Consider the following 55184-nt stretch of genomic DNA (forward strand, 5'->3'; position numbering starts at 1 on the left):
AGAACGCTCATCCGCTGTTGCGCAACCTTGCTGGCCGCGTCACGTGGCAACTTCATGGTCTTCGATGATACATCCATGGCGGCTTCCTCCTTCCCGAAAATAGCACGGAAAGAAGGTTAAGAGGACAGCCTTTCCCCGTTGGGTTCCTGCCATGCGCTCGATCTCGGCGGTGCCGAACGTATTGAAGCGATTCATGACTGAGCAGGTGAACGGTTTAGGGCCGGGGCTACCCTTGTAAAAAATGCCAGAAGCCGGAATCCCGTAGGAGTTCCGGCCCGAAGGCGTTGGAACCAGGTCAGAGGGACTACCGACTGACATGAATGGTCTGACGATTAACGGAATTTCTCACCTTCAGCTTCGCAATGCTGGCGCACCTGATCGATCCAACGATCGAACCAAACCCAATTCCCATAGTCACCGACGCACCCGAAACCCTTGCCCGGGTTTTTCGCGCCAAGCTGCTTCCATAGCTGCGTATGGTCATGCAGGCGGAGTTTTCGGGAAACCTGCCGCCTGCATCTTCTCCACCACTTTGTTGGGTGGATACCGATCCTTGTTCACCTCCTTGAGGATGATCTTGCTGATCTCTCCCGCTTCATCGCTGCCGCTGGCGACGATATGAACTGCGGTGTCGGCTGCGCCGGGCCTCTTCGCCACCATCGGCACGAAGCCGTAGGAGATGCGGTAGGCCGGATCCTTCATCTCCTCTTCGGTCAGACCATGCTCGAACGCATCAATCGCCGCCTCTATATGCTTCGGAAGGCCAGATGCCTTCTTCAGGGCAGCCCGCTGTTCCACGCCGAAAGAAACGAACTGCAACGCAAGTGGCAGGCGCTTCTCCAACCCATACTGGACCCCGAACTCCTTCTTCAGCAGATCGTTGAAATTCAGTGCGCAGGACTGCAACTTGGCGCCGAGCGCATCGTCAATCCGGTTGGTCGAGCGGTGTTCGATCTCATGGCGGATCTCGATCAGAAACCCGAGGTTCCTGGCGGCCCCGCCTTTCACCGGGCATTTCGGCTGCTTGAGGCAGTGACCGAGTTCCCAGAATTTTTCAGCACCTTCCTTGGTGGCTTGTCCTGGATACCGGTAATCGATCCCTTCCCGTCGGAACCAGGCGTGTAGCAGATATGTCCAGGCGATGATCGCTGTAACGATGAACAGTTCGGCTCGGAAGGTCAGCCCGGCGGAGTTGAAGGTCTGGACCCCGGCGATCATCGCTTCTCGCGCCTTGATGAGCAGTTCATCGCCGCGAATGCTCAAGCCGGTCGCATGATCGATGTCCGGCCATGTCGACAGAAAGGCGTCCAGGTCGTCTTCAGTCGCCGACTTTATAGCTTTATGCTTGGCTTCCGTGCGTATTTCCCCAATGAGCCGGTGATTGACGGTTCGTGTCGGCCGCGTGAAATAGGCCAGAATGTCCTGATCATTTGTGAATACCCCACCACGGGTGATCATCGCCTTAACCAGCGCGACCTCCCAGTTCTCGAGGGTGTTTCCCCGACGCCGCTTGATTTTCTTGGGGCCATTGCCCTGGTCCGTCATCCTGAACCTTCCTGAGCATGAACGGCAGCCGACCTACCGAACATGCAGACCACTATTTCGAGGGACGGTTTCACTGGCAAGCCCGAGCGCGATCTGGCGCTCACCTTAGAAGGGTTAGATGATCATGGCGGCTTCTCCGCCTGAGGCTACAGGATGGACATGGTCCTTACCGTCGAATCGGGTCCGAGATGTGGCGCCGATGATGTAATCATGGCCAGGCGCGCCCCTGAAATAATCCAGACATCGGGGTGTTTCGGAGGTCTTTGCACCGCTTACACAGGACCTTCATCGTCAGACAAAACGGGATCGCGCTCGCCGGAAAACAGTCCAATGGACTGTTTTCCGATCCTCCTCACCGCTGAACACCGGCGGCCGACCATTGCGACCGGCCTTGGGCGCGAGCCGCACCATGTCCCTGTCCAGCCAGAGCAGCAGGGAACCGCGTCGCTTCAGCGCCTCATTGTAACTCTTCCAGTTCGTCGTGCGGTAGCGGGCAGGGGCAGGTCCCGTCACCTCAGATCATTAAACCAATGGTTCCCCATGTGAAGCCCGCTGCACGGGGATTCCTGCAGCAACGCCCAATGAACGACGTCATAAGACCAGACGTGTTCAGGCCGCAACCGGACGCAGGATCCGTCATGCAACCACAGTCGGCCCTTCTTCGGTTGCTTGATCGGCAATTTCAGCCCCTCCCGCCGCCACAGGCTGTCGTTCACCTGCCATCCGGCATCCCGCAACAGGGCGGCGTTCCGGCGATAGCCATGGCGGCCATATTGTCGGGCCAACCCGATCATGTCGGCGACCAAGCGGTCCTCGTCCGCTCGACCTCTCGGCAGCTTGCGCTGTGTCGACCTGGCAAACCCGACGCTCGGAAACGCCCAACTCACCACGGACATGATCCATACAGGCCCGGCGGCGAGCGGGGCTCAGAAGTTTCCCGAGCCGCCTCATCCAGAATGAGCTTGTCCAGCGTCAGATCGCCTGAGCCGCTCGTTCTCCTGCTGAAGACGCTTCAGTTCCTTCAACTGATCCACGCCCATCCCCCCATATTGCTCGCGCCAGCGGTAATAAATCCGTTCGACAACACCGATCCGCCTGATCGCATCAAGACGGGACAGGCCTTGCCCCATCAGAACCTCAACCTGCCGTAACCTCGACACAATCTCTTCCGGCTTCGGTCGCTTGTTTGCCAGTCTCGATCCTCCATTCGGCCCGCGCCGTCAGCGAGGCGCGCAGGCTGGCGCCCGATGCCGCGGTGCAACTGGTCCATGCCATCGACATTCCGCTGACCTTCCGGCAGGCGTTGCTGCGCGCCGGAACCTCGCAGGGCGAGATGGAGCGATACCGCGCGGACCGCACCGACCGGGCGCAGCAAGAGCTTGCGGTCTTCCGGCGCGACACCCCCGGGGCCGGGGCGCTTCCGGTCCGCTTCCTCGACGGCGAACCGGGGGCCGCGCTGGTGCGGTTCTCGAAACGCGGGCGCATCGACCTGCTGGCCCTTGGGGCGCACGGGCGCGGCGCTGTCGCGCAAACCCTTCTGGGCAGCGTCGCGCGCCGCGTGCTGGCCGGGGCCGCCTGCGACGTTCTGGTCATCACCCGCCGGCAATGACCGGACGATCCGTCCGTCAGAGCGGGCTGCGCAGGATCGCGGCCAGCGATTGCCCGCCGGGAACGTCGTCCTTGCGCACGCCAAGCACCCTCCCGCCCGACCGCAGCGCGCGGCCGGCGATCTCGTCCACGACGCCGTAGTTGTGGGCGTCGCCCTCCGCGTCGAAGGTCACGGCGCCGGTTTCCTCGTCCACCGTGCCGTTCACCACATTGTCGATATCCACCAGAAGCTGGTCGATATTGCCGAACGTCGCCGCCCGCGCGGCGACCGCGATATCGGTCGTGGCGCGGCCCTGACCTTCGCGGGTGCTGAACAGGGTGCGGAAATCCTCGATCTGCTTTGCGTAATGCGCATCGAGGATCGGTCGCGCGGCGGCGGCCAGATCGGCATCCGTCGTCCGGTCGTGGCTGCCCGATATGGCCTGCGGCAGCACGCCGATCGCGCTGACGGAGCGGAAGATGGCCTCGACCGGCTGCGTTGCGGCAAGGATCACCGGAATGTCGCTGCCGGCAAGGATCGGCCGCAGCGCCGCATCGACCTTGCGCACATATTGCGCCAGCCGGGTCTTCTGCCCCTCGCTGCCCTGCAGGCGGCCGCTGGGCGAACGGTCGTTGATGGTGGACTTGCCCACGGCGCTGGCCGCGTCCTTCGGCAGGTCTGGCACCCGCACCGTCGCCGCCGGCAGATCGGCCGATACCTCCACCAGCCGCACCGCATTTTCCGAAATCGCCAGCACATAGGCCGCATGCGGGAAGGTGATGGCGCGGATCAGCGGCTTGAGGTGGAAGCGGTCCGACACCTCCACGATCTCGCCCAGATTGTTGGCCAGCCGGTAGGTGCGCAGCGAATCCGGCGTGGCAAAGACGGCAAGGCTGTGCGCCTGAAACCGCCAGAATTCATCGTCATCGGCCAGGTCGTCCAGATTTTCCTGCAACGCCGCCAGCCGCCGCTTGTCCGTTCCCGCGTCCTCAAGCTGGCGGATCGCCTCTTTCGCAAGGTTGGAAAAAGTGATCCGCGCCGTCTGGATGTCCTGGGTGATCGGCGTGGTCGGCAGGTAGATCGACACGCAGACCTCCGCACGCAGCTCATTCAGGGACGCAAGATCACGCGATGTCGGGGTGTCGAGATACAGCATTGGTTCCTCCTTCGGCGGCAAGCGATGATCGCTGGCCGGATCCTATACGAAAATACGCCGGAAAGCCAAAACCGGGTCACCGGGCAGAAACCGGGCGCGAAATGCAAGGCTCCCGAGCGCAGCCCAAGACCACCCCGGCGAACCCTTCTTCCCATCATTCTTCCATAAATATCCCGGGGGAGCCCGGAACGGGCGGGGGCAGCGCCCCCTGCGCCCTCTCCACCCAGGCCCCGTTCTGAAATGCGCGCCGGACCGCTCAGGCCGGAAACAGGCCGGAACGTTCTGCCCGCGCGGGCGTTGTCCCTCCATGTAGCATAACAGGAGGAGTAACGATCATGGACCATACCCTGCATACCCCCTTGAACGAGGTGGAACTGACCGACGACGTTCTGGACGGCGCCACGATCTACGGGCCGAATGACGAAAAGATCGGCCATGTGTCCGAGGTTCACGGCGCCGGCGCCTCGGCGCAGGTCGTCGTCGACGTGGGCGGCTTCCTTGGCATCGGGGCAAAGCCTGTCGCGATTCCGGCGCGCGATCTGTCCTTCATGCGCGACGATGAAGCGAGGGTGCATGCCGTCACCCGCTGGACCAAGGACGACCTGAAGGCGATGCCCGAACATCGGCACTGATATCGGCACTGATCGTGCCGGAACGGAACAGCGCGCCGCCCCGGCTTCGGGGCGGCCTTACAGGGATGGGGAGGACCGGTGATGAAAACCCTCGCAGAGGCATTCGAACATACCTTGCAGGATATCTACTGGGCAGAGACGGCGCTGGCCAAGGCGCTGCCGAAAATCTCCAGATCGGTCAACAATGCCGAGCTGAAGCTCTTGGTGGATGACCATCTGAAGGAAACCAAAGGCCATATCAAAACGCTGGAGGCGGTGTTCAAATCCGTCGGGCAGGAGGCCAGCGGCGAGAAATGCGACGCGATGGCCGGTCTGCTGAAGGAAGCGGACGGGCTGATCGAAGAGGCGGAGGGTCATGCGCTCGACGTGGCGCTGATCGGCGCGGCGCAGGCGGTCGAGCATTACGAGATCGCCCGCTACGGCACCTTGCGCGAATGGGCGAAGGTCCTGCACCACGACGAGGCGCATGGCCTGCTGACCTCGATCCTCGATGAGGAAAAGGCTGCGGATGCCAAGCTGACGGCTCTGGCCGTGATGGCGATCAACGAGGCCGGAGAAAACGAAGGCAAGCGGAAGAAATAGCCGCCCCGGCGTTCCTGCTGCGCCCGTGTCGCCCGCCCATCGCGACACGGCGCATTTTGCCACCTCGCTATTCGGCGGGGTCGATCAGCGAAAGCTGGTCGAGGAAGGCCACGGCAAAGCTGCCGGTGCCCTTCGCCGCCGAGGCCCGCTCCGCCGCCCGCGCGTAGATCGCATGGGCCGCGACCACGGCGGTCAGCCTGTCCTCCGCCCCCGCAAGCAGGCCCGAGATCAGCGCCCCGAGCGCGCATCCCGCCCCCGTCACCTGTGTCAGCCGCGCATCGCCGCCGCCCACCGAAACCGTCGTCATGCCGTCGGTGATGTAATCGACCGGCCCCGAAACCGCCGCGATCGTGCCCAGCTCGGCCGCGACCTGTTGCAGGAACGGCAGCGCGGTGTCCGAGGTCAGCGTCGTCTCGACCCCCTGACCGCCGCCGACGCCGCCCGCAAGCGCCACCAGTTCCGAGGCATTGCCCCGGATCGCGGCCGGCCTGAATTCCAGCAAACCCTTGACCACGGCATCATATTCCGCCGCACCCGCGCCCACGGCCACCGGGTCGAGCACCCACGGCACCCCGCCTTCATGGGCGGAGCGGGCGGCAAGGCGGATCTGATCGGGGCCGCAGCTCATCAGGCTTGCGGCGTTGATCCAGACGGCATGGGCATGACGGCCAAAGACGCCGGGCCAGTCCATCGCCGTCCCGATCGCCGGGCCTGCGCCCACCGCAAGCAGCACGTTGGCGGACAGGTTCGCCGCCACATAATTGGTCAACCCGTAGCAAAAGGGCTTCAGCGCCTTCAGCCGGGCCAGTTCGGCGCGGATTTCGGCATCATCCCAGGACATCTGTTTCATGAACTCGTCTCCGTTGGATCTGCGCCAGTCTGGATGATCGCCCCGGCCGATGGCGCCTGCGTCGGGGCGAGGGTGTTACATGCGCGGACCGGCGGGCCAGCGGATGGCAAAGCCGCGCGCCTGTTCCAGGCGGCGGGCGAGGCCGAGGACGCCGGCATCGTCGAACCGCTTGCCAGCGATCTGGACGGAAACCGGCACGCCGCCGTCCCCCGGATCAAGGACCGGAACCGTCGCCGCGGGCCAGCCGGTCTGGTTGAACCAGCAGGCGAAGGCCTGATGGCTGGCCATGCCCGAGGCGGGATCGGGGCAGGGCAGTTCAGCCGCGAAGCGGCGCACCGGCAGGGCGGGCGACAGCACATAGTCGAACCGCGCCAGCTGCGCCGCGATCCGCGCGGCGGCGACCAGCAGGCGATGGCGCACCTCGGCCGCGAAGATCGCGCTCTGCCCCAGAAGCGCTTCATACATCGCCCCGACGACGGGATGGATGCGGCCGCGCGCCTCGGGCGGCAGGCCGAAGTAATCCGGCGCGCCGATATGCAGCATGTTCCAGTGGATCGCCTCGTAATCCTCCGCTTCGGCGTGCAGGTCCGCGATCTCGGTGATCGCGGCGCCCATATCGGCCAGAAGCGCGGCGGCCCGGTCCACGGCGGCGCGGGTCGCGGCATCCGGGGCATCGCCCCAGCCCGCGCAACGCCAGAGCGCGACGCGCCGCCCGGCCGGATCGAACCCGGCCGCGGGGCGATAGGCCCCCTCGGCCGAAAAATGATCGCCTTCCGCAAAGCGGCCAAGGGCGGCCAGCGTCAGCTCGACCTCATCGACCGAAGCGGCCATCGGCCCGGCCGAGCGATAGCTGCCCGGCGGGTCATAGGCGATCCGTCCCTGCGTGGGCTTGATCGAGGCCAGACCCGACAGGGCCGCGGGCAAACGCACCGACCCGACCATATCGGTGCCAAGCGCCACACCCGCCACCCCCAGCACCACCGAAGGCCCCGCCCCCGAGGATGATCCGCCGGGGCTGTCCTCGGGGTTCCAGGCGTTGCGGATGATGCCGTGATGTGAACTGAGGCCCGACATCAGCATGGCGAAATCCGGCATCGCGGTCTTGCAGACCGGGATCATCCCGGCGGCCCGGGCGCGCTGAACCGGCAGGGCATCGACCCCGGATCGCAGGCCTGCATGGCAGGCCGTCCCGTGCCAGCGCGGCAGGCCCTTGATGTGAAAGCTGTCCTTGAAGCTGATCGGCACCCCGTCGAGCGGACCCAGCGTGCGGTCTTCGCGCCAGCGGGCGGTGCTGTCGCGGGCGGCGCGCAGCGTCATCTCGCGGTCGAGGCTTGAAAGGCCGTTCAGCTGCGCCAGCGGTCCCTCGGCCCGGTCCAGCGCCGCTTGCGCGACATCGAACGGCGAAAAGCGGCCCGTGCGATAGCCTTCGGTCAGCGCGGCAAGCCCAAGCTGGCGGGGAATGTCAGGCATCGTCCGCCCCCGTTTCCACCGGCAATGCGGGATCGGCCCGCCAGCCGGACATGGAATCGTCATAGATCCGCACATCGCTGACCCCGATCAGGTCGAGCGCCAGCGCGAGGCCCGCGGCATTGATCCCGCCGCCGCAATACAGCACCGGCGCGAACGGCGGCCTGAGCCCCAGACGGTCGAGCGCCGCCCGCAGCCGGTCAGGCTCCAGCCGGCCATCGGCGCCCAGAAGCGACGGGTAGGGCAGGTTCACGCTGGTCGGGATATGGCCCCGGCGCGGATCGCTGCTGCCGTCACCGCGATACTGCTCGGGCCGCAGCCCGCAGATCAGCGGCCGGGCCGGATCGGCCCCGGCCCGCACGCGGGTCAGCACCTCACCCGCCCCGACGAACAGGTCGCCCGGCGCGCGGGGGGTGAAATCGCCGGGCGGGACGTGGGGCGCTGGGCCGGTTTCCACCGCATGGCCCGCCGCCCGCCACGCCTGAAGCCCGCCGTTCAGCACATGCACCCGCGCCAGCCCGTGACCGCGCAGCAGATACCACAGCCGCGCGGCATAGGCCCCGCCCATGGAATCATAGGCGACGACGGTGCTGTCATCCCCGATCCCCACGGCCCGCGCCGCCGCCTGCAGTTGCGCGACCGACGGCGCGGTAAAGGGAAAACGCGCCTCGGGGTCCGAGAAGGCGCGCATCAGATCGGCGAACCGCGCGCCGGGAATATGGCCCGCGGCAAAGACCTCGGGTCCGGGGGCGAAATCCGTCACCCCCGCGCCCCGGTCCACCCGGGTGACCGAGGCATCCAGCACGATCACCCGGTCAAGCCGCCCGGCCAGCCAGTCGACCTCGACCAGAGGGGAAGACGCGCTCATGCCCCGTGCCTTTGCACGCGGTTCATCCATTCGTCGCGCAGGGGGCGCGCGAGGCCCAGATTTTCGCGCGTGGTGCGGCCTTCGTATTCCGTCCGATAGAGGCCGCGGCGTTGCAGCTCGGGCACGACGAGGGCCGCGAATTCCTCGAAGGCGGCGGGCAGATGCGTCGCCTGCACCATGAAGCCGTCCGCCGCGCCCTCGGCCATCCAGCGTTCCATTTCATCGGCGATGGTCCCGGCCGATCCGATCATGTTGCCTTCGGTGCGCGCACCATACCAGCGGCCGATCTCGCGCACCGTCTTGTTGGTGCGGCGGGCGAATTCCACGACCTCTTCGTAATGCCCCTGCACCCCGACCTCTTGCAATGAGGGCAGCGGGCCATCCAGATCGTATTTCGTCAGATCGACGTTGACGTGATAGGCCAGCCGCGACAGGCCCGCCAGCGGATGCACCAGTTCGGCAAATGCCTCATGCTTGGCCATCGCCTCGGCGTCGGTTTCCGCGACCACGACCGTCGCGGCGCACAGGATCCTGATCTGGTCGGGATCCCGCCCGAAACCCGCGGCGCGGCGGCGGATGTCCTGCCGGAACGCCACGGCGGACGACAGCGATTCATTCGACGAAAAGATCACATCGGCCCAACGCGCGGCGAAATCCCGGCCGCGGGGCGAGGCGCCGGCCTGAATCAGCACCGGATAGCCCTGCGGCGGGCGCGGCACCGACAGCGGCCCCTGCGTCGAGACGTATTTGCCCCGGTAATCGACCGACCGGACCTTGTCGGGGTCGCCGAAACGGCCGCTTTCCTTGTCCTGAAACAGCGCGTCGTCATCCCAGCTGTCCCACAGCCGGGTGGTGGCTTCCAGCACCTCCTCGGCGCGGGCATAGCGTTCATCGCGCGGCGGCAGTCTGGCTTCGCCGAAATTCTGCGCCTCGGCATCCTGAAACGAGGTGACGATATTCCAGCCGCTCCGCCCCTCGGTCAGATGGTCGAAGGTGCCCAGTGTCCGCGCCAGATTGTAGGGTTCGTGATAGCCGGTCGACAGCGTGGCCGCGAGGCCCAGATGTTCGGTCACCCCCGCCATCACCCCCAGAACCGTCATCGGATCCAGCCGCGGCGTCCCGGAGCCCCATTCGATCGCCGGGCGGAACGACCCGCCAAGCGAACGCGGCATCGACAGCGCGTCGGGAATGAAGGCCAGATCGAAGCGCGCCGCCTCCAGCACGCGGGCGACGCGCCGGTAATAGGCCGCGCCGAGAAAGCCCGGATCGGCATCCCTGTGGCGCCAGCCGGTGGTCCCCATCGGCCCGGCATTCATGAAGGCGGCAAGATGTATCTGCGTGGTCATGGCTTTCCCCGGCGCTGCGGTGATGCCTTCGGCCGCTGAGACACGGCGGTGCGAGAGGGGCATCAATCACTGGACTTCGCCCGACTATGCGCACAGGTTCCGCCTGCCGCTACAGAAAAGCTTTCGGATCGTGATAACTTTTGGAATAAGGCGATGTGAAAATTTCTTCCAATTCCGGACCGGCAAAGAGAACGTCCTTGCGGATCCCCGGCGCCTGCCGGGGCTATTGCTCGACAGGGGCCGGGATCGCCTCGCGCACGATCTTCAGGAACGCCCGCACCACGGGATTGCGGTCGTCGCGCCGCCAGTAAAGACCCGTCTGCCAGTCCAGCGCCGGCCCCTTCGGCCCGGATGCGATGTCCTGCACGACGATCCGGCTGTGGTCGATGATCCGCGTGACCGAGGATGCATGCATCAGCGCCACGCCAAAGCCCGCCTCGACCATGCGCAGTTGCACGAGGCTTTCGTTCACCCGATGCGTGCTGTGCGGCGAAATCCCCTTCCAGTCCAGAAACCGCTGCACGACGCCCTCGAACCCCGGGGCGATGGCCTGTTTCAGGCGGATGAACGGCTGTTCCCGCAGCGCCGGGCTGTCGGCGGAGGTGATCACCCCGGCCAGTTCGGCGGGATAGACCAGCGCCAGATGATCGCGCGCCACCAGCCGCGAGGCCAGATCGCCCGCCCCGGACCAGCGCGCGAAGGCGATGTCCAGCCGCTTTTCGCGCAGCATCGACAGCTGGGTCTGCGAGGAAATGTCGTCGAAGCTCAGCTCCACCTCCGGATAGGTGTGGCGAAAGGCCAGAAGCGCATGCGTCATCACCTCCAGCGCCGAGAAGGTGAACCCGATCGCCAGCTTGCCGGCATCCCCCGAGGCCATCCGCAGGCCCGGATCCCAGATCCGGTCCGCCTCGTGGATCAGGGGCTGCACCTCGCGCAGATAGGCGCGGCCGAATTCGGTCAGCTCGGTCCCCTGACGGGAACGGAAGAACAGCTGGTGGCCGAGGATATCTTCCAGACGCACGATCTGCTTGGTCAGGGTGGGCTGCGTGACGCCAAGGCTTTCGGCCGCCGCGCGGTAATTGCCGATTTCGCCCAAGGTGACGAAGGCGCGCATGAGGTCGATGCGGGACATGGATGTTCGCTCCGGCAGGTCCGGCCCATCTATCGGCAAAGCGGGCGTGTTCGTCCACCGGAAATGCCGGGCCGGTCGGGCGGCCGCCCGGGGTTCGCCGCGCCTTGCAACCGCGCCCGGTCGGGGTCACCCTCGCGTCCGAAGCCACGCCCCATTACGAGGATCATGGCCGGGGCGAGCCATCCGAGGGCGGGATCGGGTCGTTGGAGGGCTGGGGCTCCAGCCGGAACAGGTCGATGAAATCCTGCGCGGCGGACAGGTCGCCTTCCGCCCGGACAAGCCCGCTGGCGATCAGCGATTGCAGGGGGATCGTTCCGTAGATCGCCACGGCCAGCGTATTGCCGTCGCCGATCAGGACGAAGGGCGCATCGGGGCGCGCCACCGCTGTCGTCGACAGGCGGCCCCCGGCCAGCCGCATCTCGAACGCTTCCCTGCCGAAGTCGAAGCCCGCCAGCGCGGTGCGCCCCCGCGCCCGGTCAGGCATCAGGTTCACCCCCATCGAGATCATCAGCGCCGAAGGGCTGATGAAGCGGGACGGGTCGTGCCCCGGCACCGTCAGCGCCCAACGGCACAGGGCCTCGAGCACCGGCAACAGGCCGCGCCCGGCATCGGTCAGGGCATAGACGCCCAGTCGGGCGTCATGCGCGATCACGCCCGCCTCCTGCAACTGCGCCAGCCGGCCGTTCAGGACACTGGCGGAAATGCCCGGCATGCCGGCGCGCAGCATCTGGAACCGCTTCGGCGCGAACATCAGTTCCCGCACGACCAGCAGCGCCCAACGATCGCCGATCAGATTGAGCGCATGCGCCGCGAGGCAGCCCTCGTCATAGCGGATGCGCGTGATTTCGCCCTGAGTATTCATGTTTTCTTACTATCAGTTGCTTTTTGCTACTACAAGCGTCAGGATGGCACCGGAGGATACGTTCGTCTGAACAGGGGGGAGACATGACCTATTACACTGGCTTCATCGGCGCCGTCCCGACCGCAAACAAGCAGAAATACATCGACCATGTGCGCGCCGCATGGCCGCTGTTCCGCAACCACGGCGCGATCCGCATGGTCGAAAGCTGGGGTGTCGATGTTCCGCGCGGCAAGGTCAACGACCTGTATGGCGCGGTGCTGGCGCGGGACGATGAAACGGTCGTCTATTCGTGGATCGAATGGCCGGACAAGGCCACCGCCGACACCGCCCGGCAGGGCATGGAAAGCGATCCGCTGTGGAAGGACATTCCGGAAATGCCCTTCGACGGCAGCCGGATGATCTATGGCGGGTTCGAGCCGGTCCTTGCGGAAGGGACCGACCGGGGCGCGGGCTATTTTCAGGGCTTCGCGCTGGCCGTGCCGGGCAAGAACAAGGAACCCTATGTCCGGATGGCGGGCGAGGCGTGGGAAAGCGCGTTCCGGCCCCACGGCTGCCTTGGCATCGTCGAGGCCTGGGGCATCGACGTGCCGCATGGCAAGCAGACGGATTTCTACCGCGCCAGCAAGGCCGAGCCGGACGAGGTGCCGATATTCAGCTGGGCGGCATGGCCCGACAAAGCCACCGCCGACGCCGCCGCAAAGGCGATGGAGGCCGGGATGGAGGGGCAGGATTTCCCCGAAACGCCCTTTGACGGCATGCGCATGATGTGGGGCGGGTTCGAGCCGATCTTCGTCTCGGACGGGGCGCGGTGACCGTCGCGCCGGACAGATCCGCCTGAACCGCAACCGAATGGGAGGAGAAGAGGATGAGCTATCAGGGCAATCCGTGCTGGTATGAACTCGGCACCGTCGATCTGGAGGCCGCCGCGGAATTCTACGGCAGGATCTTCGGCTGGCAGATCGCGGACAGCGGGATGGAGGGCTTCGACTACCGTCTCGCCAGCGCGGGGGAGGACATGGTGGCCGGGATGATGTCGAATGCCGAACTGCCGGGGAATCCGCCGTCGAACTGGCTGATCTATTTCGCCGTCGACGATTGCGACAAGACGGCCGCCGCGATCCACGCGGCGGGCGGCCGGATCTACAAGGAACCGGCGGACATCCCCGGAACCGGCCGCTATGCCGTTGTCACCGATCCGCAGGGCGCGGCCTTCGGCCTGCTGCAACCCGACATGAGCCAGATGAGCGAGGCCGATCGCGCCCGCGCCGAAACGGGCGAGGGCGCCTTCAACCAGAAGTGGCCGGGGCACGCGCATTGGAACGAACTCATGTCTTCGGACCCGCAGGCCGGGTTCGCGTTCTATGCGGAACTCTTCGGCTGGACCGAGGGCGAGGCGATGGACATGGGCGATCTGGGCACCTACCAGCTGTTCCGCCACAAAGGGGTCGATATCGGCGCGATGATGGGGCTGGGCGATGCGCCGGTGCCGGTGTGGCTGCCCTATTTCGGCGTCGCGGGGCCGGTTTCCGGCGCCATCGAGACCATCGGCGCGGCGGGCGGCAAGGTGCATCAAGGCCCGCTGGAGGTCCCCGGCCCCGCATGGATCGCCGTGGCGCAGGACCCGCAGGGCGCTTGGTTCGCCATCGTCGGTCCGGAAAAGTGACCGGCCGTTTCCGGCCAGAAGGAACACGCCATGTCCAGAAACAGGATCTGCCTGTGGTATGACAGGGAGGCCGAGGCCGCCGCCCGCTTCTATGCCGAAACCTTTCCCGACAGCGCCGTCACCGCGGTGTTTCGCGCGCCGGCGGACTATCCCTCGGGCAAGGCGGGGGATGTGCTGACGGTCGATTTCTCGGTTCTGGGGATCCCCTGCATCGGCCTGAACGGCGGGCCGGTCTTCACGCATAGCGAGGCGTTCTCGTTCCAGATCATGACCGAGGATCAGGCGGAAACCGATCGCTACTGGAACGCCATCACCGCCAATGGCGGCGCGGAAAGCGAATGCGGCTGGTGCCGGGACCGGTGGGGGATTTCGTGGCAGATCACGCCGCGCGTCCTGATCGAGGCCCTTGCCCTTGGCGGGGACGCGGCGAAGCGGGCCTTCGAGGCGATGATGACGATGAAGAAGATCGACATCGCCGCGATCGAGGCCGCGCGCCGGGGCTGAGCCGAGGTCAGGATTTCTCGTCGGTCGTCTCGATGGTGATATGGCCGTTCGGCTCCAGCCGGGCGTATTTCACCCGGCTGACCTTGTCGCAGCCGGCGGCGCGCATCGCGTCGAGAAAGTCGTCCTCGCTGACCAGCTGGCGGCGCAGCATCCGGTAGTCGATCTTGCCGTGTTCGGCCAGCAGCGTCGGCTTGCCCTCAAAGACCCAGCGGAACTTGCGCCAGCGGGACGAGCCCCAGGCCACCAGCCAGTTCTGCACGAACAGCGTGACGGCCATGATGACGGCGCCGGTCAGCGAATTGTCACCGCCGTTGATGCCGTTCTGCACGGCGTTGCCGATCAGGATCAGCAGGATCATGTCGAACGGGGTGAACTGGCCCATCGCCCGCTTGCCCGAGGCCCGCATGAGCACCGTCACCAGCGCATACATGACGATGCCCCGGATGACGAAATGCCACCAGGGGTCAGACAGACTCCAGAGATCCGACATCCGTCCGCTACCCCCGCATGGTTCCCGCCGCAGGGTAATGCCGCGGGCGGCGGCGGTCCATGGGAAAGGCGCCGGAGTCAGAACTCCTGCGGGCGGTAGTCGGAGGCATCCACCGGCATCACCCCGCGCAGCAGGTCGACCGACTTGCGCAGCCCCTCGAAGGAATTGAGCAGCACGTCCTCATGCTCGACCGACAGCCAGCCGTCATAGCCCGCCATCCGCAGCCGGTAGCAGAAGTTGCGCCACCATTCCTCGCCGTGGCCGAAGCCGAGCGTGATGAACGACCAGCTCCGCGCCGGAATGTCCATCAGCCCGCCGTTTTCCAGAAGGCCGGTGGTGGCCTGCACCGGGGCGTTGAGGAAGGTGTCCTTGGCATGGACGTGGTGGATCGCCTCGCCAAGCGCGCCGGCGGCGATCAGCGGATCCGCCCCCATCCAGAACAGGTGGCTCGGGTCGAGGTTGGCGCCGATCAGCGGGCCGATCAGGCCACGCAGTTTCAGCAGCGTCGGCACGTTGTAGACGCATTGGCTGCCGTGCAGTTCAAGCGCGATCCGTTCCACCCCGCTTTCGCGCGCCAGATCGGCGATTCCGGTCCAGAAGGGCAGCAGCTTTTCTTCCCACTGATAGCGCAGGATGTCCTGCGTTTCGGGGGGCCAGCTTGCGACGACCCAGTTGGGCATCAGGTCGCCCTCACGCCCGGCGGGCAGGCCCGACATGGCGCAGACGGTGCGGATGCCCAGTTCGCCCGCGATGCGGATCGTGTCCTTCAGGCATTCGCCCTGTTCCGGCTGCGCGGGATGCAGCGGGTTGCCGTTGGCGTTGAGGCTGATGATGTCCAGCCCGCGGTCGGCGAAGGCCGCGGCAAAGCGTTTGCGCGCCGCCGCATCGGATTTCATCGCAGCAAGGTCGAAATGCGGCGCCGAGGACCAGCCCCCGGTGTTCACCTCGACCCCCGAGACGCCAAGTTCCGTGGCGCGGTCGAGCACCTCTTCGAACGGCAGATTGCCGAGACTGTCGGAGACGAAGCCGAGTTTCATTCTGCGAATTCCTTGCGCTGGGCGTAGAAGGCGGGTTTTTCGATCATGTCGACGGTGACGCGGGTGCCTTGCCGCAGGGCGCGGGCACCGGCCTCGGCCACCACGGCGGCGGCATAGCCGTCCCAGCAATCCGATCCGTGGGCGGGGAAACGGCCGGTTCGGACGAAATCGAGGAAGGCGCGGTCCTGACGGCGATAGGCCTCGCCGTAGCGGGGGCGCCAGTCGGGGTCGTGGGTGACGCTCTGGCGCAGGTCGGCGTCGAGGCGGCTGTAGCTGGGCGCAATCAGCGATATGGCGCCCCTCTCCCCCACCAGTTCGCCGCGCACGTCATAGCCATAGGCGGCGTTGTTGTTGACCTCGATGTTCACCAGCTGGCCGTCGGCGGTTTCCAGCACCATCAGCACCGGCGCGACGAGCGCATCCGACCGGCGCGCCTGCCATGCCGAGATCGCGGTGAAGTCGGTGTCCAGCACGAAGCGGATCACGTCGAATTCATGCGGGGCGGAATTGGTGATCGCCATCGCGCCGGTGAAATCCGCGACGGGGATTTCCACGTTGCGGTGGATGTTGTGCATCATCAGCGCCCGGCCGAGCGTGCCCGCCCGGAGCGCGGCCCGCATCTCGCCATAGGAACGGTCGTAGCGGCGCATGAAGCCCAGCTGGACGAAGGACCGCCCAGCCTCGCTTTCGGCCTGCATCACCTGAACGCATTCGATGGGCGATTGCGACAGCGGCTTTTCGCACAGCACCGGCTTGCCCGCCGCGATGCAGGCAAGGACCAGCGGCGCATGGGTGAAATCTGGGCTTGCGACGATCACCGCGTCGATGTCGTCGCGCGCGATGGCCGCCGCGGGATCGGTGGTCGCATGCGGCGCGCCATGGGTCTCGGCCACCGCGCGGGCGCGGGGCGCGGAGGGATCGCAGACTAGGCGCAGCTCGGCGCCGGGCAGGTCCTCGGCGACGATCCGGGCGTGATCCGCGCCCATCACGCCCGCGCCGATGATGGCGACTCTGACTGACATGTCCCGCCCCTAGCGCCTGATCGCCCATTGGCGCAGCACCCTGTCGCCAAGCGCGGCCCCGACCACGATCACGCCCAGAAGCAGCATGAACCATTGCGGGCGCACCCCCATCACCACCAGATAGGACTGGATCGAGGACAGCACGAACACCCCGGTCAGCGCGCCCACCAGCGACACCTGCCCCCCGGCCAGAAGACAGCCGCCCAGCACGCAGGAGGCGATCGCCTGCAACTCCATCAGCCGCCCCATCGAGCCGTCGGCAAAGCCGAGCTTGCCCGCCTCCAGCGCGCCGCCGAAGCTCGCCAGCATGCCGCAGATGATGAAGGCCGCAAGCTTCACCCGGTCGACCCGGACCCCGCGGGAATGGGCGCTGGCCGCCGATCCGCCCACCGCCAGCAGCCGGTTGCCGAAACGGGTGGCGCCCAGCACGAGCATCAGGATCACCAGCGCCAGCACCAGCCAGATGATCGCGGTGTTGATCCCCATGATGTCGCCGCCGCCGAACAGCCAGTAGGTGAACTTGCCCCGCGACGCATAGGGGATCGAGAAGGAAAACCCGTCCGTCAGCGCGATCGCCAGCCCGCGAAAGATCATCAGCGTGCCAAGCGTGACGATCAGCGAGGGCGTCCCGGTGCGGGTGATCACCAGACCATTGAACGCCCCGATCAGCGCCCCCACCGCCAGCGCCGCCAGAACGGCGAGCGTCGGGTCCACCCGCAGCGCCAGCCACAGATAGACCAGCGCGCCCATGCCGAAGGTCGAGCCGACGGAAATGTCGATCTCGCCCGTGCCGATCACCAGCGCCACCCCCAGCGTCATCAGGCCAAGCGTCGCCGTCACCTGAAGGATCGTGCCGATGTTGTAGGCATTCGCCCAACGGCCATCCGAACTGGCCGAGAAATAGGCGATCAGCAGCGCCGCGATCAGCAGGATGCCGATTTCCGTATGTCGCCCCACAAGGCGCTTGAATCCTGTCAGCGCCATCAGACCGGCTCCTTTTTCGTGACCTTGCGGCCGCCCTGACGGATGACTTCCTCAAGGGCCTCGGCGCTCATCGTATGGGTCGAGGCATCCTCGATCTTTTCGCCGTTTTCCATGATGACGATCCGGTCGGCGAGCTTATGGACCTGAAAGATGTCATGGGTGATGTAGATCACCAGCAGCCCCTGTTCCTTCAGCGAGACGGCGAGTTCGTTGACATGTTCGCGTTCGCGCACCGACAGGTGGTTGGTCGGTTCGTCCATGATGACGACGCGGTTCTTGAACTCCACCGCGCGGCCGATCTTGACCGACTGGCGTTCGCCGCCCGACAGGCGTTCCACCTCGTCATCGGCGGAAACGTTGTCGCGCAGGCCGAATTCGCGGATCACCTTGGTCGATTTCTCGCGCATCAGCGCGAAATCGAGGATCGGGATGCCGAGGATGCGCTTCACCGGCTCGCGCCCCAGATAGAAGTTGCGGGCGATGGACAGGTTGTCGCACAGGCCCACCGATTGCTGGATCGTCTCGATCCCCTCGTCGATGGCGAGCTTGGGGTGGAACTTCTCGACCTTCCTGCCGTCGAACCAGACTTCGCCGGAGCTGGGCGTGTGGATGCCGCAAAGCACCCGGATCAGCGTGGTCTTGCCCGCGCCGTTGTCGCCGACGAGGCCGATCAGCTCGCCCGCGCGGAAATCGACCGAGACGTCCTTGAGCGCGTGGAAGGCGCCGAAGTAGAGATGCAGGTTCTTGACCTGGATGAGCGGTGTGGTGGTGCTGGCCATGGTCTTGTCCTTTCGCGTCAGACGCTGTGCCCGGCACGGCGGGCGAGATACTGGTTGAAGATCACCGCCACGATCAGGACGATGCCGACGAAGGTGGTGAACCACGACGAGGGCGCGCCGAGCGCGATCAGCTCGTAGCGGAAACTGACGATGATGAAGGCGCCAAGCACCGCGCCCACAAGCGATCCGCGCCCGCCGGTGAGCAGGCAGCCCCCGATGACCGCCGAGGCGATCGCCTCGAGCTCCATCAGGTCGCCGAGCGTCACATGGGTCTGCGGCCGGTCGGCAAGCGTCAGGATGCCGGCGAAACCCGCCAGCAGCGAACACAGCATGAAGGCGAGGATCTTGACGTGATCCGTCCGCACGCCGCGCGATTCCGCCGAATCCAGACTGCCGCCCGTCGCCAGAAGGCGGTTGCCGTAGCGCGTTCCCCACAGCAGGACGTTCAGCACGAGGCAAAGCCCGACCATCCAGAAGATGGCGGCCTCGATCCCGAAGATCTGCCCGCCCAGAAGGCCGGTCAGCCAGTTGTTGCGCGCGGCCTCGGAAAAGTTCTGCACGGTGCCGCCGGTCCAGACATAGATCACGCCCCGCGCGGCAAAGAGCCCGGCCAGCGTGACGATCATCGAGGGCAGCTTGCCGCGCACCACGACCAGCCCCTGAAACGCGCCGATGGCGGCGGCGATCGCCAGCGCGGCGAGGGTCGAGCCCGGCACGCCCAGTTTTGGCTCCAGCGTGATGAAGGCGACGCCGGTCAGCCCGTAGACCGAACCGACGGACAGGTCGATTTCCTTCGTCATGATGACCAGCGCCTGCCCCATCGCCACAAGGCCGAGGATGGCGCTGAACTGCACCACATTCGCCAGCGTCGAACGGTTCCACCAGCCGGAGAAGTCGATCACGGTGAATGCGATCAGCATGACGGTGACGCCGATGACAGCGCCGAAGCTCTGGCTTCGAACGAATTGCTTCATGGGTTTATCCTGCGCAGCATGGATCATGCGGCCGGGGCCGCCGGAAGCCGGGGCGCGCACGCGCATATGGGCCGCGCGCGCGCCCCGGCACGAAACGCCTACCAGGTGTTCTGCTGGTTATAGGCTTCCTCACCGAAGACGCCGCGGACCAGCTCGGCCCAGTGATCGGCGTTGTCCTTGTCGATGATGATCGGACCCGTCAGGATATCCTGCTGCGGCGCGTAGCCGAACTTGATGTTCCAGTAGAGCCATTCCATCGGCGCGTAGCCCTGCAGCCAGAAGCCCTGACTGTTGGTGGCGAGCACATGGCCCTGACGCACGCCCTCGATCGACACGGGGCCTTCGTCGACGGTCAGGACGGTGACGCCCTTGTCGTCCACATCCGGGTCGAGCCCCATGTCGTTCGCCACGCCCCACGCCCAGGGGGCCGACCAGCCCGCCACGGTGAAGATGTAGTTCGTGTCGGGATGCGAGCTGAGATAGGATTGCAGCGTGTTGCGCGCGGTCGCGGGCTCGGCCCCGATGAACAGTTCGTCGAACTGGGCACCGACCTTGGCCATCGCGTCGCGCATCCCGGCGCAGCGTTGCTTCAGCCCTTCATGCGCGGCGTCATGGCTGGCGCAGACCACGCGGGTCGGCTTGGGCACATGGCCGGCCTCGGCCTCGGCGACCGCATATTCCCCGAGCTTCTCGCCCGTCAGATATTCGTCGCCGCCGACATAGGTGACATAGGGGATGCGCTCGCCATCCGGCCGGCCGTCCGGGATGTTGAAGGCGACGACCGGGATCCCCGATTCGATGGCGCGCCGCAGCGGGCCTTCAAAGGCGTCGGAGCTGACGATCGGCACCGCGATGCCATCCGGCCGGGTGGAAATGGCCTGTTCCAGCAGGCGCACATGTTCCTGCACCGAATAGTTGTTGGTGGAAATGTAATCCGTTGTGACGTCTGGATATTTCTCCTGGAATTCCTTGAGCGCCAGGGTCAGCCAGTTCATGTTCGGGTCGTTCGACCCGATATGCGACACCATCACGAAACGGAGCTTTTTGCCGTCCTGCGCCTGCGCCGTCACCGGAAGAACCGTGGCCGCAAGCGCCGTCGCAGCAAGAATCTTGCTTATGAGCTTCATCGTTTTCCTCCTCCTCCAAGGATTCTCTTAGTATCGGGGCAGGAGGCCCGCAGGAGAAGAAGGACGATCATCATTCCTTGAGTGACTTCGCATCATTTTTTGCATTTCATTTGAATCTGCAATATGCGTTCACTTTCGTGCGGGTTTATAGGAAAACCGCCCTGTCGCGATCTGGAAATCATCACTTTCATGCCAAAGAAATTTCACATGACGCACAGGCCGGGCTGGAAGGGGCCCTCGCTGAAAGAGATCGCCCGTCTGGCCGGCGTGGGCACGGCGACGGCCGACCGGGTGCTGAACAACCGCGGCGGCGTGCGGGAAAAGACCCGGACACAGGTTCTGGCGGCGCTGGAAAAGCTGTCGCAGGATACGGTGCGGTCGGATGCGATCCTCGACATCCGGCTGTTCTGTGAATCGGGGGAAACGTTCAACGCCATGCTGGAACAGGCGCAGACCGAGGTGAACCGCAGCCTGCCGGGCGTCCGGATCCACGGCACCTTCGTCACCACCAGTCTGGTCGATCCGATGGTTCTGGCGCGGCAGATGGAACAGGACGGCGCCGTGGCGGATGGGGTGATCGTCGTGGCGCGCGAACATCCAGCCATCAACCGGGCGATCCGCAAGCTGTGTGGCGCGGGCATTCCCGTGGCCTGCCTGACCTCGGACCTACCCAGTTCACGCCGGGGCACCTATGTCGGCAACGATCAATATGCCGCCGGCAGCGTCGCCGCCGTGCTGATCGGAAATGGTCTGCCGCGCGAAAGGAACAACATCCTCATCGTCGTCAGCGCGCCGTTCCGCAGCCAGCAGGAACGCGAGATGGGATGCCGCCGGGTGCTGCGCGCCGATTTCCCCCATCTGAAGATCGAGGAGCGCGTCATCTCCAACGACGATCCCGAGGCCACCCGCGATCAGCTGCTGAAGTATTTCGAGACGAATGGCGTGCCGGCGGCGATCTACAATGTGGCCGGGGCCAATCGCGGCGTGGCGAAGGCGCTGGAAGACGTGGGCAAGCAGCATGAGACGATCTTCATCGGGCATGAACTGTCGCATCATTCGCGCGCGCTGCTGGAATCCGGGCATATGGATTACGTGATCTCCCACGATTTCGCGGCGGAGCTTGCCTCGGCGACGCAGTGGGTCCGGTCGGCGCGGGACGGGGTCAGCGCCCCGCCGGCGCATTCGCAGATCCTTGTGCATACGCGCTACAATTGCGGGTGAGATCCCGGTGGCACGGGTGCAGGTCTTCGGAGCCGGCTCGTCCCGGGTCGTGTGCTTTGGGCGGATAGGGGCAGCCTATTCGACGTCCTTCCACCGGAAGGCCGTCTGATCCGTCTCATCCCCCGGATATTCATGGAAAAACGACGGGCAACAGGCTGCTTGCCGATTTCGAGACGCATTTCCGGAAAGGGCGAAGCCGGAGCGTGTCAGTAACACGATGAACGGGCGCGTGGAGGCCGGAAGGCGTGGAGAATGGGGTCGAAATCAAAAAAGCCCCCGGAACATTCCGGGGGCTTTTTGAAGAATATCCGGTCACAGCCATACTGTGTCTCGCAGCCACACGTCACCTTAACGAATACCTTATGCAACCTATACCATGACTGCTGCGAGGGGCGTTATTTCGAAACCGGGCGGCCGACGTAAAGCCGGTCATCGACGCGAACGATGATACGGCCATTGTCCAGTTGCGCTTCAAAGGTGCCTTGAACCGAAACGCAGGTCCCAACAGTGATGGTGCGAAGCATAAGATATCCTCCAAAATCTTATGCGACCATATAAGCAGAACGTTTACAAAACGCAAATAAAAAAGACACATTTCGGCAACAATTGTTCTGTTCTGCGCCGCAGCGTAAACGATTATTGCGCTGCGGCGCTGATCCAGGCCCGCAGCGGCGGAAGCAGCGGCACATCCGCAGGTGGCATCGGATAGGTGGTCAGCGCCTCGGGATCGGCCCATTCGAGCCGTTGTCCCTCGCGCGGGGCGGGCGTGCCTTCCCATGCGCGGCAGGCGAAAAGCGGCATCAGAAGATGGAAGCTTTCATAGCCGAAAGAGGCGAAGGTCAGCGGCACGAGGTCGCCTTGCCGCGTGGTGATGCCCAGTTCCTCGTGCAGTTCGCGGATCAGCGCGGCTTCGGGCGTTTCGCCCGGCTCGACCTTGCCGCCCGGAAATTCCCACAATCCCGCCAGGGACTTGCCCTCCGGCCGTTGTGCCAGAAGCACGCGGCCGGAGGTGTCGATCAGGGCAACGGCGGAGACCAGAACCATCCGCAGCGGATGCGCGGTCACGAACGGTAATCCGCGTTGATGTCGATGTAGCCATGCGTCAGGTCGCAGGTCCACACCGTCTTTGCGGCGCTGCCAAGGCCCAGATCGACGTCGATTACCAGCTCGCTGTTCTTCATGTAGGCGGAGGCCGCTTCCTCGCTGTAATCAGGCACGCGCCAGCCGTTTTCCGCAAGGACCAGATCGCCGAAGCTGATCCGCAGCCGGTCCCGTTCCGCCTTGGCGCCGGACTTGCCGACGGCCATCACCACGCGGCCCCAGTTCGCGTCCTCGCCCGCGGCGGCGGTCTTGACCAGCGGCGAATTGGCGATGGCGAAGGCCACCTTCTGCGCGTCGGCGGCCGATTCGGCACCCGTCACCCGCACTTCGATGAACTTCGTCGCGCCTTCGCCGTCCCGCACCACCTGTTTCGCAAGGTCGAGCATCACGCCCTTCAGCGCGGCTTCAAACGCGCGGGCGGATTTCGACCGCAGATCCGAGATCTCGGGCGCCGCAGACCGGCCCGTCGCCGCGACGATCAGCGCATCCGAGGTCGAGGTGTCGCTGTCCACCGTGATCGCGTTGAACGTGTCGCCGACCTGCCGCGAGAGGATCTTTTGCAGGTTCGCGGCCGAGATCTTCGCATCGGTGAAGATATAGACCAGCATCGTCGCCATGTTCGGCGCGATCATGCCCGATCCCTTGGCGATGCCGGCGATGCGGATCGTGCCGCCCTCCACCGCCACATCGGCGCAGGCGCCTTTGGGGAAGGTGTCGGTCGTCATGATCGCGCGGGCGGCGGCCTCCATCCCCTTCGGGTCGAGGCCGGATTTCAGCGCGTCGATCGCCTCGACGATCTTTTCATGCGGCAGCGGCTCGCCGATCACGCCGGTCGAGGAGGAAAACACCCGCGACGCCGGGACGCCCAGCTTTTCCGCCACCGCGCCCGTCACCGCATCGACCGAAGCCTGACCGAGCGCGCCGGTGAAGGCATTGGCATTGCCGGAATTCACGATGATCGCCGCGCCCGCATCGGCGGGAACGGCAACGCCCAGCTTGGCCTGACAGTCCAGAACGCAGGCCGCCCGGGTGGAGGACGTGGTGAAGACCCCGGCGATGGCCGCGCCGGGCGCGATCCGCGCCAGCATCACGTCCGTCCGCCCGGCATAGCGCACACCGGCGGCGGCGGCGGCGAACTCGACTCCGTCGATCACCGGCAGCTCGGGGAACGCCTCGGGCGCAAGCGGCGAGACCGGATGTTTGGCCTTCGCCTTCGCCGCGGCCTCCGAGGCCCTTTGCACGACCTCGTCGCGGATCTCTTCCATCAGATCGCCGGCCGTCTCGGTGGCGAGAGCCTTCAGCTCCCGCACCTTTTCCCGCAGCTTTTCGACCTTTTGTTTCAGGTCTTTCTTCTTCGCCATAACGCTATCCCCCGAACGCGCGCCTTATTTGCCGAGAATCGTCGTGTCTTTCAGCACGGCGGGATCAAGGCCATCGGTTTCCTTGACGACCTTGGCCGATTTCAGCGTGTCCGTCACGCGGTCCTGCACGGCGGTCTGGCGCAGTTCGGCGGAGATCTGATCGCGCACCTCATCCAGCGTCGGGGTCTGGGCGGGGCGGCTGTCGAACAGCTTCACCACATGCCAGCCATATTGCGTCTGGATCGGGCCGACGACTTCGTCGGGCTTCATCGTGGCGATGACTTCCGAAAACTCGGGGACCATTTTGTCGAGCGTGAACCAGCCCAGATCGCCGCCGTTCTGCGCGGCGCCGTCCTGCGACTTTTCCTTCGCCTCTTCGGCGAAATCCTTGCCGCCGTCGATGTCGGCCTTGACGGCCTTGGCCTCATCCTCGGTGGGGACGATGATGTGGGCGGCATGATATTCGACGCCCGGCGCGGCGTTGACGTATTTCTCGTCATAGGCCTTCTGGATCGCCGCGTCGCTGGCCGCATCCGTCGCGGTCTTGTCCAGCACGATCCCCGCCAGATAGGCGCGGCGCTCGACCTCAAGCGCGATGTCATCCTTCTTCGTCTTCATGCCCTCGCCGATCTTGCTTAGCGCGGTCTGCTGCACGAGCTGGTCGAGGATGCCGTTGAACAGCACGTCGTCCGGCAGTTGCAGATATTCCGGCGGCAGGCCTTCGCGCACGGTGATCATCTGGCCGAGCGTGACATCCTGCCCGTCCACCGTGGCCACGACCGTATCGGCCTTGAGATCCTTCGTGTCCTGCGCGAAGGCTGCCCCGGCGAGACAGGCCGCAATCGCGACCGAGCCCAGAAGTTTCGTGAGTTTCGGCATGAACGCCTCCGTGATGGGCTGCGGGCCTCCCGCAGCGTTGACACTGTGTCGGGCGGCCCTTACATCGCCAAGGGTCCGGTGAAGGCCCGTCCGCCCATGTTTCGCTAGCCGTTCTAGGCGGGCGCGCAAAAGGCGGCAAGGCCGCAATTCACACGATTTGGTCATACCAGCCCGCGGGGAAAACATGCTCGGCCTCGGAACTATCGCGAAAAAGGTCTTCGGGACGCCGAATGACCGCAAGGTGAAATCGATCCGTCCGCTGGTCGCAAAGATCAACGCCCTGGAGCCCGAATTCCAGAAACTCGACGAGGCCGGGATCAAGGCGAAGACCCGGGAATTGCAGGAGCGCGTGCAGCAAAAGGGCGAAAGCCTCGACAGCGTGTTGCCCGAAGCCTTCGCCAACTGCCGCGAGGCGGCGCGCCGCGCGCTTGGCCTGCGCGCCTTCGACGTGCAGCTGATGGGCGGCATCTTCCTGCATCAGGGCAATATCGCCGAAATGAAGACGGGCGAGGGCAAGACGCTGATGGCGACCTTCCCGGCCTATCTGAACGCGCTGGCGGGCAAGGGCGTCCATGTCGTCACGGTGAACGACTACCTCGCCCGGCGCGACGGCGAATGGATGAGCAAGGTCTACGGCACCCTCGGCCTGACGACCGGCGTTGTCGTGCCGTTCCAGCCCGATGATGAAAAGCGCGTCGCCTATCAGGCCGACATCACCTATGCGACGAATAACGAACTGGGCTTCGACTATCTGCGCGACAACATGAAGGGCTCCGTCGCTGAGATGATGCAGCGCGGGCATTTCTTCGCCATCGTCGACGAGGTGGACTCGATCCTGATCGACGAGGCGCGGACGCCGCTGATCATCTCCGGCCCCTCGCAGGACCGGTCCGAGCTTTACAATGCCGTCGACCAGTATATCCCCGAGCTGAAGCCCGAGCATTACACGATCGACGAAAAGACCCGCAATGCCACCTTCACCGAAGAGGGCAACGAATACATGGAGAACCGCCTGCATGAGGTGGGCCTCCTGCCGGCGGATCAGACGCTGTATGACCCGGAATCGACCACGCTCGTCCACCACATCAATCAGGCGCTGCGGGCGCACAAGCTGTTCCACAAGGATCAGAACTATGTCGTGCAGAACGACGAGGTGGTGCTGATCGACGAATTCACCGGCCGGATGATGAAGGGGCGCCGCCTGTCGGATGGCTTGCATCAGGCGATCGAGGCGAAGGAACACGTCAAGATCCAGCCCGAGAACGTCACGCTGGCCTCGGTGACCTTCCAGAACTATTTCCGGCTGTATGAAAAGCTGTCGGGCATGACCGGCACCGGCATGACCGAGGCCGAGGAATTCGCCGAGATCTACAAGCTCGGCGTGGTCGAGGTGCCGACGAACCGCCCCGTCGCCCGTCTGGACGAACACGACCGCGTCTATCGGACCGCGATGGAAAAATACAAGGCGGTGGTCGAGGCGATCAAGGAAGCCCATGAAAAGGGGCAGCCGACGCTGGTGGGCACCACCTCGATCGAGAAATCGGAACTGCTGTCGCAGATGCTGACGCAGCAAGGCATCCCGCACAACGTGCTGAACGCGCGTCAGCACGAACAGGAAGCCAAGATCGTCGCCGATGCCGGGCGCCTTGGCGCCGTGACCATCGCCACGAACATGGCCGGCCGCGGGACGGACATCCAGCTGGGCGGCAATGTCGAGATGCAGGTGCATGAGGAACTCGCCGCCCATCCCGACGCCAACCCCGACGAGGTGCGCGCCAGCATCGAGGCGAAGCACGACGACGAAAAGAAGAAGGTGCTGGAGGCAGGCGGCCTGTTCGTCCTAGGCACCGAACGGCACGAATCGCGCCGCATCGACAACCAGCTCCGCGGCCGCTCCGGCCGTCAGGGCGACCCGGGCCGGGCGCTGTTCTTCCTGTCGCTGGAAGACGACCTGATGCGGATCTTCGGCTCCAACAAGCTGGACGCGGTGCTGTCGAAGCTGGGCATGAAGGAAGGCGAGGCGATCATCCACCCCTGGGTGAACAAATCGCTCGAACGCGCGCAATCCAAGGTCGAGGCGCGCAACTTCGACATCCGCAAGCAGTTGCTGAAATTCGACGACGTGATGAACGACCAGCGCAAGGCGATCTTCAGCCAGCGCCGCGAGATCATGGAGGCCGAGGATATTTCCGAAATCACCCGCGACATGCGTTTGCAGGTGATCGCCGACATCGTCGACCGCTACATGCCGCCCAAGACCTATGCCGATCAGTGGGATGCCGAGGGGATGCACGCCTCGGTCCTGGAAAACCTGAACATGGACCTGCCCATCGCCGAATGGGCCGAGGAAGACGGCGTCGACCAGCAGGACATCACCCGCCGGCTGGAAGAAAAGACCGACGCCTATATGGCCGAGAAATCCACGGCCTTCGGTCTGGAAACCATGCACCAGATTGAAAAGCAGCTGTTGTTGCAGGCGATCGATACCCGCTGGCGCGAGCATCTGGTGACGCTGGAACATCTGCGCTCGGTCGTGGGCTTCCGCGGCTATGCGCAGCGCGACCCGCTGTCGGAATACAAGACCGAGGGGTTCCAGCTGTTCCAGACGATGCTTGACGGGCTGCGCTTCGACGTGACCAAGCGGCTGGCGCAGATCCGCCCGCTGACCGAGGAAGAGCGCGAGACGATGATCCGGCAGCAGATGGCGCAGATGGGCATCCAGATGGACCCGAACCCGACGCAGCCCACCGCGCCGCAAACGCCCGAGGCCCTGCCGGTCGGAAATCCCGATGCCCGGCCGGGGTTCGACGAGAACGACCCGACGACCTGGGGCAATCCGGGGCGGAACGACCCGTGCCCCTGCGGCTCGGGCGAGAAGTTCAAGCATTGCCACGGCAGGCTTGCCTGAAGCGCAGTCCAGAGCCGGATGCGTGCGCGCGGGCGGAGGGGTGGCAAGGGGGCGCCGCCCCCTCGGGCCTTCGGCCCTCACCCCCGGGATATTTGTGGAAAAACGACGGCAGGAAGGCCGGTTCGGGGAGACCTGCACTGAAGGGCGGGGAGGTTCGTGACCTGTGCCGGTTCCCGCCTCGCGCAGGGCGCCGCGCGCCGCATTCGGTGGGGTATTCGGGGGGGCGTGTCGGCTTGTTACATCTCTTCGCCGAATCGATCCGCGACGAGGGTTTCCAGCGCCTCGGCCAGCGCCTGTTCCTCGGCCCCCTCGGTCGTGACCTCGATCGAGGTGCCGCGCGAGGCGGCCAGCATCAGCAGCCCCATGATGGAATCGCCGGACACTTTCATGCCGTCCTTCTCGACCTCGGCCTCGGCGTCGAACTGTTCGACCACCTCCACGAAACGGGCCGAGGCACGGGCGTGCAGGCCCTTTTCATTGACGATCTTCAGGACTTTGGTGACGCTCACTTCGCGCTTGTTCCGTAAATCGAGTAGCTGTTGATGTATTTCCGCCCGGCATCCAGCGCCGCGGCGACGGCGGCATGGACGCTGAGGCTGCGCGATTTCGCCAGCTTGATCAACAGCGGCAGGTTGGCGCCATAGATGATTTCACGCTCGCAGGCCTCGCAGGCCAGAAGGCTGAGATTGGAGGGCGAGCCGCCGAACATGTCCGTCACCACGACGACGCCATCGCCCGCATCGACGGCATCGACGGCGGCGCGGATCTCGGCCTGTTTGGCGGTGCGGTCGTGGTCATCCTCGATGGTGATGGCGCGGATGCCCTGCTGCGGACCCACGACATGTTCCACCGCGGCGAGATATTCCCGCGCCAACCCCCCATGTGCCACGATCACGATTCCGATCACGCGCCGCTTCCTGTCCTGACCTCTGGCAGGGTCTGCGCCTGCCGTTCCAATTCCCTGTGACGTTTAGACACTTGCCAGCCTGCCTCCGCAAGGGTCTTGGCTATGGTTTCGGTCACCGCGACGGAACGGTGCTGGCCGCCCGTGCAGCCGAAGCCGATGGACAGGTGGCTTTTGCCTTCGGCGACATGGGCGGGCAGAAGAAACAATAGCAGATCCTTGACCTTTGCGATGAATTCCCGGTAGCGCGGGTCGCTGGCGACGTAATCCGCCACCTCGGGCGACAAGCCGGTCAGCGGACGCAGCGCCGGGATCCAGTAAGGATTCGACAGGAACCGGCAGTCGAACATCATGTCGAGCCCGCGCGGCGCGCCCCGCTTGTAGCTGAAACTGTGGATCGACACTACGAGCCGCGCGACATGGCCCATGTCGAACCAGCGCCCGACCTCGGCCCGCAGGTCGTGCGGCGTCATGGCCGAGGTGTCGATCAGAACATCCGCCCGCGCGCGGATCGGGGCGAGCAGGTCGACCTCCTGCCGGATGCCTTCGAGCGGCGCATCCGCCGGCGCCAGCGGGTGCCGCCGGCGGGTTTCCGAATAGCGGCGGACCAGCACATCGGGCTGGGTGTCCAGATACAGCAGTTCCAGTTTCAACGCCGGATTGCGCGTCAGCCGGTCGATCAGCTCGATCATCCGGGCGACGGAAAAATCGCGGTTGCGCACGTCTAGCCCAAGCGCCACCGGCCGGTCGAGCGGCCCGTCTATCAGCCGCGGCACCAGACTGAGCGGCAGGTTGTGGATCGTTTCGTAGCCGAAATCCTCGAGCGCGGCGATCGCCGTGGTGCGGCCGGAGCCGGACGGCCCCATGACAAGAACCACCCGCGTCTGCACGCCGGGGTTGCCCGCATTTCCCTGCACCGTCTCGGACGTCACGCGACTCTCCCACCCTTGAGCCATTGCAGCACCGCCACATCAAGATGGCCGCGATGCAGGCGCAGCACAAGGGGCAGGTTGACGCCAAGGAAATCGCGGCTGCGGCGGGGCGGCAGGCGGTCGGTCTCCTGCTGGCCCAGGTCGACGGCCAAGATGATCCGCGCCTCGGGCAGGGGATCGGCGCCAAGGATGCCGATGCCGCGCATCTCGATCATCCCGGCGAGCGGGGCGGGGCAGGAGGCGATCAGCCGCCCCTCCGCCACCCGCAGATCGACGCGATCGTCGGCCACCAGACGCGCGCCGAAGGCCATCAGCCGCAGCGCCAGCTCGGACTTGCCGGCGCCCGACGGCCCGGTGATCAGCACGCCCCTGTCTGCGTCGAGCGCCACCGCCGTGGCATGGATGTTGTCCATCTGCCCCCTCAAAGCGGTATCCCCACCACGAAACGCGCCCCGCCTGGCGGCGAGCCGGGTTCCGCGTCGGGGGGGCGGATGTTCTCCGCCCAGATCACACCGCCATGAGCCTCGACGATCTGTCTTGAGATCGCAAGGCCGAGGCCGGAATGTTCGCCGAAACTTCCTGCGGGACGTTGCGAGTAGAAACGCTGGAACACCTTCGTCAGCGCCTCGTCGGGGATGCCGGGGCCGGTATCCTCGATCACGATCAGCAGGCGCTTGCCGTGTCGGCGCAGTTGCACCCGGATCGTGCCGCCGGTCGTGGTGAAGCTGAGCGCATTGGCGATCAGGTTGACGAAGACCTGCGCCAGCCGCGGTTCCAGCCCGGTGATGACGACGGGCGTGGCGGGCAGGTCGTCCAGAAGGCGGATGCCGCGGGCCTCGGCCTCGGTCCGGTAATGCGCGCAGAGCTGGGCGAGCAGGCGCGCGAGGTCGAAGCTTTCCTCATCCTCCCGCACCAGATCACGGTCGAGCCGGGAGGCGTTGGAAATGTCGCTGACCAGCCGGTCGAGGCGGCCGACATCTTTGTCGATGATCGCGATCAGTTTTTGCCGCTGGTCCTCGCGCAGGACGCGGGTCAGCGACATGGCGGCCGAGCGCAGCGAGGCGAGGGGGTTCTTGATCTCATGCGCGACATCGGCGGCGAATTGTTCGTTCGCGTCGATCCGGTCATACAGCGCGTCGACCATCTGGCGCATCGCGGTGGACAGGCGGCCGATCTCATCCGGGCGGGAGTCGAAATCGGGGATGCGCACCCGTGCCCGCGCCCGCCTTTGCCCGTGCCGGGTCTGTCCGGCTTCGGCCGCGCGGGCGAGTTCGGCGAGCGGGCTGGAGATCGCGGAGGCCAGCACGAGGCTCAGACCGATCGACACGATGATGGCGATGACGAAGACCTGCAGCACCTGTTCGCGCTGGACCCGCATCAGGCCGTCGATCTCGCCGTCGATTTCGCCGTCGATGATCGTGAGGGACAGGACATGGTTGCCGCCGCCGCTTTCGATCCGTCTGGCGACGCCGAAGACCGGCTGGCCCCGCGCATCATGCGCATTGAGCGTGGCGGTGCCCTGCACGGCGGCTTTCGCGACAAGGGACCGCGCCGCCTCCAGACGGTCGGGCGGCGGGGCGGCGGTGTCGGCAGGCCGAAGGCCGGAGGTCGCCTTCAGGAGGGCCGAAAGAAACCCGCCTTGCCGCTGTTCCGGCGCCGCCGTGGCGGGCCGGGCCGGCGGCATCGTCTCGGCCAGCAGGTTTCCCGCGGAATCGAACAGATGCAGCACGCTGCCCCCGGGCAGGATCATGTTCCGCAGGCTTCCGACGGGCAATGTCCCGTCGCTGTCCAGCTGCGTCGCAAACAGCAGTGCCAGAAGATCGGCTTCGCGCATCAGGGCGTTCTGCTGTTGCACGACCATGCTGTTGCGGAACGGGTTGAGCGAGAGAACCCCCACGACCATCAACAGGATCGCCGTCAGGTTGAAGGCGATGATCTTGCGGGTCAGGGGGGAATGGCCAAGCCGGATCGAGGGGCGCCAGCCCCGGTTCGTCAGGCGGCGCAGCCATGTCGTCCTTGGGACCCCGTTCAGGGTGCCCCGTGCCGGATCAGGCCTCATTGTAGCGATAGCCAATCCCATAGAGCGTTTCGATCGCGAAGAAATCCGGATCGACCGCGCGCATCTTCTTGCGCAGGCGCTTGATGTGGCTGTCGATGGTCCGGTCGTCGACATAGACCTGATCGTCATAGGCGACATCCATCAACTGGTCGCGCGACTTGACGAAGCCCGGACGCTGCGCGAGGGCCTGCAACAGCAGGAATTCCGTGACGGTGAGCGCCACGTCATGGCCCTTCCACGTGACGGCATGGCGCAGCGCGTCCATCGTCAGCTCCCCCCGCGTGATGATGCGGTTTTCCTCGGGCGGGGCGGTGGCGTCGGCGTTCATCGCCTCCTGCCGGCGCATCAGGGCGCGGATGCGTTCCAGCAGCAGCCGCTGACTGAAGGGCTTCTTGACGTAATCGTCCGCCCCCATGCGCAGGCCGAGCACCTCGTCGATCTCATCCTCCTTCGAGGTCAGGAAGATCACCGGCATGGTGGTGCGCTGCCGCAGCCTTTGCAGCAGTTCCATCCCGTCCATCCGCGGCATCTTGATGTCCAGAACCGCGATGTCGGGAAGCTTCCTGCAAAAGGCGTCCAGCGCGGATTGCCCGTCGGTGAATGTCTCGACCTCATATCCCTCGGCCTCAAGCGTCATGGCGACGGAGGTCAGGATGTTTCGATCATCATCGACCAGGGCAATTCGGGACATATCCGGGCATTCCTGTAGTTTGGCCTGCATCGGCACGGCGAGACTGATTAACACGTCGCGCGGGTGCGACGAATCGCCCCGCGTTCGAATCATCTGATGCCCAAAACGCCAATATTTGGCTAATTCCGCCGTATTTCCCGCCTGTTTTCGCCAGCTTGGGCAGCACCTGCGAGACCCGCGCAAGATGGTTGCGCTAAAGATCGCCGTGGTTGCGCTAACGCATGGAAAGCACGCTGTTCCTTCGCCGAAGCGCCATGTTATACGGGCTCATCCCGCGTGGTCCGACTGCGCGGGATCGGTGTCTTCTGTGGCCGAAGATGCCGGGAGGAACCCACAAGACGCCGTATCGGCAGCGGGAGCAACAGATGAACATCGGACGTGTGAACCCGGCGAAGCGCCTGGAAGATCAGGGCATCACTGGTCTGGGAAATGTCTATTACAACCTGCTGGAACCCGCGCTGATCCAGGAAGCGCTCAAGAACGGCGAGGGGACCCTGGGCAAGGGCGGCGCCTTCTACTGCACCACCGGCAAGCACACCGGCCGGTCGCCCAAGGACAAGTTCGTCGTGCGCAGCCCCTCGGTCGAAGACACGATCTGGTGGGAAAACAACGCGCCGATGGAGGCCGAGAAGTTCGACCTTCTCTACGCCGACATGATCGAGCACATGAAGGGCCGGGAGTACTACGTTCAGGACCTGTTCGGCGGCGCGGATCCGGCGCATCGGCTTGACGTGCGCGTGGTGACCGAGCTTGCGTGGCACGGGCTCTTCATCCGCCACCTGCTGCGCCGTCCCGAGCGCGAGGAGCTGGAAACCTTCGAGCCCGAATACACGATCATCAACTGCCCGTCGTTCAAGGCGGATCCGGCGCGGCACGGCTGCCGTTCGGAAACGGTGATCGCGCTGAACTTCGACAAGAAGATCATCCTGATCGCCAACACCCAGTATTCCGGCGAGAACAAGAAATCCGTGTTCACGCTGCTGAACTACATCCTGCCGGGCAAGGGCATCATGGCGATGCACTGCTCCGCCAACCATGCGATCGACCATATCGAGGATACGGCGATCTTCTTCGGCCTGTCGGGCACCGGCAAGACCACGCTGTCGGCGGATCCGTCGCGCATCCTGATCGGCGACGACGAACATGGCTGGTCGAACGAGGGTGTCTTCAACTTTGAAGGTGGCTGCTACGCGAAGACCATCAACCTGTCGCGCGAGGCGGAACCCGAGATCTACGCGACCTGCTCGATGTTCGGCACGGTGGTCGAGAACATGACCTTCGATCCGGAGACGTTCGAGCTGAACTTCACCGACAATTCGATCACCGACAACATGCGGTGCGCCTATCCGCTCGACTACATCTCGAATGCGTCGAAAAGCTCGCTCGGCGGGCAGCCGCGCAATGTCATCATGCTGACCTGCGATGCCTATGGCGTGCTGCCGCCGATCGCGCGGCTGACGCCCGCTCAGGCGATGTATCACTTCCTTTCGGGCTTCACCTCGAAGACGCCGGGGACCGAGGTGGGCGTGATCGAGCCGATCCCGACCTTCTCGACCTGCTTCGGCGCGCCCTTCATGCCGCGCCGGCCCGAGGTTTACGGCAAGCTGCTGCAGGAAAAGATCAAGGCGACGGGCGCGCATTGCTGGCTGGTCAATACCGGCTGGACGGGCGGCGCCTATGGTGTCGGCAAGCGGATGCCGATCCGCGCGACGCGCGGCCTGCTGACCGCGGCGCTGGACGGTTCGCTGAACAACGTCGAATTCCGCAAGGACCCGAATTTCGGCTTCGAGGTTCCGGTCGCGGTTCCGGGGATCGATTCCACCCTGCTCAACCCGCGCGACACCTGGGCCGACAAGGGCGCCTTCGACGCGCAGGCGGCAAAGCTGGTGCGGATGTTCTCGGACAATTTCGCGCAATATGTGCCCTATATCGACGACGACGTGAAAGCCGCCGCGATCGGCTGATCCGGTTCGAGGCTGGCATGACGAAAGGCCCCGGTTTTGCCGGGGCTTTTTCATGTGTGCCGTGGCGATGGCGGATGGGGAAGGAGGGGGCCAGCCCCCTCGCCCGTGCCGGGCTCACCCCCGGGATATTTTCGGAAAGATGATGAGAAGAGAGGCCTTGCCGGGGGCGCGCAGTCTTTGACGGGCCGGGTTGCGGATGGGGCCGCAGGTCTTGGGGTGGACGGAGGGGCTTTCCGGTTTGATGAAGGGGGATGACAGGAGCAATCTGCGTTCTTCGGGGGCGCCAGGGGGCGACCTCACCCCAGATGCCGCGCCTTCGCCGTTGCGGCGGTCAGGGCGGCGGTGATGCTTTCGGTGAAGCCCGCGTCGCGCGCCGCATGGATCCCGGCGGCGGTTGTGCCCTGATAATCGAGATAGGCGGCGATCATTTCGGCCGACTGGCCGACCTGTCCCTTGAGCAGCCGGGCGCCGTCGCAGACCACGGCCTCGGCGGCGCGGATGGCGATGTCTTCGGTGATGCCCCGGTCGCGCAGAAAGCCGATGATCGCCAGCGCGAGCAGGGCCGGATAGGCGGCGCCCGATCCGGGCACGGCGGACATCAGGTCGATCTGCGATTCACCCGTCAGTTCATCCGAGGTTCCGATCACCGAGAGCAGCCGCGTCACCGCCGCACGGTCGGCATCGGTCACGCCCGGCCCGGCGACCCAGGGCGAATAGGAGGCGCCGATTTCCGCCGCCGCATTCGGCATGGCGCGCACGATGCGCGCGCCGCAGGGGGCGAGCCGGTCGATCCCGACGCCGGCCATGAAGGACACCACCAGCCGGTCCGGGGCGTGCAGCTTCAGCGCGGCCCAGTCCTCGGGCCGGATGGACAGGACGATCAGGTCGCTTGCCGCCGCCAGTTCGTCCACGTCCCGCGCCCAGACGACATCCGGGTAGCCGTGGTAATCGGCGCGCGGCCCGCTGCGGTTGAGCAGGATCAGATTGCCCGGCGCATGCCCGGACGCCAGCAGCCGTCCCCCGAGCGCCGAGCCGAGCCAGCCGGTCGCGCCGATGATCCCGATCCTCATGCCTCTGTTCCTTCGGTATAGCCGTGGCGCGCATGGAACCGCGCCATCTCGCGCGGGGCGGGGAATTTGCCGCCGCTGTAGATCGCCACGTAATGCGGGATGCGCGCCATGCGCAAAGCCAGCGATTCGCGCACCTGCATCGAGATGTAGCCGATCTGCGCCAGATAGATGGTGCGGGCGCGGACCTCGGCGTCCTCGGGGTCGTGGCCCCATTTGCGCAAGAGGTCGGAGAGCGCCGCCAGACGCTTCACATCCTCCCCCTGCACCCGGTCCATGATGCCCGCATCCTGCAAGGCCCAGCTCCGCACCGCGAATTCCAGCCGGTCGTCAAAGGTTTCGCCGATGAAGCAGCCGATGACGTTCAGCATCGCCTCGGGCTCACTGTCGGCATATTCCCCCGCCGCGGCGATCAGGGGCAGGGTGGTGCGGCTCACCCATCGGTCGGCGAGGGCGGCGAGCAGCGCCTCGCGGTCGCGGAAATGCCAGTAGAAGCTGGTCCGCGCCAGTTTCAGCCGGGTGGCGAGCGGCATGATCTTGACCGCGTCGATGCCCTTTTCGATCAGCATTTCATAGGCCGCGTCCAGCCAGCCCTCGGGCGAGCCTCGCCAGCCGGTTTCGGGGGCGTCTTCTGTGGCGTCACGATCCTTCATCGCTTTTGGCTACAGGCGCCTTTGGCGTCGTGCAACGAAAATAATCAGATGTGTCGTGGAAATGGCCATATGCGACGGATTAAATGGTCACTGAAGAACCTTTTCTTGACACATATGAACATTTTGCGAAATCTGCCTGTGCATCCCACCCAAAAGGCAGCCCCGATGTCGAACGATCCGCTTTTGCAGCCCTATCAACTGAAGCACCTGACGCTCCGCAACCGTATCATGATCACCAGCCACGAACCGGCTTACCCCGAGGACGGGATGCCGAAGGACCGCTACCGGGCCTATCACGTGGAACGGGCGAAGGCGGGGGTGGCGCTGACGATGACGGCGGGGTCGGCCTCGATCTCGCGCGATAGCCCGCCGGTGTTCAACAACATCCTTGCGTGGAAGGATGAGGTCGTCGGCTGGATGAAGAAGCTGACCGACGAATGCCACGACCACGGCGCGGCGGTGATGATCCAGCTGACGCATCTGGGTCGACGCACCCGTTGGGACAAGGCCGACTGGCTGCCGGTGATCGCGCCGGGCCATGAACGCGAGGCGGCGCACCGCGCCTTTCCCAAGCGTATGGAGGACTGGGACATCACCCGGGTGATCGCCGATTTCGCCGATGCGGCGGAGCGGATGAAGGCGGCGGGCCTCGACGGGATTGAGCTGGAGGCCTACGGCCATCTACTGGAACAGTTCTGGTCGCCGCTGACCAACGATCTGGACGCGCCCTATGGCGGCAGCCTCGACAACCGGCTGCGTTTCACCTTCGACGTGCTCAGGGCGATCCGTGACCGGGTGGGGCCGGATTTCATTGTCGGCCTGCGCTACACCGGCGATCAGGACATGCCCGGGGGCATGGACAAGGCCGAGGGGATGGAGGTCTCGCGCAAGCTGCGCGACAGCGGGCTGGTCGATTTCCTGAATGTGGTGAAGGGGCATATCGACACGGACCCGGGGCTGACCGACCTGATCCCGGTGCAGGGAATGCGCAACGCGCCGCATCTGGATTTCGCGGGCGAGATCCGCGCCGCGACCGGCTTCCCGGTGTTCCATGCGGCCAAGATCCCCGATGTGCCGACCGCGCGCCATGCGATCGCGTCCGGAAAGCTCGACATGGTGGGGATGACGCGCGCCCATATGGCCGACCCGCATCTGGTGCGCAAGGTGATCGAGGGGCGCGAGGATGACATCCGCCCCTGCGTCGGCGCGAACTACTGCCTTGACCGGATCTATCAGGGCGGCATGGCCTTCTGCCTGCACAATCCGGCCACCGGGCGCGAAGAGACGATGCCGCAGACGATCCCGCCCGCTGCGGCGAAGCGGCGCATCACCATCGTCGGCGCCGGTCCCGCGGGGGTCGAAGCCGCCCGCGTCGCTGCCGAGCGGGGCCATGACGTCACCGTCTTCGAGGCCGCCGATCAGCCCGGCGGGCAGATCCGCCTGACCGCCTTGCAGGAACGCCGGCGCGAGATGATCTCGATCATCGCGTGGCGGATGGGGCAATGCGAAAAGCACGGGGTGCAGTTCCATTTCAACACCTTCGCCGATGCCGATACCGTTCTGGCCACCAATCCCGACGAGGTGATCATCGCCACCGGCGGCCTGCCCCATACCGAAGTGTTGACCGAGGGTAACGAGCTTGTCTGTTCGGCCTGGGACATTCTGGCGGGCGATGTGAAGCCCGGGCGCAACGTGCTGATCTTTGACGATGCCGGGGACCATGCGGCCTTGCAGGCGGCCGACGTGATCTCGGAAACCGGCGCGGCGGTGGAGATCGTCACCCCCGACCGCAGCTTTTCGCCCGAGGTGATGGCGATGAATCTGGTGCCCTATATGCGCAACCTGCAAAAGCGCGACACGACCTTCACCGTCACCTGGCGGCTGCTGTCGGTCACGCGCGAGGGCAACCAGCTGCGTGCGGTTCTGGGCAGCGATTACGGCGATTTCACGCGCGAGAGGATCGTCGATCAGGTCGTCGTCAACCACGGCACCCGCCCGCTGGACGAGCTGTATTTCGAGCTGAAGCCGCTGTCCTCCAATCTCGGCGAGGTGGACTACGAGGCGCTTTCGACCGGCGGGCAGCAACAGGTCGAGCGCAATCCCGAAGGGGCGTTCCGCCTGTTCCGCATCGGCGACGCGGTGGCAGCCCGCAATACCCATGCCGCGATCTACGATGCGCTGCGGCTGGTGAAGGACCTCTGACCGGCTGCCATCCTCCGGTCGCCGCCGTCCCGCGCGGTGGCCGGATCGCGGCCTTTCGGGGTCGTGATTCTTTCGCCTGTCCGGGCGGGAACGGGTCTACCGGAATATTTGCCTGAACGCCGCCAGATGCTCGGGCAAAAGGCCGCTTGGCGGGTCGAACGCCGGCAGCGACAATCGGCTGTTCGGATACTGCACCTTATATGCGATGGTGGACAGGCTGGCCCCCAGCACCTGATCCGCTGCGCCGGAATAGGCCGACAGGCTGGCGATGATTTCCTCTAATCTGGCGATGCGTGCCGCCAAGTCTTCAATCTCAGACAAAACGAATCTCCATTTTTCGGGTTAATGATTCAATGATGACCCCGTGTCGGGCGCCACGTCGAGTCTCGCTGTGCCGTTTTCTGCAAGCTGCACTATAAGGCCGGGCAATGCACAATTTTCAGCCTTTGTGTTGACGATGGGAGAACGGGGCATCGCATCGTCCTGCGCAAAGATTGGTCGGTGCGCCCGCGGGACGATCAATCCCCATGCGCGGGCATGTGCCGATCGTTCGGGCGTCATCCGGCGTGTTTTCGCCGTTTTCCTCCTGACGCCACGGAATGGATGAACCTATCATCCGCCGGGGCGTTTCCTTCCCGTGACCTGATCGAGACATAACATGAGGAGGAAACACATGCGTAACAACAGGATGATCACGGCGGTGTTCGCTTCGACGATGCTGGTCGGGGGACCAGGCATGGTTCTGGCACAGACCGAGGCGCCCTCGGATGCCATGCAGCAGGCGCAACAGGATATGGGCAACGAACCCGCCGACATGGCGCCGCAAGGGACACCCGATGCCGCGCCGTCGGTTGCGCCGGGGGCCACCACCAACCCCTCGCCGCTTGAAGGCTATACCGAAACGGCGATCGGGACTGTGACGGTCGACCAGCTCAAGGGCGTCGATCTCTATGATCCGGAGGACCAGAAGGTCGCGACGATCTCGGATCTTGAGGTCGGCACGGACGGCAGCGTCACCCGCATCATCATGGATGTCGGCGGCTTTCTGGGGATCGGCGCAAAGCCCGTCGCCCTGACGCCGGAGCAGGTGACCCTTTACAAGAATGCCGACGACCAGATCCGGGGCTATGTGAGCCTCAGCAAGGATGCGCTCCAGGCCCTGCCGGATTATCAGGCGGCGGATGGCTGAGGCGGATTTCCCCGACAGGGGCACGATCTGCAACAAGACCTGCGGCCGTTCCTTCGGGGGCGGCCGTCGCATATGAGGAGACGGCGATGCCACACCGCCGTCCCCGTCTTTCACCGGCAGTTGCGCCCCGGTCTATTCCTGCACATGAGGATGCAGCGGGACATAGCATGCCGCGATACGTCCATCTTCGCCGAGCACCGGGATGTCGCATACCAGATGGGCTTCGTCGTGAAGATTGCCGTTCTCTTGCAGGTGCCTGACGGGGCGATACGAATGGGTCGCCGCGTTACGCACCGTGACGGTGTGTCGGTCGGTATCCATGGTTTCCTCCTCTAGCGCCGCACAGAGAAGATCTGCAGGCAGAAGATGCTACCATGAAGGAAGGCAGAAGAAATCGCCTCTTCTGGGCGCGGAAAGAGATTGGAGCAGTGGTTTTCCGGGCGATGACGACAGCCGCACACCCCCTGCGTCGCAGAGGCCGCACACCCGCATCGCGATTCCCCACGCCGCCTTCTCCCTTGCCTTTCAGGTGTTTTCACCGCAAAACACTGGCAGCGTGACCTCGTGGCTCAACTGGATAGAGCAGCCCCCTCCTAAGGGGCAGGTTGGTGGTTCGAATCCACTCGGGGTCACCATTTTCCACTCCTGATGCCCGCCGCGTGGCATGGCCACCAAACGAAATACGCCGCCCGAAGGCGGCGTATTCCTGGAATTCTGGATCTTTCGCGGATCAGAAGCGGTAGTTCACACCAAGCTTGATCTGTTGAAGATCGGCTTCGGCCTTGCCGATGCTGGTGTCGAACGAACCCAGATCGGTGTAGGCATATTCCAGATAGGACGACCAGTTCTGGTTGAACTTGTATTCGGCGCCCAGACCGTAGGTGACGCCATCGACGCCCTTCTTCTGGCTCGCGCCGTCGTCGTATTTCGCGTCGGCCCAAGTGTAACCGAGCAGGCCATAGGCCAGCCAGTTGTCGTTGAAGGCGTAACCGGCGCGGGCGAACAGGGTGCCGGCCTTGTCGATTTTCACATCGCCGTCGCTCAGCGCGGCGTAGTTGCCGGTCAGGCTGTCCTTGTATTTGCCGAAGTTGTATTCGGCACCCAGACCGTAGACGCCATTCCCGGATTGCCAGTCATAGCCGGCGCGCAGGGCGCCATTGGTGCCATCGGGTTCCGAGATCTTCTTGCCGAGAGCGTCAGCCAATTCGTCCTTGGCTTCGACTTTGCTCTTTCCCCAGTTGATGTTGGCGCCGATATAGGCGCCATCCCAGCCGGTCGGATAGACCGGAACGACGACCGGGGCTACGGGAGCAGCCTCGACGACGGGGGCAGTATAGCCACCGGCCATTGCGGCGACGGCGGACATGGATGCGACAGAAGCAATTGCAAAGGTCTTGATCATCTTGTTCCTCACTTGGTTACCTACGCCGACTGGCGTGAGCGAGCGTGAAACGTTCACGTCCCTGAGGTAGGTCGGCCCGGGCGGAGGTAAAGAATTTGCGAAAATACGGGTTCAGACAGTTGCAAAAACGTCACATTTTTCCGCGTGACCCGCAAATCCCAGCCTATCAGGCGGGCGTTTCTGCGACGGTCTGGGGCGGCGCAAGCTGATCGAGGTAATCGGCGCACCAGTCGAATACACTGTTTTTGCTAAGTTTTTCTGCGGCGATCGCATGCAGCTCTTGCCGTTTTTCGCGCGGCATGGACACCGCCTGGGCAATGGCGTTGGCAATCGCCTCTTCGTCATAGGGATTCACCAAGAGCGACCCCCGGCCCAGCTCATAGGCCGCCCCGGCAAAGCGCGACAGGATCAGGATGCCGGGATCTTCGGGGTCCTGCGCGGCCACATATTCCTTGGCGACGAGGTTCATCCCGTCGCGCAGGGGCGTGACCAGCGCCACCCGTGCCATGCGGTAGATCCCGGCCAGAACATGATGGCCAAGGGCGCGGTTCATGTAGCGCACCGGGGTCCAGTCGATCTGTCCAAGCGCGCCCGCGGTATGCCCGGCAAGTTCGGCGACCTCGCGTTGCAGCGCATCATATTCCGCCACGCCCGACCGGGACTTGGGCGTGATCTGCAGGAAGGTCACGCGGCCGAGCCAGTTGGGATTGGCCTCGAGGAACCGGCGATAGCCGTTCATCCGCTGCGGCAGGCCCTTGGTGTAATCCAGCCGGTCGACGCCGACGATCAGTTGCTGACCGCCAAGGGATTCGCGGAACTTGCGCATCGCGGGATTGCGCACCGCGTTGCGCGCCGTGCGGGCGAAGGCTTCGGAATCGATGCCGATCGGAAAGGCGCCCACCTTGAAGCGCCTCCCCGAAATCTCTTCGGGCATGCCGTCCGAGACCTGATAGATCCCGTCCTCGCCCGGCACGGGCAGGGCGATCCCGCTGCGCTTCAGGCACAGGCCGAAATTCTCGGCGTCGAACTCGGTCTGAAAACCGATGAGATCGCAGGCCGTCATGGCGCGCAGCAACATCTCGCTGATCGGCAGGGTCAGATAGACATCCGGCGCGGGCCAAGGGATATGCAGGAAAAAGCCGATCCGGTTGCGCAGCCCCATCCGCCGCAGTTCCGAGGCCAGCGGGATCAGGTGATAGTCGTGGATCCAGATCAGGTCGTCGGGCTGAACCAGCGGCGCCAGCCGTTCGGCGAAGATCCGGTTGACCCGGAAATAGCCCCGCGCATCGCGGCGCGCGTAATCGGTCAGGTCGATGCGGTAATGGCACAGCGGCCAGAGCACGCTGTTCGCGAAACCCTGATAATATTCCGACAGGTCTCGGTCGGACAGATCGGTCAGCGCATAGGTGATCGGCCCTTCCTCGCGCCGGACCAGTGGCCCGGGTTCCTCCTCCCCGCAGGACTTCCCCGACCAGCCGAGCCAGATCCCCCCGCGTTCGTTCAGCGCCGCGCGCACCGCCACCGCAAGCCCCCCTGCCGGAGGGCGGTCCGGGTTCGGAACGCGGTTCGACACGACGATCAGGCGGCTCATAGCACTTCCTCCCAGTTGCGGGACAGGGTCATGGCGGCGTTGATCAGCCCGACCATCGAATAGCTTTGCGGGAAGTTGCCCCACAATTCGCCGCTTTCGACATGGACGCCTTCGGACAGCAGCCCCAGATGGTTCCGCCGCGACAGGATGTCGTCGAATATCTGCCGCGCCTCCTCGCGCCGTCCGGTGCGGGTCAGCGCGTCGATCAGCCAGAAGGTGCAGGCGGTGAAGGCGGTTTCCGGGGCGCCGAAATCGTCGGGCCGGCGATAGCGATACAGATGGTTGCCGAAGCGCAGCTCCTTCTCGCAGGCGGCGACGGTGGCCAGAAAACGCGGATCGTCCGGCGCGATGAAGCCGATCCGCGCCATCAGCAGCAGGCTCGCATCCAGCTCGTTGCCGTCGAAAGCCGAGACGAAGGACCGCATCTCCGCGTTCCAGCAATGGTCTAGGATGCCCGACCGGATGCGTTCGGCGCTGGCGGTCCAGCGCGCCTCGGCCTCGGGCAGCGCCAGCCGGTGCGCGATCCGCGCAAGCCTGTCGCACCCCGCCCAGCACATCAGCGCGGAATGGGTATGGACCTCGTTGCGGGTGCGGAATTCCCACAGGCCGGCGTCGGGCTGGTCCCATCGGGCCTCGGCCTCTTCCCCCAGCCGTTCGAGGCGGTGGAACAGCGGCTCGCCCCCCATGTCGGGCAGGCGTTCGTCGAAAAAGCACTGGATCGCCGCAAGGATGACCGAGCCGTAGCCGTCGTTCTGCACCTGCGTCCAGGCGGCATTGCCGCGCCGCACCGGGCCAAGGCCGCGATAACCCGACAGGCTCGGCACGATATGTTCGTCCAGCACCCGTTCCAGCCCCAGCCCGAACAGCGGTTGCAGATAGCCGTCCCGCGCCCCGGCGACGAGGTTCGAGACATAGGCGAGGTAATTCTCCATCGTGCGGGTGGCGTTCAGGCTGTTCAGCGCTTGCACCGTGAAATAGGAATCGCGCAGCCAGCACAGGCGGTAATCCCATGTCCGCCCGCTGGCCCCGTATTCCGGGATCGAGGTGGTCAGCGCCGCGACAATAGCCCCCGTTTCCTCGTTCGAGCACAGCTTCAGCGTGATCGCGGCGCGGATCACCACGCTCTGGAAATCGGCGGGCAGGGCAAGGCCGCGCACCCAGTCGAGCCAGTAGCCCCGGGTCTCGCGCAGGAAATGGCGCGCGATCGACATCGGCGCGGCCGACAGGCTTTCGTCCGGGCCGAGCACAAAGGCGATCGGCCGGTCGAGCAGGAAGGGCGTTTCGTCCAGCACATATTCCACCGGCGCATCGGTGGTCAGCCGCAGCACCTGATCGCCAAGGATGTAGCGCACGTGATTGGTGCCGCGCGTCCGTTCCGGGCGGCTTGCGCCATAGTCGCAGCGCGGGCGCAGCGCCACCTTCAGCCGCGGCGCGCCGGCCACCGGCTCGACGATCCGCACGATGGTGGCACCGCGAAAGACCCGGCCGTTCATGCGGAAGCGCGGCGCGAAGTCGATGATCTTCGCCCGGTTTCCCTCGGCATCCGTCAGCACGGTTTCAAGAACGGCGGTGTTGCGCTGATAGCGCTGCGTCGCCTCGGTCTGGTTCGCGATCGAAAAGCGCCACACCCCGGTTTCGTCATCGCCGGGATCCAGAAGGCCGCAGAACACCGGATCGCCGTCCATGCGGGGAATGCACATCCAGTTCAGCCCGCCCGTCTCATCGATCAGCGCGGCGATGGCCGAATTGCCGATCACGCCAAGGTCGAGGCTTTGTTTCACCGTGGGCTTTTCGGTGAGTTTCGCGGGCACCACGGGGCCGTCGGCTGTCATGCGATTCTCCTCATCCAGGTCCTGAAGTCGGCGGGCGAGGGCAGCTTCGCCATTGCGAGGCTGTCCCGCGTCATCTCCGGTTCGCCGATGCGCAGCGAAAGGCCATTCATCTCGTTGACGACGCGGAACATCGCCTCGTCCGTCACGTCGTCGCCCGCGGCAAAGGGGATGCGCCCGGCGAAAGGCGGTTCGGCCATGAGCCTGCGGATCGCCGTCCCCTTGTCCGCGCCGGCGGGGCACAGCTCGACCACGCATTTTCCGGGGCGCAGCAGGTAGCCGTCGCCCGCGCAGATCAGCGCGCGTTCCATGATCTGCTCGACCTCCGCGCGATGTTCGGGCGCCTGCCTGTAATGCAGGGCGAAGGCGCGGCCCTTGTCCTCGAACAGCACGCCGGGCAGATCCTGCGTGGCGTTGCGCACCAGATCGCGGCCGTGGCGAAAGGCCGCCGTCGGCGCCTCGCCCGCAAATGTTTCGGCAGCGCCCGGGGGGGCGATCCGCTCTCCGGGGCGCAGTTCGGTTCCGTGCAGCCCGGCGACGGTGAAGCGGTATCCGGGAAAGAGGCTGTCGACAAAGGCGACCGGCCGCCCCGTGATCAGCGCGAGCGCCCCCGAGGCGGCGGCTTCGAGCGTTTGCAGCATGTCCTGCGTTCCCTCGCCGGGGCTGACCGCATCCGGCGAAGCGGCCAGATCCAGCAAGGTGCCGTCGAGGTCGATGAAGAACGCCCAGTCCCCGGCCGAGGGCAGGAGCAGGTCGGAGGCGGGCACGGACAGCTCCGCCCCCTCTTGGCGCGGCAGGCTGTCGGCAGCGCGCGACGCGGTTTGTTGTCTGTCATTCATTGGCATGAGTGACAGATAGGCCGGGCTTTCGGCGTTTCAAATCCGTGCCGCCCGAGATGGGCGGGGCTATGCTACCGGCCGCGGACGGAGGGGGTGAAGAAATCCAGAACCGATCCCGTCCCCGGCTTCGCCTGTGTCCAGTCGTCGATCTGGAAATCGACGATCAGCGTGGCGCAGGTCGGATATTTGCGGAAATCCGGGGTGTAGATCGGCCGTGCCGGCAGCGTCGCCGCGAATTCCGCGATGGCGGGATTGTGGCCGACCATCATCACCGTCGGCTGGCTGGCGGTCTTGAGCAGTTCCAGCATGACCTCCGGCCCGCCGTGATAGAGCGCGTCGACGAACCGGACCTTGGGCAGTGATTCGAGCACCGCGCCCTGAACCCCTTCCCACGTTTCGCGGGTGCGGCGGGCGGGGGAACAGATGACTTCCTCGGGCTCCAGCCCGCGCGAGGCAAGGAAATCGCCCAGTTCGTGGGCCGCAAGGCGCCCGCGCGCGTTGAGCGGCCGGTCGAAGTCGGCCATCTGGGGATCATCCCAGCTCGACTTGGCATGGCGGGAGAGGATCAGGCGACGATATCCGGCGGGTGTCATTGTGGAATGCCTCATATGCCATGCGAAGGTCCGCGCAGCCTGCCACAGGCGTGCCCGATGGGGCAAGCGCGACGCGAAAGGGATCGGCGGAAGGTGATCGGTCGGCCTGCGGCGGCCGGCCGGCGGTTCAGCGGCGGCGCGGCCGCACGCGCGGCGTGGTCGATCGGATCATCGAGCCCGCGCCATGTTCGGTGAACAGTTCGAGCAGGCAGGCGTTCGGCACCCGGCCATCCAGAATGACCACGGCGCGCACGCCCTCCTTCACCGCCTGAAGCGCGGTTTCCACCTTGGGAATCATCCCGCCCGAGATGGTGCCGTCCTCGATCAGGGCCATCACCTCGTCGGGGGACATCTGGGTGATGACATCGCCCGCCTTGTTCTTGACCCCCGCCACATCGGTCAGCAGCAGCAGGCGATCCGCCTGAAGCGCCCCGGCAATGGCACCCGCCGCGGTGTCGCCGTTGACGTTGAAGGTCTCGTTGTCCTTCATGCCGGTGGCGACCGGGGCAATGACCGGGATGATCCCGGCGCTGTAAAGGTCGCGGATCACCTGCACGTTCATCTCGACCGGGCGGCCGACGAAACCGAGTTCCGGGTCATCCGCCTCGCACACCATCAGGTCGTCGTCCTTGCCGGAAATGCCGACCGCGCGGCCGCCCTGATCGTTGATCGCCTGCACGATGCGCTTGTTCACGAGGCCCGAGAGGATCATCTCGACCACCTCGACGGTGGCCTTGTCCGTCACCCGCTTGCCGCGCACGAACTGCGACTGGATGCCCAGCTTTTTCAGCATGTCGTTGATCATCGGCCCGCCGCCGTGAACGACAACGGGGTTCATGCCCACCTGTTTCATCAGCACGATGTCGCGGGCGAATTCGGCCATCGCATCGTCGTCGCCCATCGCGTTGCCGCCGAATTTCACGACGACGACGGCATCGGTATAGCGTTGCAGGTAGGGAAGCGCCTCGGACAGCGTCCGGGCGGTGGCGGTCCAGTCACGATCCATCGTCTGCTTTCTCATCATCGGCCCCCGGGAACTTGGCGCAAGTGTTACGGCCAAACCGCAGCCCTGCCAAGGGGCAGCGCCAAAAGCGCCATACCAAAACCATTGCCTTCGCCGCTGACAGGTTTACCCTCCGGCACATCGGATGGGAGAACGTCATGGATGATCGCAAGGTGCTTTTGCTGACCGGGGCGAGCCGCGGCATCGGCCATGCCACGGTGAAGCGTTTCGCCCGCGAGGGGTGGCGGATCCTGACCTGTTCGCGTCAGGCATTCTCCGACAGATGCCCCTGGGGCGGGGCCGAGGACCATATCCAGATCGACCTTGCCGACCCGGAGCAGACGCGCGACGTGATCCAGGACATCCGCGCGCGGCTGGACGGCCGGCTGCACGCGCTGGTCAACAATGCCGGCATCTCGCCCAAGGGGCCGGGCGGATCGCGGTTGAACTCGATCGAGACGGGGCTCGACACCTGGTCACAGGTGTTCAACGTGAATTTCTTCGCGCCGATCGTGTTGGCCCGCGGGTTGCAGGAGGAACTGGCGCGGGCGCAGGGGGCGGTGGTCAACGTCACCTCGATCGCCGGATCGCGGGTGCATCCCTTCGCGGGCGCCGCCTATTCGACCTCGAAAGCCGCGCTGCGGGCGCTGACGCGGGAGATGGCGCTGGATTTCGGGCCGCTCGGCGTCAGGGTCAATGCGATCGCGCCGGGCGAGATCGAGACCTCGATCCTGTCCCCGGGAACCGAGAAGATCGCCGAGGTCCTGCCCCTGCGCCGTCTGGGCCAGCCCGAGGAGGTGGCGGAGGTCATCTGGTTCCTGTGCAACAATACATCGAGCTACGTCACCGGCACCGAGATCGAGGTGAACGGCGGCCAGCACGTCTGAGGGGCGGGCGAACCCTGCGCGGCTGGGGCGCGCTTCGGTGCAGGGCGGGGATGCGGAGAGAGAGGGGGCCAGCCCCCTCTTGGCCTTCGGCCAATTCACCCCCGGGATATTTATGGAAGAATGAAGGCAGGGACGTTCGCGTTTCGTGGGAAACGATGGCGCGGGGGGGGCTATTCCAGCGTGGCGATGATGGTGCGCAGGATCTCGATCCCCTCGCCCTTTTCCGAGGAGGTCAGGACGATTTCCGGATGCGCCGCCGGATGTTTCGACAGCGCTGTCTTGACCTGTTCGACCACCCGGTCGCGGTCCACCCGGCCGATCTTGTCGATCTTGGTCAGCACGACCTGAAAGGTCACGGCGGACCGGTCGAGCAGCGTCAGGATTTCCTCGTCGACTTTCTTCACCCCGTGGCGCGCGTCGATCAGCACGAAGGCGCGGCGCAGGTTCACGCGACCGGACAGATAGGCCTTCAGCAGTTCCTGCCATTTCTTCACGATCGGCAGGGGCGCCTCGGCGAAGCCATAGCCGGGCAGGTCGACCAGATAGGGGCCGCCGGTCGTGGCGAAGAAGTTGATTTCCTGCGTGCGGCCCGGGGTGTTCGAGGCGCGCGCGAGGTTCTTGCGGTTCGTCAGCGCGTTGATCAGCGAGGATTTGCCGACGTTCGAGCGGCCGGCGAAGCAGACCTCCAGCCGGTCGCCCGGCGGCATGCCGGACATGGCGACGACGCCCTTGACGAAATCGACGGGCGCGGCGAACAGCAGCCGCCCGCGTTCGCGGGTGATGTCGTCCGGCTCGGGGGCGAGGATGAACTGCATCTGCATCAGAGGATCTCCACCGGGTCATCGCGGGAAATCTCTCCCGCCTTGGTGACAAGTCCGAACAGGCCGAAGACCATGTCGCCGTGCTGCGCCTTGAGCAGGGCGAGCATGTCGAGGTCTTCGCGTCCGGTTTCGGGATTGCCGCAGGTCGCTCGGCAGCGGATGATCGGGGCGGCGATCCCGATCTCGGCCGTGCCGATGCGCAGGGTGCGGCCGGTCAGATCGCGTTCGGCCCAGGGGGCCCAGCCATCGACCCAGAGGTTGCCGCGGAAGCGGTGCGGCGACAGGTTTTGCCCGGCGGCCTCGGACAGCGCGGCGAGCGAGGCGAGCGACAGGATCGACAAGAACGGTGCCTTGTTGTCGGCCAGCGCCACCCCGGGTTTTTCGATGGCCCGCGGGGCAGGGCGGTTCGCGGGCCAGAGCGGCGCCAGCCACTCGATCAGCTTTTCCTGATCCGCGGGCCGGTCGGGGTCGATCCGCAGGTGCCAGAGATCGGGCTGGGTCAGCTCGATCGTGCCGTCCTCATGCGTCTGCGCGGTGACGGCCATCAGCCCCGGCGCCGCGACACCGCGCACGAAGTTCATCTTCGGCGCCCATGTCTCCAGCGGCGAGGCAAAGCGCGCCTCTTGCGTGGAGATGGCCCAGACCCGGTCGAAAGGCAGACCGCGCCCCTGTGTCAGGGACGCGGTCGGAATTTCCTCATGGCCGATGGACTTGATCGGATGGCGGAAGATATGGCGAAGCCGCGCCGTCATTTCTTGGGCTTGGCGGCTTTCGCCTTGTCCGCGGTCGGCGGCTCGCTCTTCGGCTTGCGCTTGAAGGTCGAGCGGATGTTGCCGAACAGATCTGGTCTCTGCCCGTGCATCGCCATGATCGCATATTGCTGGAAGAAGGTGATCATGTTGTTGGCGATCCAGTAGAGCACGAGGCCCGAGGCGAAGCTGCCCAGCATGAACATGAACACCCACGGCATCCAGGCGAAGATCATCGCCTGACTCGGATCGGTGGGGGCGGGGTTCAGCTTCTGTTGCAGCCACATCGACACGCCCAGCAGGATCGGCAGCACGCCGAGCGACAGCATGAAGAACATCGTATGCGGTTCCGGCGTGCCCCAGGGCAGCAGGCCGAACAGGTTCAGGATCGACGACGGGTCGGGGGCCGAGAGGTCGCGGATCCAGCCGAGCCACGGGGCGTGATACAGCTCGATCGTGACGTAGATGACCTTGTAGAGCGCGAAGAAGATCGGGATCTGCAGGATGATCGGCAGACAGCCCGCGGCCGGGTTGACCTTGTTCTTCTTGTAGAGCTCCATCATCCCCTGCTGCATCTTCGCCCGGTCGCTGCCGGCGATTTCCTTCAGCTTTTCCATCTCGGGCTGAAGTTCCTTCATCTTCGCCATCGAGATGTAGGATTTGCGGGCGAGCGGGAAGACCAGCAGCTTGATGATCAGCGTCAGCGCGACGATCGCCCAGCCCATGTTGCCGATCGCGCCGTGCAGCCAGTGCAGAAGCTGGAACATCGGCTTGGTCAGGAAGAAGAACCAGCCCCAGTCGATGCTGTCGACGAAACGCGAGATGCCCCCCTGATCCTGATAGGATTTGATGACTTCCCATTCCTTCGCGCCGGCGAAGAGGCGGCTTTCGACCGTGGCCGAGGCGCCGGGGGCGACCTCCGTCACCGGCATCCGCACCTCGGCCTGATAGAGATCCGAGGCGGCGGTGTATTTGACGACCGAGGTGAAGGCTCCGTCGGCCGGCACCAGCGTCGCCATCCAGTATTTGTCGGTGAAGCCGATCCAGCCGTTCTCGGTGCCCTTCAGGATTTCCGCCTGACCTTCGCCGGCGACCTGATCGAGCTTGGTGATATTGCTGTATTTGGTTTCCTCGAGCTTGCCATCCGTCATGCGGATCGCGCCCTCGTGCAGAACGTAGACGCGCTGGCTGTCGGGGATCCCGTGGCGCACGACGATGCCGTAGGGGGCAAGGCGGACCGGCGCGTCGGTCGTGTTTTCCACGCTCTGATCGACGGTGAACAGGTAATTCCCGTCGACCGAGATGGTGCGGGTGAAGATCAGCCCCGCGCCATTGTCCCAGGTCAGCGTGACCGGCGTTTCGGGGGTCAGGGTGGCATCGGCGGGCGCGGTCCAGACGGTGTTCGGCCCGGGCACCAGCGCCGGGTCGAGCCCGCCCGCCGGCGACCAGCCGTAGACCGCGTAATAGGGCTTTGCCGCGCCAAGATCGGTGCCGCCGACCGGGGCGAGCAGCCGCACGAGGGGCGAATCCGGCGCCAGCGTCTCGTTGTATTTCTTCAGCGACAGGTCATCGAGCCGCCCGCCCACCAGCGAGATCGAGCCGGTGAGGTTCGGCGTCTCGATCCGGATGCGCGGCGAGGCGGCGACGGCCGCTTCGGTCGCGGCCTCGGTCGTCAGGGCGCCGACCGTTGCCGTTTCGGTCGCCTCGGCGGTCGGGACGGCCGGTTGGCTGCCCGCGACCGTTTCCGTCGGTGCGGGGGGTGTCTGTGGCGGGAAGAAAAACGTCCAGCCGATCAGCACGAGCACCGAAAGCACGGTCGCAATGATGAGGTTCTTGTTCTGGCTTTCCATGAGGATCTTCCGCCTGCCGTCCCGGTTCGGCCCGGTTCAACAGAAGGGGCGGCAAAAGGTCAAGCGGTTTTGCCGTTTTCGGGGGTTGCTGCGGGGGAAGTGATCGCAATCGTGGGCTGCCGTGGGGCCCTAGCCGCCGCGGCGGGTGGGGATGCGCGGGGTGGCGTTCAGTTTCGCATTGTGACGCTCGATCCAGTCGCGCGTTTCGGCGAAGGGCATCGGCGCGGCGATCGCCTCACCCTGAAGATGGCGGCAGCCGAGTTGCGCGAGCATCGCGCTTTCGGACTGGCTGGCGACCCCTTCGGCCAGCGTTTCCATGCGCAGCCCGTCGGCCATGGCGGCAAATGCGGCGACGATCTTCTGCTGCTCCGTTTCCCGGTCGATGCGGGAGACGAGCGATCGCGGCAGGCGCAGGCGCCGGACCGCGGCGCGGCGCATCATCTCGACCGGGATCGGGCCGCCGCCGAGGCCGCTCAGCTCGATCACGCAGCCGATTTCCGCGCAGCGGGTCAGGTTGCGCAGGACCATCCCTTCGTCCGGGTGGGACACCGCATCGCCTTGCAGGACCAGACAGAGCCGCGCCGGTTCCAGATCGAATCCCTCAAGCGCCCATTGCAGCCGGTCGGTCAGCTTCGGATGCGTCAGCACCGCGGGGGGGAACACCACCGACAGGAGGCCCGTGCAAAACCCGTCGCGTTCCCATGTGCGCAGCGATTCCAGCGCCTGACGCAGGATGCCATCCGTCAGCTTCCAGACCAGATCGCCGGGGGGCAGGGCGGCAAGGATCTCCGCCGGGCCGAGCAGGCCGTGGCGGGGATGCTTCCAGTGCGGCATCACCTCCAGCCCGGACACGACGCCGGTATCCATGCTGATCTGCGGCTGAAAACAGGCGAGGATCTGCCCGGCGTCGAGCGCGGCGGGGATCTCGGCGGCCAGCTCCTCCCGCCGCTGCGCTTCGGGCGGCGGCGTGGCGGAAAACATGCGGATCGCGCCGGGGCCATGCGCCTCGGCCTCCAGCGCGGCATCCTCGGCGGCCATCAGCATGGCGGTGCCATTGCGCGCCGGGGCGCGTTCCGACAGGCAGATGCCCAGATGGATCGACACGGCAAGCGACTGCCCCGCGACGGGAAGGGCGACCTCGCAGCTCGCCTGCAACCGCACGGCAAGCTGGATCATGTTCTCGATATCCGGATGCGGGGTCGGCGACAGCAGGATGGCGAAATGCGCGCGGTCGATGCGGACCATCCGGTCCGCGTCGCGCAGGGTGCCGTGCAGGCGCGCGCCGATGCGCCGGATCAGCGCCTCGAAATCATCGTGGCCGAGCCGCAGAAGCAGCGCATTCGCATCATCCGGGCCGACGACCAGACAAGCGGTGCGCAGCCCGCTCCGCCCTCCGTCTTGCAGGAACTGGTCCAGAACCGCCTCCGCCTCCGGCCGGTGGGGGCGGGTTCCCGGCGCGGCGCCCTGCCCGGAGGCGGCGCGCGCCGGGCTGGTCATCCAGGCGACGGACATGACGGTCAGCGACAGCAGGATCATCGCCGGCGCCCCGAACCAGTGACCGGCCAGCGCCACGGCGATCAGGAAGGGCAGAAGCTCCGGCCGCAGAAAGGCCGGACGCAGCCGCGCGCCCTTGCCAAAACCGCCGATCCGCCATCTGGACATGCCCGTTCCCTTCCTTTGCCGGAGATGTGGCCCGGCGACAGGTCTGGCACGGCTGAGTCAGGAACAGGTTAATCGCGATCCCGCAGTTTCGGGACTATTTCGCTAAAATCCTCGCGGTCCGGGGCGGGTTGACGCATCAGCGCGGCGAAATCGAACAGGTCGCTGTCGCACAGATGCGAGGGGCGCACGTTCATCAGCGCGCGGAACATCACCTGCCGGCGGCCCGGATTGCGCGATTCCCACCCGTCCAGCAGCTGTTTCACCTGCATCCGCTGCAACCCCTCCTGCGAGCCGCACAGATCGCAGGGGATGATCGGATAGTTCATCGCGCGGGCGAACCGCTCGCAATCCTGCTCGGCCACAAAGGCAAGGGGGCGGCACACGAACAGATCGCCTTCCTCGTTCAGCAGTTTCGGCGGCATCGCGGCCAGCCGCCCGCCGTGGAACAGGTTCATGAAGAAGGTTTCGAGGATGTCGTCCCGGTGATGGCCCAGAATCACCGCGGAACAGCCTTCCTCCCGCGCGATCCGATACAGGTTCCCGCGCCGCAGCCGCGAGCAGAGCGCGCAATAGGTCCGCCCCTCGGGCACCTTTTCCTTCACGATGGAATAGGTGTCGCGGTATTCGATCCGATGCGGCACGCCCATCCGTTCAAGGAATTCCGGCAGCACCGTGGCCGGAAAGCCCGGCTGCCCCTGATCGAGGTTGCACGCCAGCAGGTCGACCGGCAGCAGTCCGCGCCATTTCAGCTCATGCAGAACGGCAAGCAGGGTATAGCTGTCCTTGCCGCCCGACAGGCAGACGAGCCAGCGCGCGCCACGCTCGATCATGCCGTATTTCTCGATCGCCTCGCGGGTTTCGCGGACGATGCGCTTGCGCAGCTTGCGGAACTCGGTCGAGGAAGGCGCGCCCGCGAACAGCGGATGGATGGGGGAGTCTTCGTCGTCAAGCATCGGGGGCATCCTTGTCGCACTGGCAGTTGCGGCTGGGGCACCGGGCGTCATGGGCGGGATCGGCGCCCGGCACGGGGTCATAGCCATGCCCGCCCCAGGGATGGCACCGGCAGATACGACACAAGGCCATCAAGCCGCCCCGCAGCGCCCCGTGACGTTCCAGCGCCTCGAGCGCATAGGCGGAGCAGGTCGGCTGATACCGGCAGCCATGCCCGACCCAGGGGCTGAGCACCAGCCGGTAGGCCCGCACCGGCAGGGCGAGGATATGGGTCAGCGGGCTCATCCCTTGCCCCGGCGGCGGCCCTTGGGCGTGTCGGCCATGGGGCGGGGACGGGCCTTGGACGAATGGATGTCTGTCAGGGCGCGGCGCAGGTCCTGTTGCAGATCGGCGAAATCGCGGTCGACGGTCGCGCCGGGGCGGCCGATCAGGACGTAATCCCATCCGGGCCGGGCGAGTTCGGGCAGGATCAGCCGCGCGATTTCCCGCAGCCGGCGCTTGGCACGGTTGCGCAGGACGGAATTGCCGACCTTCTTCGAGCAGGTGAAGCCGATGCGGACCAGCCCTTCGGGAACGGGCTCCGCCGCCGCGCGCTGCCGCGCCTGCAACAGAAAGCCGGCCGTTCCCTGACGAAGCGCCGAGGCCGCGCGCAGAAAATCCGCCCGCTTGCGCAGCGTGATCAGGGGTGCGGAACCATCCGCGCAAAAGGAAACCGCCGGGGCGCTTCCCGCACCCCGACCCTTCGGGTCAGTCACGGGAGCCTCCGGCGGTGTCATGGCTGTCGGGCCAGTCGGCCTTACGCCGACAGGACCTTGCGGCCCTTGGCGCGGCGCGCGTTCAGGACCTTGCGGCCACCTTTGGTTGCCATGCGCGCGCGGAAGCCGTGACGGCGGGCGCGCACGAGGTTCGACGGCTGGAAAGTGCGTTTCATCGCGGGTCTACTCCGGGTTCGTTCTACGGTCGGGCAACACAAAACCTGCCGGATTCGGCTGCCGCTCATATTCGAGGACCGGTCTTTAGGGGCAACCGGCGATCAAGTCAATTCATCCGCGCGTCTTTTCGGCATTTTTCGTGCCGCGCGCCGGTTTCGGGGAACAGTTCCCCTTTTCGGATCGTTCACAAAACATCCTGACGATGCGCGTGCTTTCGCCGGTCTTGTCAGGGACCTGTTTATTCGCGGGGATAATTGGTATTTCTGGCGAAGCGGGCAGCACAACCGGCGGGCGAGCGCCGGCCTTTCGGAGGCTTGGCAACAGGACAAGATGACG

General features: G+C 65.4%; 56 protein-coding genes, 1 tRNA gene and 2 pseudogenes (1 of these 59 running past the window's edge). 14 read left to right on the top strand and 45 right to left on the bottom strand.

Annotated elements, in window-relative coordinates:
- Positions 1-480: 480 nt before the first annotated feature.
- From D2T30_RS18145 to D2T30_RS18155, 3 genes and pseudogenes are all read right to left on the bottom strand, one after another.
- On the bottom strand, positions 481-1545 hold the full coding sequence (locus D2T30_RS18145) for a DUF3644 domain-containing protein (protein WP_128210053.1): 1065 nt from the start codon (positions 1543-1545) through the stop codon (positions 481-483).
- Between the two features lie 357 nt (positions 1546-1902).
- Positions 1903-2058: pseudogene (locus D2T30_RS18150) on the bottom strand (IS5/IS1182 family transposase); the annotation flags it as partial.
- Between the two features lie 71 nt (positions 2059-2129).
- Positions 2130-2738, bottom strand: a pseudogene (locus tag D2T30_RS18155) (transposase); the annotation flags it as partial.
- On the opposite strand from D2T30_RS18155, the gene D2T30_RS18160 reads away from it, so the two are divergent.
- Positions 2732-3154: a universal stress protein gene (locus D2T30_RS18160; RefSeq protein ID WP_128210054.1), complete on the top strand. Its 423-nt coding sequence runs from the start codon at positions 2732-2734 to the stop codon at positions 3152-3154. The pseudogene D2T30_RS18155 and the gene D2T30_RS18160 overlap by 7 nt on opposite strands.
- Before the next feature lie 16 nt (positions 3155-3170).
- Here the strand turns inward: D2T30_RS18160 and D2T30_RS18165 are convergent, their stop codons facing one another.
- A complete protein-coding gene (locus tag D2T30_RS18165; RefSeq protein ID WP_128210055.1) occupies positions 3171-4289 on the bottom strand; it encodes a baeRF11 domain-containing protein in 1119 nt (372 codons plus the stop codon).
- A gap of 335 nt (positions 4290-4624) precedes the next feature.
- Here D2T30_RS18165 and D2T30_RS18170 point away from each other — a divergent pair, with 335 nt between their 5' ends.
- Entirely contained in the window at positions 4625-4921 is a 297-nt protein-coding gene (locus tag D2T30_RS18170) for a PRC-barrel domain-containing protein (protein WP_128186881.1), read from the top strand.
- An 81-nt stretch (positions 4922-5002) separates the two neighbouring features.
- Positions 5003-5503 (top strand): YciE/YciF ferroxidase family protein, encoded by a 501-nt coding sequence (locus D2T30_RS18175; protein ID WP_128210056.1) that lies wholly within the window; start codon positions 5003-5005, stop codon positions 5501-5503.
- A 67-nt stretch (positions 5504-5570) separates the two neighbouring features.
- On the opposite strand, the gene thiM is transcribed toward D2T30_RS18175, so the two are convergent.
- From thiM to D2T30_RS18205, 6 genes are all read right to left on the bottom strand, one after another.
- Positions 5571-6353, bottom strand: a complete 783-nt coding sequence (thiM, locus tag D2T30_RS18180) for a hydroxyethylthiazole kinase (RefSeq protein ID WP_128210057.1) — start codon at positions 6351-6353, stop codon at positions 5571-5573.
- A 75-nt stretch (positions 6354-6428) separates the two neighbouring features.
- The gene (locus tag D2T30_RS18185; RefSeq protein WP_164884355.1) at positions 6429-7823 is read right to left on the bottom strand and encodes an amidase; all 1395 of its coding nucleotides are present in this window, start codon (positions 7821-7823) and stop codon (positions 6429-6431) included.
- Positions 7816-8688, bottom strand: a complete 873-nt coding sequence (locus D2T30_RS18190) for a sulfurtransferase (RefSeq protein WP_164884356.1) — start codon at positions 8686-8688, stop codon at positions 7816-7818. Before D2T30_RS18190 ends, D2T30_RS18185 begins: the two co-directional genes overlap by 8 nt.
- Positions 8685-10034, bottom strand: coding sequence for an LLM class flavin-dependent oxidoreductase (locus D2T30_RS18195; protein ID WP_128210060.1), 1350 nt, complete (start codon positions 10032-10034; stop codon positions 8685-8687). Before D2T30_RS18195 ends, D2T30_RS18190 begins: the two co-directional genes overlap by 4 nt.
- Before the next feature lie 223 nt (positions 10035-10257).
- The gene (locus D2T30_RS18200) at positions 10258-11166 is read right to left on the bottom strand and encodes a LysR family transcriptional regulator (protein WP_128210061.1); all 909 of its coding nucleotides are present in this window, start codon (positions 11164-11166) and stop codon (positions 10258-10260) included.
- A 163-nt stretch (positions 11167-11329) separates the two neighbouring features.
- Positions 11330-12028 carry a winged helix-turn-helix transcriptional regulator gene (locus tag D2T30_RS18205; protein WP_128210062.1) on the bottom strand — a complete coding sequence of 233 codons (699 nt, stop codon included), beginning with the start codon at positions 12026-12028 and terminating at the stop codon, positions 11330-11332.
- Between the two features lie 83 nt (positions 12029-12111).
- On the opposite strand from D2T30_RS18205, the gene D2T30_RS18210 reads away from it, so the two are divergent.
- From D2T30_RS18210 to D2T30_RS18220, 3 genes are read left to right on the top strand one after another with little or no spacing between them, the layout of a single operon-like run.
- Complete coding sequence (locus tag D2T30_RS18210) at positions 12112-12840, top strand: DUF1428 domain-containing protein (RefSeq protein WP_128210063.1); 729 nt, start codon at positions 12112-12114, stop codon at positions 12838-12840.
- Positions 12841-12893: 53 nt separating this feature from the next.
- On the top strand, positions 12894-13691 hold the full coding sequence (locus D2T30_RS18215; protein WP_128210064.1) for a VOC family protein: 798 nt from the start codon (positions 12894-12896) through the stop codon (positions 13689-13691).
- Between the two features lie 30 nt (positions 13692-13721).
- Positions 13722-14195, top strand: a complete 474-nt coding sequence (locus tag D2T30_RS18220) for a VOC family protein (RefSeq protein WP_128210065.1) — start codon at positions 13722-13724, stop codon at positions 14193-14195.
- 7 nt (positions 14196-14202) lie between these two features.
- On the opposite strand, the gene D2T30_RS18225 is transcribed toward D2T30_RS18220, so the two are convergent.
- From D2T30_RS18225 to D2T30_RS18255, 7 genes are all read right to left on the bottom strand, one after another.
- Positions 14203-14685 carry a DUF421 domain-containing protein gene (locus D2T30_RS18225; RefSeq protein ID WP_128186861.1) on the bottom strand — a complete coding sequence of 161 codons (483 nt, stop codon included), beginning with the start codon at positions 14683-14685 and terminating at the stop codon, positions 14203-14205.
- A gap of 77 nt (positions 14686-14762) precedes the next feature.
- Positions 14763-15722 (bottom strand): sugar phosphate isomerase/epimerase family protein, encoded by a 960-nt coding sequence (locus tag D2T30_RS18230; RefSeq protein ID WP_128210066.1) that lies wholly within the window; start codon positions 15720-15722, stop codon positions 14763-14765.
- On the bottom strand, positions 15719-16744 hold the full coding sequence (locus tag D2T30_RS18235) for a Gfo/Idh/MocA family oxidoreductase (protein WP_128210067.1): 1026 nt from the start codon (positions 16742-16744) through the stop codon (positions 15719-15721). Before D2T30_RS18235 ends, D2T30_RS18230 begins: the two co-directional genes overlap by 4 nt.
- A gap of 9 nt (positions 16745-16753) precedes the next feature.
- A complete protein-coding gene (locus D2T30_RS18240; RefSeq protein WP_128210068.1) occupies positions 16754-17728 on the bottom strand; it encodes an ABC transporter permease in 975 nt (324 codons plus the stop codon).
- Positions 17728-18507 (bottom strand): ATP-binding cassette domain-containing protein, encoded by a 780-nt coding sequence (locus D2T30_RS18245; RefSeq protein ID WP_128186855.1) that lies wholly within the window; start codon positions 18505-18507, stop codon positions 17728-17730. The genes D2T30_RS18240 and D2T30_RS18245 overlap by 1 nt, the downstream gene beginning before the upstream one ends.
- Positions 18508-18524: 17 nt before the next feature.
- Complete coding sequence (locus tag D2T30_RS18250; protein ID WP_128186853.1) at positions 18525-19481, bottom strand: ABC transporter permease; 957 nt, start codon at positions 19479-19481, stop codon at positions 18525-18527.
- A 98-nt stretch (positions 19482-19579) separates the two neighbouring features.
- On the bottom strand, positions 19580-20608 hold the full coding sequence (locus D2T30_RS18255) for a sugar ABC transporter substrate-binding protein (RefSeq protein WP_128210069.1): 1029 nt from the start codon (positions 20606-20608) through the stop codon (positions 19580-19582).
- A 207-nt stretch (positions 20609-20815) separates the two neighbouring features.
- Between D2T30_RS18255 and D2T30_RS18260 the strand changes: the two genes are divergently transcribed.
- Entirely contained in the window at positions 20816-21829 is a 1014-nt protein-coding gene (locus D2T30_RS18260; protein ID WP_206613001.1) for a LacI family DNA-binding transcriptional regulator, read from the top strand.
- Positions 21830-22224: 395 nt separating this feature from the next.
- Here the strand turns inward: D2T30_RS18260 and D2T30_RS23945 are convergent, their stop codons facing one another.
- The 4 genes from D2T30_RS23945 to D2T30_RS18275 all read right to left on the bottom strand — a co-directional run bounded on the left by D2T30_RS23945 (position 22225) and on the right by D2T30_RS18275 (position 25170).
- On the bottom strand, positions 22225-22353 hold the full coding sequence (locus D2T30_RS23945) for a hypothetical protein (RefSeq protein ID WP_277749211.1): 129 nt from the start codon (positions 22351-22353) through the stop codon (positions 22225-22227).
- Between the two features lie 112 nt (positions 22354-22465).
- A complete protein-coding gene (locus D2T30_RS18265) occupies positions 22466-22879 on the bottom strand; it encodes a (deoxy)nucleoside triphosphate pyrophosphohydrolase (protein ID WP_128210095.1) in 414 nt (137 codons plus the stop codon).
- 11 nt (positions 22880-22890) lie between these two features.
- Positions 22891-24291, bottom strand: a complete 1401-nt coding sequence (gene argJ / locus D2T30_RS18270; RefSeq protein WP_128210071.1) for a bifunctional glutamate N-acetyltransferase/amino-acid acetyltransferase ArgJ — start codon at positions 24289-24291, stop codon at positions 22891-22893.
- A gap of 24 nt (positions 24292-24315) precedes the next feature.
- A complete protein-coding gene (locus D2T30_RS18275; RefSeq protein WP_128186845.1) occupies positions 24316-25170 on the bottom strand; it encodes a peptidylprolyl isomerase in 855 nt (284 codons plus the stop codon).
- A 184-nt stretch (positions 25171-25354) separates the two neighbouring features.
- On the opposite strand from D2T30_RS18275, the gene secA reads away from it, so the two are divergent.
- Positions 25355-28078, top strand: a complete 2724-nt coding sequence (secA, locus tag D2T30_RS18280; protein WP_128210072.1) for a preprotein translocase subunit SecA — start codon at positions 25355-25357, stop codon at positions 28076-28078.
- Positions 28079-28314: 236 nt separating this feature from the next.
- Here secA and D2T30_RS18285 read toward each other — a convergent pair whose 3' ends face one another.
- Genes D2T30_RS18285 through D2T30_RS18310 form a run of 6 tightly spaced genes read right to left on the bottom strand, consistent with a single transcriptional unit; the run spans position 28315 to position 32664 of the window.
- Positions 28315-28587: an HPr family phosphocarrier protein gene (locus tag D2T30_RS18285; protein WP_164884357.1), complete on the bottom strand. Its 273-nt coding sequence runs from the start codon at positions 28585-28587 to the stop codon at positions 28315-28317.
- Positions 28584-28985 carry a PTS sugar transporter subunit IIA gene (locus D2T30_RS18290; RefSeq protein WP_128186841.1) on the bottom strand — a complete coding sequence of 134 codons (402 nt, stop codon included), beginning with the start codon at positions 28983-28985 and terminating at the stop codon, positions 28584-28586. Before D2T30_RS18290 ends, D2T30_RS18285 begins: the two co-directional genes overlap by 4 nt.
- Positions 28982-29914, bottom strand: coding sequence for an RNase adapter RapZ (gene rapZ / locus D2T30_RS18295; RefSeq protein WP_277749564.1), 933 nt, complete (start codon positions 29912-29914; stop codon positions 28982-28984). Before rapZ ends, D2T30_RS18290 begins: the two co-directional genes overlap by 4 nt.
- On the bottom strand, positions 29911-30327 hold the full coding sequence (locus tag D2T30_RS18300) for an HPr kinase/phosphorylase (protein ID WP_128210074.1): 417 nt from the start codon (positions 30325-30327) through the stop codon (positions 29911-29913). The genes rapZ and D2T30_RS18300 overlap by 4 nt, the downstream gene beginning before the upstream one ends.
- An 8-nt stretch (positions 30328-30335) precedes the next feature.
- Positions 30336-31973: a sensor histidine kinase gene (locus D2T30_RS18305; RefSeq protein ID WP_164884358.1), complete on the bottom strand. Its 1638-nt coding sequence runs from the start codon at positions 31971-31973 to the stop codon at positions 30336-30338.
- Positions 31963-32664, bottom strand: coding sequence for a response regulator transcription factor (locus D2T30_RS18310; protein WP_128210076.1), 702 nt, complete (start codon positions 32662-32664; stop codon positions 31963-31965). The genes D2T30_RS18305 and D2T30_RS18310 overlap by 11 nt, the downstream gene beginning before the upstream one ends.
- Positions 32665-33029: 365 nt before the next feature.
- On the opposite strand from D2T30_RS18310, the gene D2T30_RS18315 reads away from it, so the two are divergent.
- Positions 33030-34628, top strand: coding sequence for a phosphoenolpyruvate carboxykinase (locus D2T30_RS18315; protein ID WP_128210077.1), 1599 nt, complete (start codon positions 33030-33032; stop codon positions 34626-34628).
- A gap of 296 nt (positions 34629-34924) precedes the next feature.
- Here the strand turns inward: D2T30_RS18315 and D2T30_RS18320 are convergent, their stop codons facing one another.
- A complete protein-coding gene (locus D2T30_RS18320; RefSeq protein WP_128210078.1) occupies positions 34925-35698 on the bottom strand; it encodes a pyrroline-5-carboxylate reductase family protein in 774 nt (257 codons plus the stop codon).
- Complete coding sequence (locus D2T30_RS18325; RefSeq protein WP_128210079.1) at positions 35695-36348, bottom strand: TetR/AcrR family transcriptional regulator; 654 nt, start codon at positions 36346-36348, stop codon at positions 35695-35697. Before D2T30_RS18325 ends, D2T30_RS18320 begins: the two co-directional genes overlap by 4 nt.
- Positions 36349-36513: 165 nt before the next feature.
- Between D2T30_RS18325 and hpbA the strand changes: the two genes are divergently transcribed.
- Positions 36514-38550 (top strand): N-methyl-L-proline N-demethylase HpbA, encoded by a 2037-nt coding sequence (gene hpbA / locus D2T30_RS18330; RefSeq protein WP_128210080.1) that lies wholly within the window; start codon positions 36514-36516, stop codon positions 38548-38550.
- 96 nt (positions 38551-38646) lie between these two features.
- On the opposite strand, the gene D2T30_RS18335 is transcribed toward hpbA, so the two are convergent.
- Complete coding sequence (locus D2T30_RS18335; protein WP_128210081.1) at positions 38647-38853, bottom strand: hypothetical protein; 207 nt, start codon at positions 38851-38853, stop codon at positions 38647-38649.
- A 370-nt stretch (positions 38854-39223) separates the two neighbouring features.
- Between D2T30_RS18335 and D2T30_RS18340 the strand changes: the two genes are divergently transcribed.
- Positions 39224-39739, top strand: a complete 516-nt coding sequence (locus tag D2T30_RS18340; protein ID WP_164881677.1) for a PRC-barrel domain-containing protein — start codon at positions 39224-39226, stop codon at positions 39737-39739.
- A 132-nt stretch (positions 39740-39871) separates the two neighbouring features.
- Here the strand turns inward: D2T30_RS18340 and D2T30_RS18345 are convergent, their stop codons facing one another.
- Positions 39872-40060, bottom strand: a complete 189-nt coding sequence (locus D2T30_RS18345; RefSeq protein ID WP_128186819.1) for a hypothetical protein — start codon at positions 40058-40060, stop codon at positions 39872-39874.
- A 237-nt stretch (positions 40061-40297) separates the two neighbouring features.
- Between D2T30_RS18345 and D2T30_RS18350 the strand changes: the two genes are divergently transcribed.
- Positions 40298-40374, top strand: a tRNA-Arg gene (locus D2T30_RS18350).
- A gap of 95 nt (positions 40375-40469) precedes the next feature.
- On the opposite strand, the gene D2T30_RS18355 is transcribed toward D2T30_RS18350, so the two are convergent.
- The 6 genes from D2T30_RS18355 to argB all read right to left on the bottom strand — a co-directional run bounded on the left by D2T30_RS18355 (position 40470) and on the right by argB (position 46999).
- Positions 40470-41141, bottom strand: coding sequence for an outer membrane protein (locus D2T30_RS18355; protein ID WP_128210082.1), 672 nt, complete (start codon positions 41139-41141; stop codon positions 40470-40472).
- Between the two features lie 166 nt (positions 41142-41307).
- Positions 41308-42732, bottom strand: a complete 1425-nt coding sequence (locus D2T30_RS18360) for an alpha,alpha-trehalose-phosphate synthase (UDP-forming) (RefSeq protein WP_128186815.1) — start codon at positions 42730-42732, stop codon at positions 41308-41310.
- Positions 42729-44564: a glycoside hydrolase family 15 protein gene (locus tag D2T30_RS18365; RefSeq protein ID WP_128210083.1), complete on the bottom strand. Its 1836-nt coding sequence runs from the start codon at positions 44562-44564 to the stop codon at positions 42729-42731. Before D2T30_RS18365 ends, D2T30_RS18360 begins: the two co-directional genes overlap by 4 nt.
- The gene (gene otsB / locus D2T30_RS18370; protein WP_241651329.1) at positions 44561-45328 is read right to left on the bottom strand and encodes a trehalose-phosphatase; all 768 of its coding nucleotides are present in this window, start codon (positions 45326-45328) and stop codon (positions 44561-44563) included. Before otsB ends, D2T30_RS18365 begins: the two co-directional genes overlap by 4 nt.
- A gap of 143 nt (positions 45329-45471) precedes the next feature.
- Complete coding sequence (locus tag D2T30_RS18375; protein ID WP_128186811.1) at positions 45472-45993, bottom strand: SixA phosphatase family protein; 522 nt, start codon at positions 45991-45993, stop codon at positions 45472-45474.
- Positions 45994-46120: 127 nt separating this feature from the next.
- Complete coding sequence (gene argB, locus D2T30_RS18380; RefSeq protein WP_164881692.1) at positions 46121-46999, bottom strand: acetylglutamate kinase; 879 nt, start codon at positions 46997-46999, stop codon at positions 46121-46123.
- Positions 47000-47154: 155 nt separating this feature from the next.
- Here argB and D2T30_RS18385 point away from each other — a divergent pair, with 155 nt between their 5' ends.
- Complete coding sequence (locus tag D2T30_RS18385) at positions 47155-47883, top strand: SDR family NAD(P)-dependent oxidoreductase (RefSeq protein ID WP_128210084.1); 729 nt, start codon at positions 47155-47157, stop codon at positions 47881-47883.
- 170 nt (positions 47884-48053) lie between these two features.
- Here D2T30_RS18385 and yihA read toward each other — a convergent pair whose 3' ends face one another.
- The 8 genes from yihA to rpmH all read right to left on the bottom strand — a co-directional run bounded on the left by yihA (position 48054) and on the right by rpmH (position 54847).
- Positions 48054-48704, bottom strand: coding sequence for a ribosome biogenesis GTP-binding protein YihA/YsxC (yihA, locus tag D2T30_RS18390; RefSeq protein ID WP_128210085.1), 651 nt, complete (start codon positions 48702-48704; stop codon positions 48054-48056).
- Positions 48704-49456 (bottom strand): MOSC domain-containing protein, encoded by a 753-nt coding sequence (locus tag D2T30_RS18395; RefSeq protein ID WP_128210086.1) that lies wholly within the window; start codon positions 49454-49456, stop codon positions 48704-48706. The genes yihA and D2T30_RS18395 overlap by 1 nt, the downstream gene beginning before the upstream one ends.
- The gene (yidC, locus tag D2T30_RS18400) at positions 49453-51303 is read right to left on the bottom strand and encodes a membrane protein insertase YidC (protein WP_128210087.1); all 1851 of its coding nucleotides are present in this window, start codon (positions 51301-51303) and stop codon (positions 49453-49455) included. Before yidC ends, D2T30_RS18395 begins: the two co-directional genes overlap by 4 nt.
- A gap of 129 nt (positions 51304-51432) precedes the next feature.
- Positions 51433-52965, bottom strand: a complete 1533-nt coding sequence (locus D2T30_RS18405; RefSeq protein WP_128210088.1) for an EAL domain-containing protein — start codon at positions 52963-52965, stop codon at positions 51433-51435.
- 68 nt (positions 52966-53033) lie between these two features.
- Positions 53034-53918 (bottom strand): tRNA 2-thiocytidine(32) synthetase TtcA, encoded by an 885-nt coding sequence (gene ttcA / locus D2T30_RS18410; protein ID WP_128210089.1) that lies wholly within the window; start codon positions 53916-53918, stop codon positions 53034-53036.
- Positions 53911-54201, bottom strand: coding sequence for a membrane protein insertion efficiency factor YidD (gene yidD, locus D2T30_RS18415; RefSeq protein WP_128210090.1), 291 nt, complete (start codon positions 54199-54201; stop codon positions 53911-53913). The genes ttcA and yidD overlap by 8 nt, the downstream gene beginning before the upstream one ends.
- Positions 54198-54692, bottom strand: coding sequence for a ribonuclease P protein component (gene rnpA, locus D2T30_RS18420; RefSeq protein ID WP_128210091.1), 495 nt, complete (start codon positions 54690-54692; stop codon positions 54198-54200). Before rnpA ends, yidD begins: the two co-directional genes overlap by 4 nt.
- Positions 54693-54712: 20 nt before the next feature.
- Positions 54713-54847, bottom strand: a complete 135-nt coding sequence (gene rpmH, locus D2T30_RS18425) for a 50S ribosomal protein L34 (protein ID WP_128186791.1) — start codon at positions 54845-54847, stop codon at positions 54713-54715.
- Between the two features lie 331 nt (positions 54848-55178).
- Between rpmH and D2T30_RS18430 the strand changes: the two genes are divergently transcribed.
- Positions 55179-55184, top strand: partial view of a sensor histidine kinase gene (locus D2T30_RS18430; RefSeq protein ID WP_128186789.1) — the start only. Its footprint extends 1404 nt past the window's final position; only the first 6 of its 1410 coding nucleotides appear in the window; its start codon is at positions 55179-55181; its stop codon lies off the right edge, out of view.

Origin of the sequence: Paenirhodobacter populi (genome assembly GCF_004022215.1) — a bacterium.
Taxonomy (GTDB): domain Bacteria; phylum Pseudomonadota; class Alphaproteobacteria; order Rhodobacterales; family Rhodobacteraceae; genus Rhodobacter; species Rhodobacter populi.

Coding starts and splice junctions, on each gene's coding strand:
- D2T30_RS18145 (WP_128210053.1), bottom strand. CDS start 1,545: ATGACGGACCAGGGCAATGGCCCCAAGAAAATCAAGCGGCGTCGGGGA.
- D2T30_RS18165 (WP_128210055.1), bottom strand. CDS start 4,289: ATGCTGTATCTCGACACCCCGACATCGCGTGATCTTGCGTCCCTGAAT.
- D2T30_RS18170 (WP_128186881.1), top strand. CDS start 4,625: ATGGACCATACCCTGCATACCCCCTTGAACGAGGTGGAACTGACCGAC.
- D2T30_RS18175 (WP_128210056.1), top strand. CDS start 5,003: ATGAAAACCCTCGCAGAGGCATTCGAACATACCTTGCAGGATATCTAC.
- thiM (WP_128210057.1), bottom strand. CDS start 6,353: ATGAAACAGATGTCCTGGGATGATGCCGAAATCCGCGCCGAACTGGCC.
- D2T30_RS18185 (WP_164884355.1), bottom strand. CDS start 7,823: ATGCCTGACATTCCCCGCCAGCTTGGGCTTGCCGCGCTGACCGAAGGC.
- D2T30_RS18190 (WP_164884356.1), bottom strand. CDS start 8,688: ATGAGCGCGTCTTCCCCTCTGGTCGAGGTCGACTGGCTGGCCGGGCGG.
- D2T30_RS18195 (WP_128210060.1), bottom strand. CDS start 10,034: ATGACCACGCAGATACATCTTGCCGCCTTCATGAATGCCGGGCCGATG.
- D2T30_RS18200 (WP_128210061.1), bottom strand. CDS start 11,166: ATGTCCCGCATCGACCTCATGCGCGCCTTCGTCACCTTGGGCGAAATC.
- D2T30_RS18205 (WP_128210062.1), bottom strand. CDS start 12,028: ATGAATACTCAGGGCGAAATCACGCGCATCCGCTATGACGAGGGCTGC.
- D2T30_RS18210 (WP_128210063.1), top strand. CDS start 12,112: ATGACCTATTACACTGGCTTCATCGGCGCCGTCCCGACCGCAAACAAG.
- D2T30_RS18215 (WP_128210064.1), top strand. CDS start 12,894: ATGAGCTATCAGGGCAATCCGTGCTGGTATGAACTCGGCACCGTCGAT.
- D2T30_RS18220 (WP_128210065.1), top strand. CDS start 13,722: ATGTCCAGAAACAGGATCTGCCTGTGGTATGACAGGGAGGCCGAGGCC.
- D2T30_RS18225 (WP_128186861.1), bottom strand. CDS start 14,685: ATGTCGGATCTCTGGAGTCTGTCTGACCCCTGGTGGCATTTCGTCATC.
- D2T30_RS18230 (WP_128210066.1), bottom strand. CDS start 15,722: ATGAAACTCGGCTTCGTCTCCGACAGTCTCGGCAATCTGCCGTTCGAA.
- D2T30_RS18235 (WP_128210067.1), bottom strand. CDS start 16,744: ATGTCAGTCAGAGTCGCCATCATCGGCGCGGGCGTGATGGGCGCGGAT.
- D2T30_RS18240 (WP_128210068.1), bottom strand. CDS start 17,728: ATGGCGCTGACAGGATTCAAGCGCCTTGTGGGGCGACATACGGAAATC.
- D2T30_RS18245 (WP_128186855.1), bottom strand. CDS start 18,507: ATGGCCAGCACCACCACACCGCTCATCCAGGTCAAGAACCTGCATCTC.
- D2T30_RS18250 (WP_128186853.1), bottom strand. CDS start 19,481: ATGAAGCAATTCGTTCGAAGCCAGAGCTTCGGCGCTGTCATCGGCGTC.
- D2T30_RS18255 (WP_128210069.1), bottom strand. CDS start 20,608: ATGAAGCTCATAAGCAAGATTCTTGCTGCGACGGCGCTTGCGGCCACG.
- D2T30_RS18260 (WP_206613001.1), top strand. CDS start 20,816: ATGACGCACAGGCCGGGCTGGAAGGGGCCCTCGCTGAAAGAGATCGCC.
- D2T30_RS23945 (WP_277749211.1), bottom strand. CDS start 22,353: ATGCTTCGCACCATCACTGTTGGGACCTGCGTTTCGGTTCAAGGCACC.
- argJ (WP_128210071.1), bottom strand. CDS start 24,291: ATGGCGAAGAAGAAAGACCTGAAACAAAAGGTCGAAAAGCTGCGGGAA.
- D2T30_RS18275 (WP_128186845.1), bottom strand. CDS start 25,170: ATGCCGAAACTCACGAAACTTCTGGGCTCGGTCGCGATTGCGGCCTGT.
- secA (WP_128210072.1), top strand. CDS start 25,355: ATGCTCGGCCTCGGAACTATCGCGAAAAAGGTCTTCGGGACGCCGAAT.
- D2T30_RS18300 (WP_128210074.1), bottom strand. CDS start 30,327: ATGGACAACATCCATGCCACGGCGGTGGCGCTCGACGCAGACAGGGGC.
- D2T30_RS18305 (WP_164884358.1), bottom strand. CDS start 31,973: ATGAGGCCTGATCCGGCACGGGGCACCCTGAACGGGGTCCCAAGGACG.
- D2T30_RS18310 (WP_128210076.1), bottom strand. CDS start 32,664: ATGTCCCGAATTGCCCTGGTCGATGATGATCGAAACATCCTGACCTCC.
- D2T30_RS18315 (WP_128210077.1), top strand. CDS start 33,030: ATGAACATCGGACGTGTGAACCCGGCGAAGCGCCTGGAAGATCAGGGC.
- D2T30_RS18320 (WP_128210078.1), bottom strand. CDS start 35,698: ATGAGGATCGGGATCATCGGCGCGACCGGCTGGCTCGGCTCGGCGCTC.
- D2T30_RS18325 (WP_128210079.1), bottom strand. CDS start 36,348: ATGAAGGATCGTGACGCCACAGAAGACGCCCCCGAAACCGGCTGGCGA.
- hpbA (WP_128210080.1), top strand. CDS start 36,514: ATGTCGAACGATCCGCTTTTGCAGCCCTATCAACTGAAGCACCTGACG.
- D2T30_RS18340 (WP_164881677.1), top strand. CDS start 39,224: ATGCGTAACAACAGGATGATCACGGCGGTGTTCGCTTCGACGATGCTG.
- D2T30_RS18345 (WP_128186819.1), bottom strand. CDS start 40,060: ATGGATACCGACCGACACACCGTCACGGTGCGTAACGCGGCGACCCAT.
- D2T30_RS18355 (WP_128210082.1), bottom strand. CDS start 41,141: ATGATCAAGACCTTTGCAATTGCTTCTGTCGCATCCATGTCCGCCGTC.
- D2T30_RS18360 (WP_128186815.1), bottom strand. CDS start 42,732: ATGAGCCGCCTGATCGTCGTGTCGAACCGCGTTCCGAACCCGGACCGC.
- D2T30_RS18365 (WP_128210083.1), bottom strand. CDS start 44,564: ATGACAGCCGACGGCCCCGTGGTGCCCGCGAAACTCACCGAAAAGCCC.
- D2T30_RS18375 (WP_128186811.1), bottom strand. CDS start 45,993: ATGACACCCGCCGGATATCGTCGCCTGATCCTCTCCCGCCATGCCAAG.
- argB (WP_164881692.1), bottom strand. CDS start 46,999: ATGGATCGTGACTGGACCGCCACCGCCCGGACGCTGTCCGAGGCGCTT.
- D2T30_RS18385 (WP_128210084.1), top strand. CDS start 47,155: ATGGATGATCGCAAGGTGCTTTTGCTGACCGGGGCGAGCCGCGGCATC.
- yihA (WP_128210085.1), bottom strand. CDS start 48,704: ATGCAGATGCAGTTCATCCTCGCCCCCGAGCCGGACGACATCACCCGC.
- D2T30_RS18395 (WP_128210086.1), bottom strand. CDS start 49,456: ATGACGGCGCGGCTTCGCCATATCTTCCGCCATCCGATCAAGTCCATC.
- yidC (WP_128210087.1), bottom strand. CDS start 51,303: ATGGAAAGCCAGAACAAGAACCTCATCATTGCGACCGTGCTTTCGGTG.
- D2T30_RS18405 (WP_128210088.1), bottom strand. CDS start 52,965: ATGTCCAGATGGCGGATCGGCGGTTTTGGCAAGGGCGCGCGGCTGCGT.
- ttcA (WP_128210089.1), bottom strand. CDS start 53,918: ATGCTTGACGACGAAGACTCCCCCATCCATCCGCTGTTCGCGGGCGCG.
- yidD (WP_128210090.1), bottom strand. CDS start 54,201: ATGAGCCCGCTGACCCATATCCTCGCCCTGCCGGTGCGGGCCTACCGG.
- rnpA (WP_128210091.1), bottom strand. CDS start 54,692: ATGACACCGCCGGAGGCTCCCGTGACTGACCCGAAGGGTCGGGGTGCG.
- rpmH (WP_128186791.1), bottom strand. CDS start 54,847: ATGAAACGCACTTTCCAGCCGTCGAACCTCGTGCGCGCCCGCCGTCAC.